The 56,613-nt window shown below is 71.1% G+C and carries 51 protein-coding genes (1 of these 51 only partly in view); 18 read left to right on the forward strand and 33 right to left on the reverse strand.

Annotated features, from left to right (window positions below):
* From M8I34_RS32500 to M8I34_RS32555, 12 genes are all read right to left on the reverse strand, one after another.
* Positions 1-715: EboA domain-containing protein (locus tag M8I34_RS32500; protein ID WP_250055663.1), on the reverse strand; the 715-nt coding region annotated here is incomplete at its 3' end.
* Positions 709-1,758: a sugar phosphate isomerase/epimerase gene (locus tag M8I34_RS32505; RefSeq protein ID WP_250055665.1), complete on the reverse strand. Its 1,050-nt coding sequence runs from the start codon at positions 1,756-1,758 to the stop codon at positions 709-711. The genes M8I34_RS32505 and M8I34_RS32500, both read right to left, overlap by 7 nt.
* Positions 1,755-3,230, reverse strand: coding sequence for an SCO3242 family prenyltransferase (locus M8I34_RS32510; RefSeq protein ID WP_250055674.1), 1,476 nt, complete (start codon positions 3,228-3,230; stop codon positions 1,755-1,757). The genes M8I34_RS32505 and M8I34_RS32510 overlap by 4 nt, the downstream gene beginning before the upstream one ends.
* 149 nt (positions 3,231-3,379) lie before the next feature.
* Complete coding sequence (locus M8I34_RS32515; protein WP_374211021.1) at positions 3,380-4,540, reverse strand: inositol-3-phosphate synthase; 1,161 nt, start codon at positions 4,538-4,540, stop codon at positions 3,380-3,382.
* A 161-nt stretch (positions 4,541-4,701) separates the two neighbouring features.
* The gene (locus M8I34_RS32520) at positions 4,702-6,105 is read right to left on the reverse strand and encodes a ThuA domain-containing protein (protein ID WP_250055677.1); all 1,404 of its coding nucleotides are present in this window, start codon (positions 6,103-6,105) and stop codon (positions 4,702-4,704) included.
* A gap of 86 nt (positions 6,106-6,191) precedes the next feature.
* The gene (locus M8I34_RS32525; protein ID WP_250055679.1) at positions 6,192-8,651 is read right to left on the reverse strand and encodes a PQQ-dependent sugar dehydrogenase; all 2,460 of its coding nucleotides are present in this window, start codon (positions 8,649-8,651) and stop codon (positions 6,192-6,194) included.
* 178 nt (positions 8,652-8,829) lie between these two features.
* The gene (locus M8I34_RS32530) at positions 8,830-9,837 is read right to left on the reverse strand and encodes a sugar phosphate isomerase/epimerase (protein ID WP_250055682.1); all 1,008 of its coding nucleotides are present in this window, start codon (positions 9,835-9,837) and stop codon (positions 8,830-8,832) included.
* 12 nt (positions 9,838-9,849) lie between these two features.
* Complete coding sequence (locus M8I34_RS32535) at positions 9,850-10,965, reverse strand: Gfo/Idh/MocA family protein (protein ID WP_250055768.1); 1,116 nt, start codon at positions 10,963-10,965, stop codon at positions 9,850-9,852.
* A 171-nt stretch (positions 10,966-11,136) separates the two neighbouring features.
* Positions 11,137-12,198, reverse strand: a complete 1,062-nt coding sequence (locus M8I34_RS32540; protein ID WP_250055684.1) for a substrate-binding domain-containing protein — start codon at positions 12,196-12,198, stop codon at positions 11,137-11,139.
* On the reverse strand, positions 12,195-13,169 hold the full coding sequence (locus M8I34_RS32545; RefSeq protein WP_250055770.1) for an ABC transporter permease: 975 nt from the start codon (positions 13,167-13,169) through the stop codon (positions 12,195-12,197). Before M8I34_RS32545 ends, M8I34_RS32540 begins: the two co-directional genes overlap by 4 nt.
* Before the next feature lie 218 nt (positions 13,170-13,387).
* Complete coding sequence (locus tag M8I34_RS32550; RefSeq protein ID WP_250055772.1) at positions 13,388-14,950, reverse strand: sugar ABC transporter ATP-binding protein; 1,563 nt, start codon at positions 14,948-14,950, stop codon at positions 13,388-13,390.
* Positions 14,951-15,454: 504 nt separating this feature from the next.
* Entirely contained in the window at positions 15,455-16,636 is a 1,182-nt protein-coding gene (locus M8I34_RS32555) for an ROK family transcriptional regulator (protein WP_250055686.1), read from the reverse strand.
* A 379-nt stretch (positions 16,637-17,015) separates the two neighbouring features.
* Between M8I34_RS32555 and M8I34_RS32560 the strand changes: the two genes are divergently transcribed.
* Together M8I34_RS32560 and fdhD are read left to right on the forward strand one after the other, a co-directional pair.
* Complete coding sequence (locus M8I34_RS32560) at positions 17,016-18,386, forward strand: FAD-dependent monooxygenase (protein WP_250055688.1); 1,371 nt, start codon at positions 17,016-17,018, stop codon at positions 18,384-18,386.
* Between the two features lie 296 nt (positions 18,387-18,682).
* Positions 18,683-19,543: a formate dehydrogenase accessory sulfurtransferase FdhD gene (gene fdhD, locus M8I34_RS32565; RefSeq protein ID WP_250055690.1), complete on the forward strand. Its 861-nt coding sequence runs from the start codon at positions 18,683-18,685 to the stop codon at positions 19,541-19,543.
* A gap of 88 nt (positions 19,544-19,631) precedes the next feature.
* Here the strand turns inward: fdhD and M8I34_RS32570 are convergent, their stop codons facing one another.
* Entirely contained in the window at positions 19,632-20,075 is a 444-nt protein-coding gene (locus M8I34_RS32570) for a MarR family winged helix-turn-helix transcriptional regulator (RefSeq protein ID WP_030087282.1), read from the reverse strand.
* Between the two features lie 204 nt (positions 20,076-20,279).
* On the opposite strand from M8I34_RS32570, the gene M8I34_RS32575 reads away from it, so the two are divergent.
* Together M8I34_RS32575 and M8I34_RS32580 are read left to right on the forward strand one after the other, a co-directional pair.
* Entirely contained in the window at positions 20,280-21,221 is a 942-nt protein-coding gene (locus tag M8I34_RS32575) for a zinc-binding dehydrogenase (RefSeq protein WP_250055692.1), read from the forward strand.
* Between the two features lie 247 nt (positions 21,222-21,468).
* Complete coding sequence (locus M8I34_RS32580; protein ID WP_250055694.1) at positions 21,469-23,460, forward strand: sialidase family protein; 1,992 nt, start codon at positions 21,469-21,471, stop codon at positions 23,458-23,460.
* Between the two features lie 55 nt (positions 23,461-23,515).
* Here M8I34_RS32580 and M8I34_RS32585 read toward each other — a convergent pair whose 3' ends face one another.
* Positions 23,516-24,580, reverse strand: coding sequence for a bile acid:sodium symporter family protein (locus M8I34_RS32585; RefSeq protein WP_250055696.1), 1,065 nt, complete (start codon positions 24,578-24,580; stop codon positions 23,516-23,518).
* 270 nt (positions 24,581-24,850) lie between these two features.
* On the opposite strand from M8I34_RS32585, the gene M8I34_RS32590 reads away from it, so the two are divergent.
* The 5 genes from M8I34_RS32590 (at position 24,851) to M8I34_RS32610 (ending at position 30,905) form a co-directional block, all read left to right on the forward strand.
* Positions 24,851-25,714 (forward strand): LysR family transcriptional regulator, encoded by an 864-nt coding sequence (locus M8I34_RS32590; protein ID WP_030983939.1) that lies wholly within the window; start codon positions 24,851-24,853, stop codon positions 25,712-25,714.
* Between the two features lie 276 nt (positions 25,715-25,990).
* Positions 25,991-27,817 carry a long-chain fatty acid--CoA ligase gene (locus tag M8I34_RS32595; protein ID WP_250055698.1) on the forward strand — a complete coding sequence of 609 codons (1,827 nt, stop codon included), beginning with the start codon at positions 25,991-25,993 and terminating at the stop codon, positions 27,815-27,817.
* A 150-nt stretch (positions 27,818-27,967) separates the two neighbouring features.
* Positions 27,968-29,038, forward strand: coding sequence for a hypothetical protein (locus tag M8I34_RS32600; protein WP_250055700.1), 1,071 nt, complete (start codon positions 27,968-27,970; stop codon positions 29,036-29,038).
* A 41-nt stretch (positions 29,039-29,079) separates the two neighbouring features.
* Entirely contained in the window at positions 29,080-29,913 is an 834-nt protein-coding gene (locus M8I34_RS32605; RefSeq protein ID WP_308372732.1) for an aldo/keto reductase, read from the forward strand.
* 200 nt (positions 29,914-30,113) lie between these two features.
* Entirely contained in the window at positions 30,114-30,905 is a 792-nt protein-coding gene (locus M8I34_RS32610) for a VOC family protein (protein ID WP_250055702.1), read from the forward strand.
* A 92-nt stretch (positions 30,906-30,997) separates the two neighbouring features.
* On the opposite strand, the gene M8I34_RS32615 is transcribed toward M8I34_RS32610, so the two are convergent.
* Complete coding sequence (locus tag M8I34_RS32615; RefSeq protein WP_250055704.1) at positions 30,998-31,918, reverse strand: trans-aconitate 2-methyltransferase; 921 nt, start codon at positions 31,916-31,918, stop codon at positions 30,998-31,000.
* Positions 31,919-32,037: 119 nt separating this feature from the next.
* On the opposite strand from M8I34_RS32615, the gene M8I34_RS32620 reads away from it, so the two are divergent.
* The 3 genes from M8I34_RS32620 to M8I34_RS32630 all read left to right on the forward strand — a co-directional run bounded on the left by M8I34_RS32620 (position 32,038) and on the right by M8I34_RS32630 (position 35,625).
* Positions 32,038-33,150 carry a DUF1266 domain-containing protein gene (locus M8I34_RS32620; RefSeq protein ID WP_284051067.1) on the forward strand — a complete coding sequence of 371 codons (1,113 nt, stop codon included), beginning with the start codon at positions 32,038-32,040 and terminating at the stop codon, positions 33,148-33,150.
* Positions 33,151-33,208: 58 nt separating this feature from the next.
* Positions 33,209-34,588 (forward strand): deoxyribodipyrimidine photo-lyase, encoded by a 1,380-nt coding sequence (locus M8I34_RS32625; protein WP_250055708.1) that lies wholly within the window; start codon positions 33,209-33,211, stop codon positions 34,586-34,588.
* Between the two features lie 89 nt (positions 34,589-34,677).
* Complete coding sequence (locus tag M8I34_RS32630; protein WP_250055710.1) at positions 34,678-35,625, forward strand: YihY/virulence factor BrkB family protein; 948 nt, start codon at positions 34,678-34,680, stop codon at positions 35,623-35,625.
* 138 nt (positions 35,626-35,763) lie between these two features.
* Here the strand turns inward: M8I34_RS32630 and M8I34_RS32635 are convergent, their stop codons facing one another.
* The gene (locus tag M8I34_RS32635; protein WP_030983956.1) at positions 35,764-36,075 is read right to left on the reverse strand and encodes a 4a-hydroxytetrahydrobiopterin dehydratase; all 312 of its coding nucleotides are present in this window, start codon (positions 36,073-36,075) and stop codon (positions 35,764-35,766) included.
* A 241-nt stretch (positions 36,076-36,316) separates the two neighbouring features.
* Between M8I34_RS32635 and M8I34_RS32640 the strand changes: the two genes are divergently transcribed.
* Positions 36,317-37,138, forward strand: coding sequence for a helix-turn-helix domain-containing protein (locus tag M8I34_RS32640; protein WP_250055719.1), 822 nt, complete (start codon positions 36,317-36,319; stop codon positions 37,136-37,138).
* 66 nt (positions 37,139-37,204) lie between these two features.
* On the opposite strand, the gene M8I34_RS32645 is transcribed toward M8I34_RS32640, so the two are convergent.
* On the reverse strand, positions 37,205-37,627 hold the full coding sequence (locus tag M8I34_RS32645; protein ID WP_250055776.1) for a nuclear transport factor 2 family protein: 423 nt from the start codon (positions 37,625-37,627) through the stop codon (positions 37,205-37,207).
* A gap of 479 nt (positions 37,628-38,106) precedes the next feature.
* On the opposite strand from M8I34_RS32645, the gene M8I34_RS32650 reads away from it, so the two are divergent.
* On the forward strand, positions 38,107-38,439 hold the full coding sequence (locus tag M8I34_RS32650; RefSeq protein WP_250055721.1) for a hypothetical protein: 333 nt from the start codon (positions 38,107-38,109) through the stop codon (positions 38,437-38,439).
* 196 nt (positions 38,440-38,635) lie between these two features.
* Here M8I34_RS32650 and M8I34_RS32655 read toward each other — a convergent pair whose 3' ends face one another.
* The 5 genes from M8I34_RS32655 to M8I34_RS32665 form a co-directional block, all read right to left on the reverse strand.
* Complete coding sequence (locus M8I34_RS32655) at positions 38,636-40,411, reverse strand: multicopper oxidase family protein (protein WP_250055723.1); 1,776 nt, start codon at positions 40,409-40,411, stop codon at positions 38,636-38,638.
* Positions 40,412-40,932: 521 nt separating this feature from the next.
* Positions 40,933-42,051, reverse strand: a complete 1,119-nt coding sequence (locus tag M8I34_RS32660; protein ID WP_250055725.1) for a protein-L-isoaspartate(D-aspartate) O-methyltransferase — start codon at positions 42,049-42,051, stop codon at positions 40,933-40,935.
* 53 nt (positions 42,052-42,104) lie between these two features.
* The gene (locus M8I34_RS41495; protein WP_284051064.1) at positions 42,105-42,233 is read right to left on the reverse strand and encodes a hypothetical protein; all 129 of its coding nucleotides are present in this window, start codon (positions 42,231-42,233) and stop codon (positions 42,105-42,107) included.
* Positions 42,234-42,497: 264 nt separating this feature from the next.
* Positions 42,498-42,893, reverse strand: coding sequence for a DUF6415 family natural product biosynthesis protein (locus M8I34_RS42045; RefSeq protein WP_374211020.1), 396 nt, complete (start codon positions 42,891-42,893; stop codon positions 42,498-42,500).
* A gap of 304 nt (positions 42,894-43,197) precedes the next feature.
* Positions 43,198-43,839, reverse strand: a complete 642-nt coding sequence (locus tag M8I34_RS32665; RefSeq protein WP_250055727.1) for an HAD family hydrolase — start codon at positions 43,837-43,839, stop codon at positions 43,198-43,200.
* 187 nt (positions 43,840-44,026) lie between these two features.
* On the opposite strand from M8I34_RS32665, the gene M8I34_RS32670 reads away from it, so the two are divergent.
* From M8I34_RS32670 to M8I34_RS32680, 3 genes are all read left to right on the forward strand, one after another.
* Positions 44,027-44,575, forward strand: a complete 549-nt coding sequence (locus M8I34_RS32670; RefSeq protein WP_250055729.1) for a flavoprotein — start codon at positions 44,027-44,029, stop codon at positions 44,573-44,575.
* A gap of 392 nt (positions 44,576-44,967) precedes the next feature.
* A complete protein-coding gene (locus tag M8I34_RS32675; protein WP_250055731.1) occupies positions 44,968-45,138 on the forward strand; it encodes a hypothetical protein in 171 nt (56 codons plus the stop codon).
* 372 nt (positions 45,139-45,510) lie between these two features.
* Complete coding sequence (locus M8I34_RS32680) at positions 45,511-46,641, forward strand: NAD(P)/FAD-dependent oxidoreductase (protein ID WP_250055733.1); 1,131 nt, start codon at positions 45,511-45,513, stop codon at positions 46,639-46,641.
* Positions 46,642-46,827: 186 nt separating this feature from the next.
* On the opposite strand, the gene M8I34_RS32685 is transcribed toward M8I34_RS32680, so the two are convergent.
* From M8I34_RS32685 to M8I34_RS32735, 11 genes are all read right to left on the reverse strand, one after another.
* Positions 46,828-47,121: a DUF1330 domain-containing protein gene (locus M8I34_RS32685; protein ID WP_250055735.1), complete on the reverse strand. Its 294-nt coding sequence runs from the start codon at positions 47,119-47,121 to the stop codon at positions 46,828-46,830.
* A 110-nt stretch (positions 47,122-47,231) separates the two neighbouring features.
* Complete coding sequence (locus M8I34_RS32690) at positions 47,232-48,686, reverse strand: MFS transporter (RefSeq protein ID WP_250055737.1); 1,455 nt, start codon at positions 48,684-48,686, stop codon at positions 47,232-47,234.
* Positions 48,687-48,712: 26 nt separating this feature from the next.
* Complete coding sequence (locus tag M8I34_RS32695; RefSeq protein WP_250055739.1) at positions 48,713-49,171, reverse strand: MarR family winged helix-turn-helix transcriptional regulator; 459 nt, start codon at positions 49,169-49,171, stop codon at positions 48,713-48,715.
* Between the two features lie 85 nt (positions 49,172-49,256).
* Positions 49,257-49,706 (reverse strand): N-acetyltransferase, encoded by a 450-nt coding sequence (locus M8I34_RS32700; RefSeq protein ID WP_250055740.1) that lies wholly within the window; start codon positions 49,704-49,706, stop codon positions 49,257-49,259.
* A gap of 244 nt (positions 49,707-49,950) precedes the next feature.
* On the reverse strand, positions 49,951-50,301 hold the full coding sequence (locus tag M8I34_RS32705) for a hypothetical protein (protein WP_250055742.1): 351 nt from the start codon (positions 50,299-50,301) through the stop codon (positions 49,951-49,953).
* Between the two features lie 223 nt (positions 50,302-50,524).
* The gene (locus M8I34_RS32710; protein ID WP_250055744.1) at positions 50,525-51,115 is read right to left on the reverse strand and encodes a hypothetical protein; all 591 of its coding nucleotides are present in this window, start codon (positions 51,113-51,115) and stop codon (positions 50,525-50,527) included.
* Positions 51,116-51,224: 109 nt separating this feature from the next.
* Positions 51,225-51,848, reverse strand: a complete 624-nt coding sequence (locus tag M8I34_RS32715) for an LPXTG cell wall anchor domain-containing protein (RefSeq protein ID WP_250055746.1) — start codon at positions 51,846-51,848, stop codon at positions 51,225-51,227.
* 1,140 nt (positions 51,849-52,988) lie between these two features.
* Positions 52,989-54,017 carry a phosphotransferase family protein gene (locus M8I34_RS32720; protein ID WP_250055748.1) on the reverse strand — a complete coding sequence of 343 codons (1,029 nt, stop codon included), beginning with the start codon at positions 54,015-54,017 and terminating at the stop codon, positions 52,989-52,991.
* A 66-nt stretch (positions 54,018-54,083) separates the two neighbouring features.
* Entirely contained in the window at positions 54,084-54,917 is an 834-nt protein-coding gene (locus tag M8I34_RS32725; RefSeq protein ID WP_250055750.1) for a M55 family metallopeptidase, read from the reverse strand.
* Positions 54,918-55,032: 115 nt separating this feature from the next.
* Positions 55,033-55,350, reverse strand: a complete 318-nt coding sequence (locus M8I34_RS32730) for a hypothetical protein (protein WP_250055752.1) — start codon at positions 55,348-55,350, stop codon at positions 55,033-55,035.
* 203 nt (positions 55,351-55,553) lie between these two features.
* Complete coding sequence (locus tag M8I34_RS32735; RefSeq protein WP_250055754.1) at positions 55,554-55,979, reverse strand: OsmC family protein; 426 nt, start codon at positions 55,977-55,979, stop codon at positions 55,554-55,556.
* 403 nt (positions 55,980-56,382) lie between these two features.
* Here M8I34_RS32735 and M8I34_RS32740 point away from each other — a divergent pair, with 403 nt between their 5' ends.
* Positions 56,383-56,613: the beginning of an SseB family protein gene (locus M8I34_RS32740; RefSeq protein ID WP_250055756.1), read on the forward strand. 297 nt of this gene lie beyond the right edge of the window; the window shows 231 of its 528 coding nt (coding positions 1-231); the start codon lies at positions 56,383-56,385; its stop codon lies beyond the right edge, outside the window.

Consider the following 56,613-nt stretch of genomic DNA (forward strand, 5'->3'; position numbering starts at 1 on the left):
TGGGGGTCTGGGGCCCGGTGGGGTTGTGGTGCGTGGGAGATGGTCCGGCGGGGGTGGGGTGAGCCGGAGTGGGTTCGGTGAGGGCCAGGGCGCGGTGGAGATCGTCGGGGAGGGCGCGGCCGGCGGCGGTGCGCTCGCGGGCGTAGTCGCGGAGCATCCGGGCGAGTTCGGCATCGCTCCGGGCGCGTGGGGCGAACTCGGCCACGGCTGACAGGGGGACGCCCGTGAAAAGGCACTTCAGGACGGCGTGCCGCCAGGCGTGGGCGTCGAGGTGGCGGGCCGCGTACGGTCCGACGGCGGCGGCGACCAGCCAGGTGTCGTTCGTCCGCAGCGCATCCTCGACCAGCGGCGTGGCGGCCGGGCCGAGCTCCAGGTACGGCAGGGCCAGGAGCACGGCACGGCGTTCGGCGGCCGTGCCGTGCGCGGCGAGCCGGGTGACGGTCGGGGCGTCGGCGCGGGCCGTGCACAGCATGAGCACACGCGCCGCCTCGGCGGCTTCCGGGTCGGGCTCGTGCGGCGGCTCACCCCGGGTGCAGCACCGCCCGGCCGAGGCGAACCGCATCTCCCAGGCGGGTGGTGCGCCGCCTGCCGGGGCGGGTTCGGCGCCCTGCGCGGCCTCGGTGAGCGCGGTGGTGAGCCAGGTGCGGGCGGGAGTGTCGAGGCGGGCGCGCAGAGAGGTGTGGAGGTGGTCGAGGCGCTGTTCGGGGGTCAGCACGGGGTGCCTCCCCGGGGGGCGGGGATGCCGGTGGGGCGCTTCGGTGGGGTCGTCGCTTGATGCTGTTCGGCGGCGCGTTGTGGGGCGATGGGCTGTTCAGCGGTGCTCTGTACGGCGGCGCGTTGTGGGGCGGTGGGCTGTGGGGCGGTGGGCTGCCCGGCGGTGGGCTGCCCGGCGATGTGTTGTTCCGCGGTTCGGAGGAAGTGCAGTGAGGAGCTGGCGAGTTGGGGGCCGGCGTGGGAATGGCGGGGCAGTTCGACGCTGACCAGGCCCTGGTAGCCGACGTCCTTCAGGGCGTCCAGGACCGGTGGGAAGTCGATCTCGCCGGTGCCGAACGGCAGATGTTCGTGGACGCCCCGCCGCATGTCCTCGATCTGCACATGCCGCAGCCATGGTGCCGCGGCCCGTACGCAGGTGGCAGGCGGATCGGGCTCCAGGCACTGGCAGTGGCCGATGTCCAGGGTGAGACCGAGCAACGAGGCCTGCGGGCCGCCGAGTACGGCGCGGAGGTAGTGGAAGCTCGCGAGGTCGGAGACGAGGTGGCCGGGCTCGGGCTCCAGGGCGAGCGGCAGCCGGGCGTCGGCGGCGGCTTCGAGGACCGGACCGAGGGAGCCGGCGAGGCGGTGCCAGGCGGTGTCCTCGGAGGTGCCGTCCGGGCGGACGCCGCTGAAACAGTGGACGGCCCCCGCCCCCAGGTCGGCGGCGACACGGACGGCGGTGCACAGCAGACCGGTACGGGCCGCACGGGCCTCCGGCTCCGGGTCGAGAAGCGTGGGGTGGTGTTTGCGGCGGGGGTCCAGGACGTACCGCGCGCCCGTTTCGATCGCCACGGAGAGCCCCAACTCGCCGAGCCGGTGGGCGATATCGGCGGTGCGGCCCGCCAGCCCGGGGGCGAGCGGATCGAGGTGCATATGGTCCAGGGTCAGCGACACCCCGTCGTAGCCGAGGTCGGCGAGGAGGGCGAGGGCATCGTTGAGGCGGAGGTCGGTGAGGCCGTTGGTGCCGTAGGCCAGCCGCAACGGGGTGGTCGTCATCGAGGTCATGTCGGGCTGACCTTTCGGGACAGGCGCCGGGCCGCGGGGATCAGCGCGAGCAGGGCGGCCGCGGTACGGGGTGCGCCGGCGCGGGCGGTGAGCGCCGCCTGGAGCGGGATCATGGCGCGGATACCGCCGCCGACGGCGCGCTGGAGGAAGTACGGCGAGGGGTTGAGGACCGCGTGGAGGAGCGGGCGGGCGGCGGTGGCTCCGTACCCGGCGAGGAGCGCGGCGGTGACGGGGGAAGGGGCCGGGGCGGCCGGACGGCCCACAGAGGGGCGGCCCGCGGCCGGTTGGCCCCCGGCCGTACGGGGCACAGCTGGGCGTCCCGCGGCCGGACGCCCCGCGGCGGGGCGATACGCGGCCGGGCGATACGCGGCGGGACGGCTCCGGCCCCCGCTCTCGATCCGGCTTCGGCTCTCGCCCCGAATCCGGCTCCGGCTCTCGCTTCGGCCTCGGCTCTCGCTCCGCATCTCGCCACGGCTTCGGCTCTCGCTTCGATCTCGGCTCTCGCCCCGTATCTCGCTCCCGCTTCGGCTCCGCCTCCAGCCACCCCTGGCCGCGCCCGCCACCGCGGCCACCGCGGCCACCGCCGCCAGACCGGCCAGCGGCAGGGCTGATGAGCTGCCCTGGGCCTCGCGGCGCGAGACGGTGGTGACGGCGAGGGTGTGGGCGCCGAGCAGCAGCGCGGAGGGCAGCGCCGCACGGGCGGACCGGGCGGCTCCGGAGGGATACGGGGTGTCGGTACGGTCGGCAACGACCGGTCGCCGCGGTCGCGTGGTGCCCGGTGGAGCGGTGGCGACGGCTCCCTGGAGCAGGTCCAGCGTGCGGGCGCAGGCCATGGCGGCCGGGCCCGCGGGGGTGTTCTTGAGGTGCAGGTCGTAAGCCCAGACCGTGGCCGCGAGGGCGGTGGCGGTGAGCAGGGCGGGACGGCTCGCCGCCGCGGCGAGGGCGAGCCCGGCGACGGTGAGGCCACCGGCCGCAGTGAGGGCGGCGGCCGGTGCGATCCGGCCGGACGGGATCGGGCGGTCGGGGCGTTCGACGGCGTCGATATCGCGGTCGGCCCAGTCGTTGAGCGCCATACCGGCCTCGTAGAGGCACAGGGAGGCGCATGTGGCGAGCGCGGTGCGGTGATTCGGGCGGTGACCGGCGGCGGTGGCGCCCGCGAGCAGATCGCCGGGGACGCTGAAGAGGGCGGAGACGCGGAGGAGTTCGGCCCAGGCCCGGCCCGTGCCGTTGCCGTTGCCGTTGCGGTTGTCGTTGCCGTAGCCGTAGCCGTCGGCACCTGCGCCGGTGCCGCCCGCGTCTCCCGTGGCCCCGCCGGAACCCGCGGCTCCCCCGGCGCCCTTAGGCCCGTCGGCATCCGTAGGCCCGTCGGCGCCCGTACGCCTGCCGACACCCGTAGGCCCGCCGACACCCGAGGGCCCGTCGCCCCCCGAACGAACACGCCCGGTGGCAGGATCCCCCACAGAACCCGCCACCGGGCCGTTCTTCCTGGGGCGCGGCGATCGGCCGTCCCCGGGGCCGGGGCCGAGGCGCTGCCCCGGTCCCAGCTCAGGAACATACCCAGGCTTCCACCCGGCCATCCCTCCCTTTCCCTCCGGTGAGCGGCCCGGTCCGTTCACCGGGCTCATGACGGCGTCCCGGTCCGCAGCAGTTCGGCGTACTCGACGAGCGCCGTGTACTGGTCGGCGAGCGCGGCGGGTCCGTCGTCCGGGTCCTTGAAGTAGAAGCCGAGGGCGGGTTGCGGGCCGGACAGGCCTACGGTGTGGGCGGCGGCCAGCAGACGGGCCAGATCGAGGACGAGGGGGGCGGCGAGTGCGGAGTCGCAACCCTGCCAGGTGGTCTGGAGGGTCATCCGGCTGCCGAGGAAACCGTCGAAGGCGATGTGGTCCCAGGCGGTCTTCCAGTCGCCGAGCGCCGGCACGTTGTCGATGTGCAGGTCGCCCGCGGGGAGTTCCCCGAGGGTGTCGGCCAGGACCCGGGCCTTGCCGGCGTTCTTGGCGGCCGCGGCGCCCGGATCGGCGAGGGCCGCGCCGTCGCCGCCGCCGAGGAGGTTGGTGCCGGACCAGGCCCGTACGGCGAGCGCCCGCTGGGCGAACATCGGGGCGAGAACGGAGCGCAGCAGGGTCTGCCCCGTCTTGCCGTCGCGTCCCGCATACGGCAGTCCGCTGACCGTTGCCATCTCCTGGAGGAGGGGGTGGTGCAGGCCGGTGGAGGGGGTGAAGTTGAGGTACGGGCAGCCCGCGCGCAGGGCGGCGTAGGCGTAGAGGGAGCTGGCCGGGAGCCGCTCGCCGTGCGGGTCGGCGGGGGCCGGTTCCGTGCTGGCGACGTTGATGACGACGGTCCGGTCGAGGTCGTGGTCGCGGCCAAAGGCCCGGAGGTCGGCGGCGAAGGCGCCGATGAGTTCGGCGTCGGTACGGGTGTCGCCCGGCTGGGGGCCGCCGGGCCGGATCGCGGCGTCGGCGGCGGTGAGTTCGGCGTGTACGGCCTGCGGCAGGCCGTACGGGAGGACGCCGCCGGCGGCGAGTTCCTCGGCGCGTTTGGGCAGCGGGCAGGAGAGGGTGTCGTGGCCGCCGAAGACCAGGGCGGAGAGGGCCGGGAGGGCGGGGACCGGAGGGTCGGTGAAGGGGGCGGATTCGGTGACCATGCCGGTGGGGCGGTGCAGACCGGCGGTGAGGGCGGCGCAGCCGGCGATCACGGTGGTGGCGACGGAGCCGCGGGCGCCGATGAGCCAGACGCCGGTACGGCGGGTGGGCTCGATACGGCGGGTGGGCGCCACGCGGCGGATGGGCTCAGTGCGGCCCGCGGGCTCCGTACGGCGAGTGGGCTCCGTACGACGGATGGGCTCAGTACGGCCCGCGGGCTCCGTGCGGCGAGTGGGCTCCGCGCGACGGATGGGCTCGATGCGGCCGCTTCCGTCGGCCGTGTCCGTGGTCGGGCCAGCGGCCATCACTTCGTCCCCCTGTTCCGCTCGGCCGGGGCGCCCGCCGCGCCGCCCGCCGGGGTGCCCGCAGGCGCGCCCGCCGGGGCGGCCAGTTCCTTGATCCGGATGTTGCGGAACGCCACGTGGTCATCGGCGCCGTGGTTCTGGAGGCCGAGGTAGCCGTCGGTCAGGCTCCGCTCGGGGTCCTTGTTGGTGAAGTCGTTGATCTCGACTCCGTTGAGATACACCCGCAGGCGCTCGCCCTGGACCCTGATCTCGTACGCGTTCCACTGGCCGGGCGGCCGCAGGGCCCGGTCGCGGGCCTCGAGGTCGGCGGACTGGAAGGAGTAGACGGCGCCCGTGGTGCGGTCCGGCGCGTCCGTCGCGTCGATCTGGATCTCGTAGCCCTTGTTGACGGCCGACCAGGGGTCGTCGGAGGCCGGGAAGCCCACGAAGACACCGGAGTTGTCGTCGCCCCGCATCTTCCAGTCGAGCTTGAGGGAGTACGACCCCAGCTCCTTGGCCTGGTACCAGAGCAGGCCCATGCCGCCTTCGGAGGCCAGCGTGCCGTTCTCGACGGTGAAACCTCCGGGCCCGGCCTGCTTCCATCCGTCCAGGGTCCGGCCGTTGAAGATCGGCCGGTAGCCGGTGCGCGGCCGGCAGTCGGCGGTGGCCTTCCCCGCGGCGTATTGCAGGCCGCCGAGCAGATGGGCGCGGAACGCCGGGTCCGCGTAGGACTCCTTGGTGTGGCCGCCTCCGGTGTAGAAGGCGCGCCCGCCGCCGTAGCTCTGGCACCAGGCGATCGGATGGTCGCCCTTCATGGTGCCGCCCGTGTACGTCGTCTCGTCGAGGGACGCGAGGACATGGGCCTGCGCACGGGGGTTGGTGCGGTAGTTGTACCACTCGTCGGTGCGCTCCCAGGCGTCCGGAAGGTGCGCGGTCGCGGGGTTGCCGCGGTCCTCGACCCGGACCGTGGCGGGCTGGATGGCCGGATGCGACTGGAAGTAGGCGCCGACGAGCCCGCCGTAGAAGGGCCAGTCGTACTCGGTGTCGGCGGCGGCGTGGATGCCGAGGTATCCGCCGCCGCCGGCGACATAGTCCTCGAACGCCTTCTGCTGGGTGTCGTCGAGGACGTCGCCGGTGGTCGACAGGAAGACGACGGCGTCGTAGCGGGCGAGGTTGCCGGGCATGAACGTGTCCGCGGACTCGGTGGCGTCGACGGTGAGGGAGCCGGCGTTGCCCAGTTCGCGCAGGGCGGCGATGCCGTCGGGGATGGAGTCGTGCCGGAAGCCCGCGGTCTTGGAGAAGACCAGAACGCGGCCGGTGTCGTGGTGCCGGGCGGGTGCGGCGGCGCCGGGCAGGGCCATGGTGGCGAGGAGGGCGGCGGCCGTGGCGGCGGTGAGGCCCAGGCGGCGTGCGGAGGGGTGCATGGGGTGTCCTTCCTCCGGCGGGGCGTACGGGCCGCTGTGCTGCACGGCCCGTACGCCCCGGTCGGCGAGGGGGTCAGCCGGGTGGCTCAGCCGGTGGTGAGGGTGAAGTCGTCCACGTCGTAGAGGGCGGCGCTGCCGCTGCCCTTGAAGACGAGGTAGAGGGTGGTGCTCGTGGTGGGCGGGCGGGTGAGGGCCGTGGTCACGTCCTGGTAGGTCTCCCAGGAGCCGGTCGGCTCGACCTTCGCGCTGCCGAGCAGCCGTCCGGTGGGCGAGCCGCTGCGGATCTCCAGGGTGCCGCCGCTGCCCGCCGAGGCGACCCGGGCGGTGAGGGACGTGGCGTCGGAGATCAGGTACGGCGTGAAGGAGATCCAGTCGCCGTTGTTGATGTCGCCGACCGTCTTGCCGCCGTGGGCGGGTGTGTGGCCCACGACCGAGACGCCCTGGGAGTCGCCGAAGTGCTCGGCCTGGCGGTGCTTGGGCTGGGCGACGTGCTGGTCGTGTGTGGTGAGCGCGGGCTGGCCATTGGCGCCCTTGTCGGTGTACTCGGCGTCGAAGACTCCGAAGACGTTGGCGTTGGGGTCGTGCTCGCTGTCGGCGCTCGTCTTGATGACGCCCGAGCAGCCGGTGGCGGACGTCACCGGGTGGCCGTGGCTGTCGTGGCCGAGGATGTGGGTGACCTTGACCTTGGTGCAGTCGATGGTCCCGTCCTCCGGGTCGGTCACCTTCACCTTGAAGGGCACCTCGTCACCGAAGGTGAACAGCTGCCCGTCACCCGGGAGTTGGAGGGTGACCTCGGGCGCGGTGTTGCCGACGACGAGGTGGACGTCGGCGCTGCCGGTGCGGCCGGTCGGGTCCTTGGCGGTCACGGTCGCCGTGTAGGTGCCGTTCTTCCGGTACGTGTGGCCGGGGGCGGCACCCGTGCCGGTGGTGCCGTCGCCGAAGTTCCACGCGTAGGTGAGCGTGTCGCCGTCGCCGTCGCTCGCGGTGGAGGAGAACTTCACCTGCATCGGCGCCTGGCCCGAGGTCTTGTCGGCCTTGGCGTCGACGACCGGCGAGTGGCCTTCGGTGGCGTTCTCGATGCGGTAGAGGCCGGAGTTCTCGTCGCCGCCGAACCAGGCAGTGCCGTAGTCCAGGACGTACAGGGCGCCGTCCGGGCCGAAGGCCATGTCCATGATCTGGGTGCCGGTCCACGGGAAGGGGTTGATGGACGTCACCTTGCCGTCGCCATCCTGCTCGATCCGCTTGATCCAGCGGCGGCCGAACTCGCCGGCGAAGAAGTCCCCGTCGTACGCCTCGGGGAACTTCACCGGAGACGTGGACGCGGCGTCATAGCGGTAGACGGGGCCGCCCATCGGGGACTCGGAGCCGGTGCCGAACTCGGGCACGGAGCCGCCGTCGTACGGGATCCACGCGGCCTGCGCGGGCGGCAGGTCGACGAGGCCTGTGTTGTGCGGCGAGTTGTTCTTGGGCGCGCCGCAGTCGAAGGTCGCGCCGGATGCCTTCGTCGCGAAGTCGTAGTCCACATAGGCGTCGTTGTTGCCGGTGCAGTACGGCCAGCCGAAGTTGCCCGGCTTGGTGACACGGGCGAACTCGACCTGGCCGGCCGGCCCGCGCTTCGGGTCGGCCGCGCCCGCGTCGGGGCCGTAGTCGCCGACGTAGACGATGCCGGTCGGCTTGTCGACGCTCATCCGGAAGGGGTTGCGGAAGCCCATCGCGTAGATCTCGGGGCGGGCCCGGTCCGTGCCGGGAGCGAAGAGGTTGCCGGACGGGACGGTGTACGAGCCGTCGTCGGCGACCTTGATGCGCAGGATCTTGCCGCGCAGGTCATTGGTGTTGCCCGCCGAACGCTGGGCGTCGTAGGCGGGGTTGCGGGTGTCGCGCTCGTCGATGGGGGTGAAGCCGTCGGACGCGAACGGGTTGGAGTCGTCACCGGTCGACAGGTAGAGGTTGCCGTCCTTGTCGAAGTCGATGTCGCCGCCCACGTGACAGCAGATGCCGCGGGACGCGGGGACGTCGAGGATCTTCTTCTCGGAGGCGTTGTCCAAGGTGCCGTCGGTGTGGAGGGTGAAGCGGGAAAGGCGGTTCACGCCGTCGAAGGGCGTGAAGTCGGCGGCGGTGCCGTCGTTCGGGGCGTCGCCCGCGGGGGTGTCCAGCGGGGGTGCGTAGTAGAGGTAGACGGCGCGGTTCCGCGCGAAGTCCGGGTCCACGCCGACGCCCTGGAGGCCTTCCTCGTCGTGGTGGTAGACCGCGAGCCTGCCCGCCTGCTTCGTCGTGCCGTTCTCGTCCGTGAGACGCAGGATGCCGTCGCGGGAGGTGTGCAGGACCTTGCGGTCCGGGAGGACGGCCAGCGACATCGGCTCGCCGACCTCTTCGGCGCCCTTGGCGAGGGTGACCTGCTGGAAGTCCTCGGCCGAGGCCTGGGCCCCGGCGGCCGGCGCGGTGGCGGATTGGGCGGGGGCCGTGCCGAGGGCCAGTGAGGTGGCGGCCAGTGCGGTGCTCGCGAGGAGTGCCAGTGCCGACCGTATGCGGGGCCTTCTTCGGGGCATTGCGGTGCCTTCCGTGCGAGGGGGGTGCGTGGTGGGGTTCTTGTCGCGCGGCCTCCGGCCTTGCTCGTCCTCAATCGCCGGACGGGCTGAGTGGGGTGCCGGATGGGATGGGTGGGGGTGCCGTACAGGCTGGGCGGGGTGCCGGACGGGCTTGATGGGGGTGCCGGACGGGCCGGCTTCACTCGGCCTTGTTGCTGAATGCCGCATCGAACGTCGCCGTAGGCGGTTCGAAGTCGTAGGTGCGCAGACGGGCCAGCGCCTCCGGGGCTCCCTGGAGGCGGTCCATCCCCGCGTCCTCCCACTCGACCGAGACGGGCCCCTCGTACGCGATGGAGCGCAGCATCCGGAAGACGTCCTCCCAGGGGACGTCGCCGTGCCCGGCGGAGACGAAGTCCCAGCCGCGGCGTGGATCGCCCCAGGGCAGATGGGAGCCGAGCCGGCCGTTGCGGCCGTCGAGGCGCTTACGGGCCTCCTTGCAGTCGACGTGGTAGATGCGGTCGCGGAAGTCGTAGAGGAAGCCGAGCGGATCGAGGTCCTGCCAGACGAAGTGGCTGGGGTCGAAGTTGAGCCCGAAGGCCGGGCGGTGGCCGATGGCTTCGAGGGTGCGGTGGGTGGTCCAGTAGTCGTAGGCGATCTCGGACGGGTGCACCTCGTGGGCGAACCGCACGCCCTGCTCGTCGAAGACATCGAGGATCGGGTTCCAGCGTGCGGCGAAGTCCTCGTAGCCGCGTTCGATCATGGACTCGGGGGCGGGCGGGAACATCGCGACCAGGTGCCAGATCGACGAGCCGGTGAAGCCGATGACGGTGTCGACGCCGAAGGCTGCGGCCGCGCGGGCGGTGTCCTTGATCTCGGCCGCGGCCCGCTGCCGAATGCCCTCGGGCTCGCCGTCGCCCCAGATACGGGCCGGCAGGATCGCCTGATGGCGCTCGTCGATGATCGCGTCGCAGACGGCCTGTCCGACGAGGTGGTTGGAGATCGCCCAGCAGCTGAGGCCGTACTTGTCGAGCAGGGCGTGGCGGGAGTCGAGGTACCCGGGGTCGGCGAGCGCCTTGTCGACCTCGAAGTGGTCGCCCCAGCAGGCGAGTTCGAGGCCGTCGTAGCCGAAGTCGCGGGCGAGGCGGCAGACCTCCTCCAGGGGCAGGTCGGCCCACTGGCCGGTGAAGAGGGTGAAGGAGCGGGGCATGACCGGGCCTCCCTAGGCCGGGACGGGTGTGTGGACGGAGTTCGTGGCCGCGCTCTCCTCGACGGCCGCCAGGACACGCTGCACCTGGAGACCGTCGGCGAAGGAGGGCTCCGGCGGTGCTCCGGTGGCGATCGCCTGCACCAGGTCGCGGGCCTGGTGGACGAAGGTGTGCTCGTAGCCGAGCCCGTGGCCGGGCGGCCACCAGGCCTTCAGATACGGGTGGTCGGGTTCGGTGACGAGGATGCGGCGGAAGCCGGCGGCGTCGGCCGGTTCGGTCTGGTCGTGGAACGACAGCTCGTTGAGGCGCTCCAGATCGAAGGCCAGCGAGCCGCGCTCACCGTTGAGTTCGATCCGCAGGGCGTTCTTGCGGCCGGCCGCTGCCCGGCTGGTCTCGAAGGAGGCCAGGGCGCCGGAGGCGAACCGGCCGGTGAACAGTGCGGCGTCGTCCACGGTGACCCGGCCGCGGCCGCCGTCCGACAGCGGCCGCTCGGCGACGAAGGTCGCGGTGACGGCGGAGACTCCGGTCAGCCGCTCCCCCGCGAGGTGCTGGGCGAGGTCGACGATATGCGCGCCCAGGTCGCCCAGCGCCCCGGAGCCGGCGTGTTCGCGTCGCAGCCGCCAGCCCATCGGCGCCGTCGGATCGACCAGCCAGTCCTGGAGGTAGGTCGCCCGGACATGCCGCAGCGTCCCGATCCTGCCCGCCGCCACCATCCGCCGGGCGAGCGCCAGCGCGGGCGTACGGCGGTAGTTGAAGCCGACCATGGCGATCTGGCCACGGGTCCGGGCGGCCTCGGCGGCCCGGACCATCGCCTGCGCCTCGGCGACGGAGTTGGCGAGCGGCTTCTCGCACAGCACGTGCTTGCCGGCTTCCAGCGCGGCGACGGCGATCTCGGCGTGGCTGTCGCCCGGGGTGCAGATGTCGACCAGCTGGACATCGTCGCGGGCGATCAGCTGCCGCCAGTCGGTCTCGGCGGCGGCCCAGCCGAGTTTGCGGGCGGCGGCCCGTACGGCGGTGGCGTCGCGTCCGCACACCGCGTTCATCGCCGGGCGCAGCGGCAGGTCGAAGACGCGTCCCGCGGTGCGCCAGCCCTGGGAGTGGGCGGCGCCCATGAAGGCGTAACCAACCATGCCGATGCCCAGGGCGGGGGCGCCATCGGGGTGGCTGTGGTCCTGCGCGTGGTCGTCCATGAATCACCTCGTCTGTCGACGGTGGGGAGGCCTCTCCGGCGGGGCACGGGCTGGCCCGCGGACCCGGCGGGGCGCACGGTCCGGCAGGCCGGCCCGGTGCCGTACGGCGGATCAGTGGAAGCCGGTGGGGAGGTAGTCGTCGACGTTGTCCTTGGTGACGACGGCGGAGTAGAGGGTGAGCGAGGCCGGGATCTCCAGCTCCGCCATTCCGCCGATGCCCTTGCCCTGGGCGAGCGCACGGGCGAGGTCGATGGCGGAGGCGGACATCGTCGGCGGGTAGAGGACGGTGGCCTTCAGCACGGAGCCGCCGGCCTTGATGGTGTCCATGGCCTTGCGCGACCCCGCGCCGCCGACCATGAGGAAGCCGTCCCGGCCGGCCTGCTTGATGGCGCGTTCGGCGCCCACGCCCTGGTCGTCGTCGTGGTTCCACAGCGCGTCGAAGGAGGGGTGCGCCTGGAGCAGTCCCGCCATCTTCGACTGGCCGGACTCCACGGTGAATTCGGCGGCCTGTCTGCCGACCTTCTCGATATGGGGGTAGTTCTTCAGCGCGTCGTCGAAGCCCTTGGTGCGCTGCCGGGTCAGCTCCAGGTTGTCGATACCGGCCAGCTCGACGACGGTGGCGTGCTTCTTGTCCTTGAGCTGTTCGCCGATGTAGTGCCCGGCGTTCAGGCCCATGCCGTAGTTGTCGCCGCCGATCCAGCAGCGGTAGGCCTGCGGGGAGGCGAAGACCCTGTCGAGGTTGACGACGGGGATGCCGGCCCGCATCGCCTTGAGGCCGACCTGGGTGAGGGCCTTGCCGTCGGCCGGCAGGATCACCAGTACATCGACCTTCTTGTTGATCAGGGTTTCGATCTGGCCGATCTGCTGGGCGGTGTCGTTGGAGCCCTCGGTGATTTCGAGGGTGACGTCCTTGTAGCGCCGGGCCCGGGACTTGGCGTTCACGTTGATGGCGTTGAGCCAGCCGTGGTCGGCCTGCGGTCCGGCGAAGCCGATGGTCACGTGCTTGCCGGGCTTGTCGTCGAGGCCGCCCGCCTGCCGGTCGTCGCTCGTCGCCGCCCGGTCGTTGCTCTCGTTGCTGGTGCAGGCGGTAAGGAGGGCGCCGGCGGAGACGGCGGCGGCGCCGAACAGGATGCCCCGGCGGGTGGTGGGGGTGTGGTGCGCTTGCTCCGTCATGGCGTACGGCCCTTCCTCTGGATCAGTACGGCGGCGACGATGATCGCGCCCTTGGCGATCTGCTGGACTGCGGTCTCCAGGTTGTTCAGCGCGAACAGGTTGGTGATGGTGGTGAAGACGAGGACGCCGAGGACGGAGCCGGTGATGGTGCCGCGGCCGCCGCTGAGGAGGGTGCCGCCGATGATCGCGGCGGCGATGGCGTCGAGTTCGTAGAGATTGCCGTTGGTGTTCTGGCCGGAGCCGGTGAGGACGATGAGCAGGAACGCGGCGATTCCGCAGCACAGGCCGGACAGCAGGTACAGCAGCAGGCGCTGACGGCGCACATCGATACCGGCCAGCCGGGCGGCCTCCGGGTTGCCGCCGACGGCGACGGTGCGGCGGCCGAAGGTGGTGCGGTGCAGGACCAGCCAGCCGATGACGGTGACGGCCGCGAAGACCAGCACGATCGGCGGGACGCCCAGGACGTAGGCGTCGCGCTGGCCGAGTTCCAGGACCGGCTGGACGTCGACGATCTGGGTGCGGCCCTCGCTGATCTGGAGGGCCAGGCCGCGGGCCGAGGCGAGCATCGCGAGGGTGGCGATGAACGGCACCATGCCGCCGAAGGAGACCAGCAGGCCGTTGACCAGTCCGCAGCCCAGACCCACGAGCAGGGCGGAGAGCAGGATGCCGCCGAGGCCGTACTGCTGGGTGGCCACCGTCGTCGCCCAGACGGTGGCCAGGGCGACCATCGCGCCTACGGAGAGGTCGATACCGCCGCCGATGATGACGAAGGTGACGCCGACCGTGACGACCCCGATGACGGACGCCTGGGTGAGCACGAGTTGGAGGTTCTGGAGGCTGAGGAACTGCTCGGGTGTGGTGAGGGCGCCGACGAGGACGAGGGCGGCGAGGACGATGAGGAGGGAGAGGTTGCGGAGGTCGGGGCGCGTACTCCGCCGTCGGGTGACGGCATGCGCACGGGGCGGCCCCACCGCCGGTGCCGGGGCCCCGGCCGGGGCGGGGGCTTGCCCTTCTGAGGTGTTCACGGGACTGCTCCTTGCGGGTGTCGGCGGAGCGACGGCAGTGGGGGGCGGATACGTGGTGAGGTCCTCGGACGATGCCGGACGAGCCGTCTCCGGATGGGCCGTCTCCGGATGGGCCGTCTCCGGCCGGGCCGTCTCCGGCCGGGCTCGGCCTCGATCGCGCCCGGCTACCGCTTGCGGAAGGCCGCGGGCGGGCCGGGAGCCGGCAGGCCGGTGGCGGGCGGCCCGTCCGCCATCACCAGGTCGAGCACCCGGTGTTCGTCCAGCGAACCGGCCGCCGCCTCGTGCACAACGTGACCCTCACGGAGGACGAGGACACGGTCGGCGAGGCCGAGGACCTCGGGAAGTTCGCTGGAGACCAGCAGGACGGCCAGCCCGTCGTCGGCCAGTTGGCGGATCACCGCGTACAGCTCGGCGCGGGCGCCCACATCCACCCCGCGGGTCGGCTCGTCCAGGAGCAGTACCCGGCAGCCGCGCAGCAGCCAGCGGGCCAGTACGGCCTTTTGCTGATTGCCGCCGGAGAGGGTGCGCACCGGCCGGTCCGGGTCGTCGGGGCGCAGGCTGAGGTCCCGGGTGGCGGCCCGGGTCGCGGCCCGCTCCGCCGTACGGTCCAGCCAGCCCGCGCGGGCGAAGCGCGCCAGGGAGGAGACGGAGACATTGCGGCTGACGGACTCCAGGAGCAGCAGCGCCTGGGACTTGCGCTCTTCCGGGGCGAGGCCGAGGCCGGCGCGTACGGCGGCGGGTACGCTGCCGGGCCGCAGCGGCCGCCCGTCGACGAGGACCCGTCCGGCGGTGGGCCTGCGGGCGCCGAAGACGGTTTCCAGGATTTCCGAGCGGCCGGATCCGACGAGCCCGGCGAGGCCGAGGATCTCGCCGGGGCGCAGGGCGAAGTCGAGCGGGGCGAACTCGCCGTCCCTGGCGAGGCCTTCGACGGCCAGTACGGGCGTGGTGGCGGGCGCGGCGGCTACCGGAGGGCGCGGGGGGAACGGGTGCTCGACGGTGCGGCCGGTCATCAGGGCGACGATGTCGCGGGTGGGGGTCGCCCGTGCGTCCAGGCCGCGGGCGGCGGCGCGGCCGTCCTTGAGGACGGTGACCCGGTCGCCGATGCGGCGGATCTCCTCCAGACGGTGCGAGATGTAGATGACGGCGACGCCCTCGGAGGTGAGGCCGGCGACGATGCGGAAGAGGTTGTCGACCTCGTCGGGGTCGAGGGCGGCGGACGGTTCGTCCATCACGATCAGCCGGACGTCATGGGAGAGGGCCCGGGCCATCGACACGATCTGTGCTTGGGCGGCGGACAGGCTCCCGACGAGCGCGCCGGGGGCGATCTCCGGGTGCCCCAGCCGGGCGAGCAGCTCGGCGGTACGGGCCGCGGTCTCGCCGGAGCGGACGAAGCCACCGGTGGCGACCTCATGCCCGAGGAAGACGTTCTCGGCGACGGAGAGATGTTCCACCAGGTCGAGTTCCTGGTAGATGGTGGCGACGCCCAGGCGCATCGCGGCGATCGGCGAGGGGAGTGTCACGGGGGCGCCCTGCCAGCGGACCTCGCCGGCATCGGGCTGGTGGACGCCGGCCAGCACCTTGATCAGAGTGGACTTCCCGGCACCGTTCTGCCCGAGCAGACAGTGCAGTTCACCGGCGGTGACGTCGAGATCGACGCCGTCCAGCGCACGGACACCGGGGAAGGATTTGGTGATGCCCCGCATGGTGAGCAGGGGCGCGGGCGCCACCTCGGGTCCGGTGGGCGGCTGCTGGGGACGGTGCTCTGGTGCCATGACGTGGCCTCCTCGGCGCGACGCCGGTGAGCGGGCAGGGCAAACGGGCTGGGTATACGGGCAGGGCACATGGGCTGGGCGCACGGGCTGGGTACACGGGCAGGCTGAACGGGCAAGGGGGGACGGGCAGTTCACGCCTCTCCGGGCGGCGGTGCGACAGTTCCGGGCCACGGCGGTGCGGGAGCGGTACGGCTGTGCGAAGCCCGGTTGATACGGCTGGTGCGGAGCCCGGTGGTGCGGCCGGCGCGACAGCCCCGGTGGTGCGGCTCGTGCGACAGTCCGGTGGTGCGGCTCGTGCGACAGTCCGGTGGTGCGGTTCGAGCAGGCGGATCAAGCGCGCAGTTCACTCGGCGGGTCGAACGGACGGATCAGGCAAGCGGATCGGACGGGCGGATCGAGCAGGCCGATCGAGCGGGCGGATCGAGCAGACAGATCGAGCAGACAGGTCGAGTGAGCGGATCAGGCAGGCGAGAACAGATGGTCGCTGATCAGGCGGGCCGCGCCGGTCACCCCGGACGCCTGCCCCAACTCCCCCAGCACGATGGGGAGATTGCCGGTAGCCAGCGGAAGCGACTGGCGGTAGACCTGGGTGCGGATCGCGGCGAGCAGGGTGTGGCCGAGTCCGGTCACCCCGCCGCCGATCACCACCAGCCCCGGGTTGAAGAAGCTGACCAGGCCGGCGATGACCTGGCCGGTGCGGGTACCGCCGGCCCGGATCAGATCCAGTGCGGCGGCGTCACCGGAGGCGGCCGCGACGGCCACATCGGCGGCGGTCAGCGGGCCGCCCGCCGCCATCCGGGCGGCGAGTTCGGGTGAGGTGCCGTCCTGGGCCGCGTCCGTCGCGTCCCGGGCCAGCGCGGCACCGCCGAAGTACGCCTCCAGACAACCGTGGTTGCCGCAGGCGCACGCCCGGCCGTCCGGCTCGACCTGGATATGGCCGATGTCGCCGGCGCTGCCCGTCGTACCGCGGTAGACCTCACCGCCGACGACGATGCCGCAGCCGATGCCGGTACCGATCTTGACGAAGAGGAAGTCCTGGGAGGTGCGGGCGACGCCCGCGTGCTGCTCCCCCATCGCCATCAGATTCACATCGTTGTCGACCATGACCGGACAGCCCAGTTCCTGGCTGAGCGCCTCGCGCACGGGAAAGCCGTCCCAGCCGGGCATGATCGGCGGCGCGACCGGCACGCCTTCGGGAAAGCGGACCGGCCCGGGGACGCCGATACCGGCGCCGTCGAACCCCTCCGCCACCCCGCTCGCCTTCAACTTGGCTGCCAGCGCCAGGACTTGTTCGAAGACCGCGACCGGCCCCTCGCGTACGTCCATGGGCTGGGTCAGATGGCCGAGCACCTCCAGCTCGGCGTTGGTGACCGCCACATCGACGGAGGTGGCGCCGATGTCCACGCCGAGGAAGCGCAGCGCGGGGGCGAGCCGGATGTTGTGGGAGCGACGGCCGCCGCGCGAGGCGGCGAGTCCGTCGGCGACCACGAGTCCGGTCTCCAGCAGCCGGTCGACCTCCACCGCGAGCTTGGAGCGGGAGAGTTCGACCCGGTCGCCCAGCTGGGCACGGGAGTTGGGCCCGTCATCACGCAACAGGCGCAGGAGCCGCGCCTGATGCGCGTTCGCGGGCCTGGCCGTCATGCGCCTCACGCCGCCCCTCCAGCCGTACTCGGCATCGACCGACCGGTGTTGCGGTGCCGCCGTACGGCGTCACCACCGGGCTTTCGAGGGGAACGTAGCAGCGCTTGTCCGCACGGGGAAGAACTACGGACAGAATCCATGCCGACTTTCTCCTGTGCGAGGACAAAGCGCCGCGCGGGCGGATCCGGCCCCGAGGCGGTACGGAGGCGACCGAGCCGGGAGCCCTTCCCCTTCCCCCTCTCCTGATCCGCCGTACAGACCCTGGCCGACCCGCCTCGCGGATCGGGCCGCAGAAAGGCGGCTCCTGCGAGAATGCGCCCGACCGAACCAGGCAGCCGACCGACCATCGGCGCCGGACAGCGCAGGGGGTAGCCGACGTATGAGCAGGGACCGCATCCAGATCGCAGGGGCCGAGGTCGCCGTCGTGGGCGGCAGTATCGCCGGCTGCGCCACGGCACTGGCCGCACACCGGGCCGGCGCGGGCCGGGTCACCATCCATGAACGCACCACCGGCCACCTCGCGGACCGCGGTGTCGGCCTCGCGGTGCACAACGCCCGGTACGCCGAACTCGCGGCCGCCGGATACATGGACGCCGCCATGCCATGGGTGCAGCTGACCACCCGCCGCTGGTATGTCCGCGACGGCTCCGCTCCGCTCGGCCGCCAGGTCGGCGTCCTGCCCTTCCCGTTCCGCTCGTACTGCTGGGGACCACTCTGGCAGGAGTTACACCGACGACTGCCGGAGGACACCGCATTCCGGCCGGGGGTACGGGTCGCCGCGGTCAGCCATACGGAGGACGGCGCCGCACTCCATCTCGACGGCATCGACGGCATCGACGGCGTCGGCGGCGTCGGCGGCATCGAGGACGGCGATAGCGACGACAGCGGCGAGGGCAACAACAGGGGCGGCGAAGGCAGCGGCGAGCGGCAGCGCACCGGCGCCGGTCGCCGTACGGAGCGCTTCGACCTGGTCATCGGTGCGGACGGCTACCGCTCGGTGGTCCGCGACACCGCGTTTCCGGGTGTGCGGCCCGGCTACGCCGGCTATCTCGCCTGGCGCGGCGCCGTCCCTGCCGACCGGCTGACGGAGCTCGGCCTCCCCGGTCTGCCGGCCGATCCCTGGGCGGAGGAGGACTGCATCTACGGCGTCTTCCCCGGCGGTCATGTCATCATCTACCGCATTCCGGACGGCCGCGGGGGCCGGCGCGCGAACTGGGTCCTGTACACCGCCCCGCCCGCCGGCCTCGACCTGGGCCTCGACACCCCCACCAGCCTGCCGCCCGGCACCCTCACCGACGCCCTGTACGCCCATCTCGCGCACGTCACGGACGAGTTGCTGCCGCCCTACTGGGGCGGGCTGATGCGGCTGACGCCACGTCAAGAGGTGTTCATCCAGCCGATGTACGACTTCACCGCGCCGCGCTACACCACCGGCCGGCTGCTGCTCGCGGGCGACGCGGCGACCGTCGCCCGCCCGCACACCGGCGCCGGCGCGGTGAAGGCGCTCCAGGACGCCGCCGCCCTGGAGGCCGCGCTGCACGCCCTACCGGAGCGGCCGGATGCACTGGCGGCCTACGGCGCCGAGCGCGGTGCGACCGGCCGGACGATGGTCGAGCTGGGGCGCCGGCTGGGGCGCTTCCTCGTCCAGGACACACCTGACTGGCGCACGCTGGACCAGGCCGGAGTGGAGGCGGCCTGGGCAGCGGCCGACGGCTCGGGCGCGTTCGGCGGCCGTGAACTGAAGAGCTGACGCCTCCGGACGCGACGCTCCGACGGCCGACGGCCGACGCACCGACGCACCGACGCACCGACGCACCGACGCACCGACGCACCGACGCACCGACGCACCGACGGAGCGTGCCGCGCGCGGTGCGACGCCGACCGCCACCCAGCCTCCCCCGTGCAGGAGAATGAGAGCGTCGAGGTCACCCCGCGCACGACCGCCCGGTGACCACGGCGGCAACCGCTGCACCAAGGGCCGCCAAGGCTCTCCGCACAGACAGCACCGGGACCGAGCCGGCCCGGTCAGGACAGGACTGATCAGACATGGGACGGGTCACCGAGCGACGCCGCGTCATCCGCATCCGCGACGGTGCCGTGAGCACCCGCCCGGACACCCTCGTCGCCGAGGAGCCGCTGGAGATACGGCTCGGCGGCAAGCCGCTGGCGATCACGATGCGCACACCGGGTGACGACTTCGCGCTCGCCGCCGGCTTCCTCGTCAGCGAGGGTGTCCTGGCGAGCGCCGACGAGCTGGCGAACATCGTCTACTGCGCGGGAGCGACGGCGGACGGGGAGAACACCTACAACGTGGTGGACGTCCGGCTCGCGGACGGGGTCCCGGTCCCGGACATCACCCTGGAGCGCAACGTCTACACGACGTCGTCCTGCGGACTGTGCGGCAAGGCCAGCCTGGACGCGGTGCGCACCACCACCCGCTTTCCCCTGGAAACCTCCGCGGCCGACCCGGTCCGCATCGAACCGGCGACCCTCGCCGCCCTGCCCGACCGGCTGCGGGCCGCCCAGCGCGTGTTCGAGCGGACCGGGGGTCTGCATGCGGCGGCGCTGTTCACGCCGGACGGTGAGCTGCTCGACATCCGGGAGGACGTGGGGCGGCACAACGCCGTCGACAAGATCGTCGGGCGGGCGCTCCAGCAGGGGAAGCTGCCGCTGTCGTCGAGTGTGCTGATGGTCTCCGGCCGGGCGTCGTTCGAGCTGGTGCAGAAGGCCGTGATGGCGGGTATTCCCCTGCTGGCCGCGGTCTCCGCGCCGTCCTCGCTCGCCGTCGACCTGGCCGCCGAGACCGGGCTGACCTTGGTCGGCTTTCTGCGTGGCTCCTCCATGAACGTCTACGCGGGCGAGCACCGCATCGCTCTACCCGCGGGGGCCGCCGCGGAGACGGACTGAGGCCGCGGAGACGAACTGAGGCCGCGCACCCACCGCACCGACCGGCGGGCCGCTCTGCGGGGTGACCCTGCGCAGAGCGGCCCGTGGCTCACTCCCCCGGCAACGCGATCCGGGTCAGCAGCGCGATCAACTGCTCGCGTTCGGCCGGGGTCAGGGCCGCGGTCAGCTCCGCGTTGGCCGCGTCGCCGAGTTCCTGGGTGCGGCGCAGCCGCCGCCGGCCGTCGGCGGAGATCTCGATGGCGTTCTTGCGCCGGTCCTTGGGGTCGGGGGTACGGGTCACCAGCCCGTCCTGCTGTAGATCGTTGACGATCGCGACCATGTCCTTGGGGTCGATACCCAGCGTCCGGCCGAGTTCCGCCTGGGAGACCGGGCCGAGTTCGTCGACCGCGGACAGCACGGCGTGATGCATCATCCGCATGCCTTCGCCGGCGAGCGCGTCGGCGACGAGCCGGTGCCCGCGGGCGGCGGCGCGGCCCAGCAGCCAGCTGGGGAGCGCGCGGATACGGCTGGGGGCGTAGGGGGTGTCGGCCATGGGACCACCGTACCGAGAAATCCATTGGAGGACCCAACGAAAAACCATTGGTGAATCCAATGATTTCTGGCTATCGTTGGGCCACCCAATGAAACCTGGTCGGTGGGCGCCGCCGACGACCGCACAGCCGGTCGCCGGCCGGTGCACCGCGCACCGCGCACCGCGCACCGCGCACCGACCGAACGATCCCGGAGGTGTCGGCCCATGCGCCGCGTTCGATTCCATACCTATGGCGGCCCCGAGGTCCTGCGCAGGGAGGAGGCCGACGCGCCGGTGCCCGGCCCCGGTGAACTGCTGGTGCGTACGGAGGCGATCGGCGTCACGCTGCCGTGCGTACGGCGGGTGCGCGGCGACGGCAAGGGCGGCGGCGATCCGCTGCCCGCGATGCCCGGCGGGGAGATCGCCGGTACGGTCGTCGGGCTCGGCCCGGACGTCACCGGCTTCGCCCTCGGCGACCGCATCACCTCGCTCACGCTCACCGGCTCCTACGCCGAACTCGCCCTCGCGCCCGTCTTCCTGGCGAGCCGGATACCGGACGGCGCAAGCGCGGTGCAGGCGGTGGCGCTGGTGCGCAGCGGGCAGGTGGCGCTCGCCGCGCTCAGCACCGCGGCACCGCAGGGCTCCGAGTCCGTACTGATCACCGGCGCGGCGAGCGGCACCGGCCATCTCGCCGTCCAACTCGCCAAGCTCCAGGGGGTGCCACGGGTGGTGGCCGCCGTCAGCTCGGCCGCCAAGGCGGACTTCCTGTACGGCCTGGGGGCCGACGAGGTGGTGGTCTACGACCAGGAGTCCTGGGGCGAGCCGGCCGACATCGTCCTGGACGGCGTCGGCGGGGCGCTGCTGCCGCGCGCACTGGCCGCGCTGGCTCCCGGTGGCCGGCTGATCTTCTTCAACTCCGGTGGCGGGACGGTCCCGGCGTACGAGCTGCTGGCGGGCGCCAAGACCATCACGGGGCTGACGATGCGCCGCTTCTCCACCGTCCACCGGGAGCTGTACGAGCAGCACCGGGCACAGCTGTGGGACCTGGCCGGATCGGGCCGGCTGCGGGCCGCGGTCCATGCCGAACTGCCCCTGGACGAGGCCGCGAAGGCGCACGAGATCATCGAGGCCAGGGCCAACCTCGGCAAGGTGGTCCTGCGGCCGTAAGCCATGGCAGTCGCAGACGGCACCTGCGGAGCACCCGGCACAACGGTCACACCCGGCCCTCCTACCGCACCGGGCGCACCCGGCGCAGTGCCTGCGGTCCGGGAGAGTGAATTACGGCCGCCGCACGGAGAACCGGCGCACGCTCCTTGTCGCGGTCGGCACGCGGCAGTAGCTTCCGTCGCGATGCACATAGGACGTGGGATGTCCTGATGACCCGACGCCGATGCCTCGAAGGGCAGGCCGGACCATGACGTCAGTTCTCCGCGCACACCCCAGCCACCGCAGCAGACCCCGGCGCCCGCGCGCCGCCGCCCTGCTCGCCGCACTGACCGCCACCGCCCTCGCCCTCCTGCCGACCGCCCCCGCACAGGCCGTGCCTGACGGAGCGCCGGGTACCCGTGCCACTGCCGCGGCCCCCTCCCCGACTCAGGCCCCGCCCCCGGCCGGCGGATTCGACCAGCAGATCCTCTTCAAGGCGTCCCAGGAACACGGCTACTTCTGCTTCCGTATACCGGCCGTGGTGAAGTCCGCGCGAAACACCCTCCTCGCGTTCGCCGAGGGCCGGCGGCACGACTGCGGTGACGCGGGCGATATCGACCTCGTCCTCAAGCGTTCCACCGACGGCGGCCGGACCTGGGGCCCGCTCCAGGTCATCAACCGAGGCAACGGCGACACCCACGGCAACCCGGCGCCCATCGTGGACCGCCGCACCGGCCGGATCGTGCTCGCCGAGACCTACAACAAGGGCCGCGCCGACGGCCTCAGCTGCGATGTCCCCTGCGACCGCACCCCGCACCTCCAGTACAGCGACGACGACGGCGCCACCTGGTCCACACCCCGGGACCTGACCGCGAGCATCCGTCCCCCGCAGTGGAACTCCTGGTACGCCACCGGTCCCGTACACGGCATCCAGCTCTCCCGCGGCAGGCATGCCGGCCGACTGGTCTTCGGCATCAACTCCGAGAGCTACGCGGCCAACCGGGTCACCGCCAACCACGCCGCCCTGGTCCACAGCGACGACGGCGGCGCCACCTGGAAGGTCGGCGCGCTGGACTCCTGGCCCGTCGCCGCCAACGGCACGTTCCGTCAAAAGCCCTCGGAGATGACCCTCCTGGAACGCTCCGACGGCTCCGTCTACGTCAACGGACGGGAACAGGACGGCACCGACCTGGGCCATCGCACCGCGGCGGTCAGCCGTGACGGAGGCGACTCCTTCGCCGCGCCGTTCCGCGCCCTTCCCGACCTCTACGCCCCGATGGTGCAGGGCTCGGCGCTGCGCCTGACGCACCCGCACGGCGGCCGCGGCCGCACCCTGTTCGCGGCGCCCGCCGACCCCGACCGGCGCCGGACCATGACCCTCCGCTCCTCCTGGGACGAGGGCCGCACCTGGGAGGGCGTCGACCGCGGCGCCCGGGTCACCACCGACTGGTCCGGCTACTCGGACCTGGTGGCGATCTCCGGCGACGTCACCGGCCTGATGTACGAGGGCGGTGCGGTCGACGCCCGGGACGAGATCCGCTTCGCCCGCTTCACCGAGGACTGGCTCGGCCCGCGCCGCGGCCCGGACCCCACGACGCGCGACGCCGCACCGGGCGCCCGGCCGGCCCTCGTGCTGGGCGGCGCCCGGACCACCGAAGGACGCTTCGGCCGGGCGCTCTCCTTCGACGGCACGGACGACGCGGTACGCCTCCCCTACCGGGGCTCCCTCCCCCTGGGCACCCACGACTTCACATGCAGCCTGTGGTTCCGCTATGACGCCACCACGGGCGAACAGCCACTGCTGTGGATGGGCGGGGTGGGCGCCAGGTCACCGCAGGTGGCGGTGGAGGGCGACCCCGGCCACGGCCGGATCACCGCCCGCCTCACCGGCGTCGACGGCCCCACCCCGGCCACCTCCGCCCAGGCCGTGACCCACGAGGCGTACAACGACGGCAGCTGGCACCATCTGGCGCTGCGCCGCACCGGCGGCCGGCTGCTGCTCACCGTGGACGGCGGGGAGACCACCGTCGTCCCCGATGTCCCGGGGTCGGTCAGCCGCGGCTCGGTCTTCGGCGTGCACCTGGGCCAGAAGCCCGACAGCCGCGCCCAGTTCACCGGCGCGCTGGACGAGGTACGCGTCTACCGGCGGGCCCTGAGCGACGCCGAGCTGTCCGTCGTACGCAGCGCCAACGCCCCGGCGAACGGCCCGCTGGTGCTGGGGCTGTCGCTGGACCGGGTGCGTGGCGGCGCGAAGAACTGAGCAAGCCGGTCCGCGAAGCCATGGCCTGCCCGGACGCCACCGCGCCGGGCGGGCCTCACCCCCGCGCTCCGCTCACCACCACATCGGCCGCGGCCCCCGCCTCGCCCGTGCTTCCCGCGCCGCTTCCCGTCGCCAGCGGCTCTGCTGCCCCGGCTGCCGCGAACCGCTTGGCCAGGACCGCGCACACCATCAACTGCATCTGGTGGAACAGCATCAGCGGCAGCACCATCAGCCCGGCCTGCGCGCCGAAGAGCACGCTGGCCATCGGCAGACCGGCCGCCAGGCTCTTCTTGGAGCCGGCGAAGGTGATCGCGACCCGGTCCGCACGGGCGAAGCCGAGCCGCTTCGAGCCGTACGAGGTGACGGTCAGCATCACCGCGAGCAGTACGGCCTCCACCCCCAGCAGGCACAGCAGCCGCAGGGTGGAGACCTGGTGCCAGATGCCCTGGACCATGCCGGCGCCGAAGGCGGTGTAGACGACGAGCAGTATCGAGCCGCGGTCCACATAGCCGAGGACCTTCTTGTGGCGGAGGAGGAACCCGCTGATCCACCGCCGCAACAGCTGCCCGGCCACGAACGGCAACAGCAGCTGGCCGACGATCGACAGCAGCGAGTCGGCCGAGAAGCCACCGCCGTCCCCGTGCAGGACGAGTCCCGCCAGCAGCGGCGTGACGACGATGCCGACGAGGCTGGAGAACGAGCCCGCACAGATCGCCGCCGCGACATTGCCGCGGGCGAGGGAGGTGAAGGCGATCGAGGACTGGACCGTCGACGGCACCAGGCACAGGAACAGCAGCCCCGTGGAGAGCGCGGGTGTCAGGACGTAGGGGACCAGTACGCGGGCGGCCAGGCCGAGCACCGGGAAGAGGACGAAGGTGCAGGCCAGGACGGTGAGATGGAGCCGCCAGTGGCGCAGTCCGGCCATCGCCTCGCGGGTGGAGAGCCGGGCGCCGTAGAGGAAGAAGAGCAGCGCGACGGCGCCGGTCGAGGTCCCTTCGGCGACGGTGGCGGCCGGTCCGCGGGCGGGCAGCAGTGCGGCCAGGGCGACCGTGCCCACCAGCGCCAGGATGTACCCGTCCACGGGCAGCCAGGAGGGGAGTTTTGGCACAGGGCGGCGCATGGTCTCTCTTCGGTCGTTCGGCGGATCGCGGGCGGCGGCACGGCCCGGGGAGACACCCCTGGGCCCACTCCAGGGTGCCGTGGAACTGCGGACATCAGGAACCCCTCTTACCGTGGTCACTGTTATTACGCTTCGCGATGAGCCGCCCGGCACGATGGGCGTCCCGCCGCGCGAGGCCGCGGAGGCGGACGGCATACGCAGGCGCAGGCGCAGACGCAGACAACGGACGCGGACGCGGGTGGCAGAGCGGACGGCCGACAGGGAGGGCCCGTGTTCGAACCCGCGCAGTTGCGCACCTTTCTCGCCGTGGCACAGACGCTGAGCTTCACCCAGGCCGCGCACCGGCTCGGGCTGCGGCAGTCGACCGTGAGCCAGCACGTACGGAAGCTGGAAGAGGCCGCCGGACGCAGACTGTTCGCCCGGGACACCCATGCCGTGGAGCTGACCGAGGACGGCGAGGCGATGCTCGGCTTCGCCCGCACGATCCTGGAGGCGAACGAGCGGGCCGCGAGCTTCTTCGCCGGAACCCGGCTGCGCGGCAGGCTCCGCTTCGGCGCCTCCGAGGACTTCGTGCTGACCCGGATGCCGGAGGTCCTCGAAGGGTTCCGGCGGGACCACCCCGAGGTCGACCTGGAGCTGACCGTCGAGCTGTCGGGGACCCTGCACGAGCTGCTGGCGGCCGGGCGGCTCGATCTCGTCCTTGCCAAGCGGCGACCCGAGGAGTCACGCGGACGGCTGGTGTGGCGCGACCGGCTGGTGTGGGTGGGCGCCGAGCGGCTGCGCCTCGATCCGCAGCGCCCGGTCCCGCTGGTCGTCTACCCGCCGCCCGCGCTGACCCGCGCCCGGGCGCTGGAGGCGCTGGAGCGCGCGGGCCGGGAATGGCGGATCGCCTGCACCAGCGGAAGCCTCAACGGACTGATCGCCGCAACTCGGGCAGGACTGGGCGTTATGGCACATACGAAGGGCATGATCCCGCCAGGTCTGGTCGCTATTCCGCCACGTGCCGGGCTGCCGGAACTCGGCGGAGTGGACTTCGTTCTTCTGTACGGGCAGCGCGACCGCGCGGCGCGGGGCCCGGCGGAGGCGCTCGCGGACGCGATCCTGGCGGGCGGCGACCGGCTCCAGCTCCCCTAGCCCAGGTGCCGAGAAGCCCCGGTCACGGGGCTCCGCGCCGGACGGCCGGCTGATTTGATGTCAGGTGCAGAGATTTGGTGCAGATATGGTCCCGGCGTCGTGATCGTCCGGCGTCGAACCGGTCGGATCATGTCCAGGCTTCTCCGAAGTAACCCGATTTCGACGGTTGGCCAGATCCTGTGCGGCCGTTTTCGCCACGTGGTACGGCTCTGCCGGATCCCGTCACGTTGGGGTACGGTCGCGGCCTTGTGAGCAACACCACGAGGAGCTGGGTCATTGCGCGAGTTCACCGTCCCGCCTTTGGCGACCGCGCCCCGGGTCGGCGGTCTGGCGGATGTCGTCTACGAGTACGCCGAAGCCGATCCCGGACGCGTCGCGCTGGCGCGTAAGGACGACGAGGGAAACTGGCAGAACGTCACCGCCGGACAATTCCGGGACGAGGTCCTCGCACTGGCCAAGGGCCTGCTCGCGCAGGGCGTCCGGTTCGGTGACCGGATCGGCATCATGTCCCGTACCCGCTACGAATGGACCGTGTTCGACTTCGCGCTGTGGTCGATCGGCGTCCAGTCCGTCCCGCTGTATCCGACGTCATCGGCGGAGCAGGTCTTCTGGATGCTGCACGACGCGGGCGTCTCGGCCTGCCTGGTCGAGCACGAGGACCATGCGATGACCATCGGCTCGGTCATCGACCGGCTCCCCCATCTGCGCAAGCTGTGGCAGCTGGACGCCGACCCGGTGGCCGAACTGACCGCGGCCGGCGCGCATATCGACGACGACGTGGTGCACCGCCACCGCATGGCCGTCACCCCGGACGCCACCGCGACGATCATCTACACCTCCGGCACCACCGGCCGTCCCAAGGGCTGTGTGATCACCCACGCCAACTTCGTGGCCGAGTCCGACAACATGGTGCTCCGCTACGAGAGGGTCTTCCACTCCAAGCCGGGCGACGAGGCGTCCACCCTGCTCTTCCTGCCGCTGGCGCACGTCTTCGGCCGGATGGTGCAGGTCGCCGCGATCCGCGGCCGGGTCAAGCTGGCCCACCAGCCCGAGCTGGCGGCCCGGGCGCTCCTGCCCGACCTCCAGACCTTCCAGCCGACCTTCATCCTCGCGGTGCCGTACATCTTCGAGAAGGTCTTCGCCGCGGCCCGGCGCCGGGCGGAGGCGGAGGGCAAAGCCGGACCGTTCGACAAGGCCGTCGAGATCGCGGTCCGCTACGCCGAGGCGCAGGAGCACAAGGCCTTCGGCACCGGATCCGGCCCGAGCGCCGCGCTGCGGATGCAGCATCAGTTCTTCGACAAGGTCGTCTACAGCAAGGTCCGGGCCGCGATGGGCGGCCGGGTGCGGCACGCGATGTCGGGCGGCTCCGCGATGGAGCGCCGCCTCGGGCTGTTCTTCGCCGGCGCCGGTGTGCGGATCTTCGAGGGCTACGGCCTGACGGAGAGCACCGCGGCCGCCACCGCCAACCCGCCCGAGCGGACCCGCTTCGGCAGCGTCGGCACCCCCGTCCCCGGCACCACCGTGCACATCGCGGAGGACGGTGAGATCTGGCTGTACGGCGGGCAGATCTTCCACGGCTACCACAACGACCCCAAGGCGACCGATGCCGTGCTGCACGACGGCTGGTTCTCCACCGGTGACCTGGGCGCGCTGGACGAGGACGGCTATCTGACGATCACCGGCCGCAAGAAGGAAATCCTGGTCACCTCCGGTGGCAAGACGGTCTCGCCGGTGGGCCTGGAGGAACGGGTGCGGGCGCATCCGCTGGTCGCCCAGTGCATCGTCGTCGGCAACGACCGGCCGTTCATCGCGGCGCTGGTGACCCTGGACCCGGAGGCGGTCGCGCACTGGCTGACCATGCGGGAGAAGCCGGAGATGCCGCCGACCGACCTGGTGCGCGACCCGGATCTGGAGACCGAGATCCGGCGCGCCGTGGTCGCCGCCAACACGCTGGTCTCGCAGGCCGAGTCGATCCGTACGTTCCGGATACTGGCCAACCAGTTCAGCGAGGAGCACGGGCTGCTGACACCGTCGCTGAAGCTCAAGCGCAAGGCCATCGAGACGGCGTACGAGGTCGAGGTGGACGCGCTGTACCAGGGGTGACGGACGGGGCGGCCTGCACATGCGGCCGCCCCGCCCGGCCTCACCTCGCCCCACGCTCCCCCGCCCGGCGGACCTCGCTCCCCCGTACGGCGGACCGGGATCGCCCAGGGGTCGGATGTCCGCCGCGCCGGGGCCGATGAGGCTGCTGTCATGAACAGCCGCCGCCTCACTCTCCTCGGCCGGATCGCGGTCGTCGCCTGCCTTCCCTACCTCGCCCTCAAGCTGCTGTGGGTGCTGGGCTTCGACATCGGCGTCATCGACGCTCCGCGCGTCAGCCGCGCCACCTGGGTCGCGGGCAATGCCTTCACCTTCCTCCTCGACGCCGTCGCCGCCGTGGTGGCCCACACCCTCACCCGGCCGGGCGGCCGCCGCGCCCCGGCCTGGCTCCTGGCCTTCCCCCTGTGGATGGCCTCCGGACTGCTCCTCCCGCTGCTGACGGGCCTCGTCGGCGGCAGTCTCACCGGCCTGGTCACGGGCGCCCGCAACCCGCTGACCACCGGTGACTTCCTCGCGCCGTGGGTCTTCGGCGTCGTCTACGGCGGCTTTCTCGTCGAGGCCGTCACCCTGCTCGGCGCCTTCACCGTGTATGCGCACCAGCGCTGGGGCGGTCTGCTGCGCCGCCCCCTGCACGATCTCCCCGGCACCGCCGGCCGGGCGGTACGGCGGATCTTCCTGCTGCCCGCGGCCGTACTGCTCGCGGCGCTGGGCACCGTCCGCATCCTGTGGGGCACGGGCTCGACGCTCGGCGTGGCCGCCACCGATACGGACAGCCGCAACGTCCTCACCGCCGCCGCGGACTGGTCCCAGGGCCTGTACTCGGTCGCCGGCGCCGCCGGGCTGCTGCTCCTGGTCCTGCCGGGCCTGCTGCCCCGGCTCCGGGTCCGTACGGCGCTGGCCCTGGCCTGGTCCGGCAGTGCCGCGGCCTTCGCCTGCGGGGGCTGCCTCTGGCTCGGGCAGGCGGTGGCCGACGGCCTCTCCCCCGGTGCCTCCGCGGTTCCCGACGGCCTCCCGGGTCTCCTGGGCGCCCTGGAGCTGTGCACCGGGCTCGTGGTGCTCTGCGCCGGTGCGTTCACCCTCTGCGAACTCACCGCCGCGGCCCGCCCCGCATCCCCGGCGGCGCACGGCCACCCGGCCCCGCCCACGGGGCGCGCACAAGAACACGCCGCTTTCTCCGCATCGCGTCGGCACACGCGGGAATGCGCGACTCCGGATGATCGTTGACATCCGTGAACGAGAAAGCCGACGTAAGGATCGATTCCCCCGTGAGCAAGGTTCCGTCCATCACGCTCAACAACGGCGTCGCGATGCCGCAGCTCGGCTTCGGCGTCTGGCAGGTAGAGGACGACCAGGCATCCACCGCCGTCGGTCATGCCCTGGACGCCGGGTACCGCAGCATCGACACCGCGGCGATCTACGGCAACGAAGAGGGCACGGGCAAGGCGCTCGCCGCTTCCGGCATCCCCCGTGACGAACTGTTCGTCACGACCAAGCTCTGGAACGCCGAGCAGGGCTACGACGCCACGCTGCGCGCCTTCGACACCTCCCTCAGCAAGCTCGGCCTGGAGTACGTGGATCTCTACCTGATCCACTGGCCGCTCCCGTCGAAGGACCTGTACGTCGAGACGTACAAGGCCTTCGAGAAGATCCACGCGGAGGGCCGCGCCAAGGCCATCGGCGTCTCGAACTTCCTCCCGGAGCACCTGGAGCGGCTGCTGGACGAGACGTCCGTCGTCCCGGCCGTCAACCAGATCGAGCTGCACCCGCAGCTCCAGCAGGCCGAGTCCCGCGCCTTCCACGCCCGGCACAACATCGTGACCGAGGCCTGGTCGCCGCTCGGCCAGGGCAAGGGCCTCCTGGAGGACGCGACGATCGCCGCGCTGGCCACCAAGCACGGCAAGACCCCCGCCCAGGTGGTGCTGCGCTGGCACCTCCAGCTCGGCAATGTCGTCATCCCGAAGTCCGTCACCCCCTCGCGCATCGCCGAGAACATCGACGTCTTCGACTTCGAGCTGGACGACGACGACCTCGCCGCCCTCGCCGGCCTGGACACCGGCAACCGCCTCGGCCCGGACCCGGCCACCTTCGACGTGGCCTGACCGACGCCCGGTGACGGCGCCGCCCGGCTCGTCCGGGCGGCGCCGCCGCGTACCCGAGTGGCGGGCCGGGCGGACGCCAGGAAGTGTGGAGGGTGAGTGTGGGGTGGCTCCGGCGGCATGCCGACAGGGGCCGGTACCCCTCCGCCCTGCTCCTCCCCCGTGCCCACGGCATGGGAGGTGCCCCCAGCGAGGAGGCCACGATGCCTGAAGTCACCTCTCCCTACCAGCCCGGAACGCCCTGCTGGATCGATCTCGCGGCCCCTGACCAGCAGGCCGCCATCGACTTCTACTCCGACGTCTTCGGGTGGACCGGAGAGATCGGGCCCCCGGAGAACGGCGGCTACGCCGTCTGCATGCTGAACGGCAAACCGGTGGCCGGCATCATGGCCGCCGTCCCGATGGGCGGCCAGCCCGCGCCGCCGACCGTGTGGACCACCTATCTGGCCGCCGCCGACGCGGACGCCACCTCCGAAGCGGTGACCAAGGGCGGCGGCACGCTGTTGATGCCCGTCATGGACGTGATGACGCTCGGCCGGATGAGCATCGCGGCCGACCCCACCGGAGCGGTGTTCGGTATCTGGCAGGCCGTCGACTTCCCCGGCGCCGGCACCGTCAACGAGTCCGGCGCCCTCGTCTGGAACGAGCTCAACACCACCGACCCGTCCGCCGCCGCCACGTTCTACAAGGCGGCCTTCGGTATCGAGAGCGCCCCCATGGAAGGCGCCGAGAATTACTACGCCCTCACGGTGAACGACCGGCCGGTGGGCGGCATGCAGCCGATGTCCGAACAGATGCCGACCGACACCCCCTCGCACTGGCTGGTGTACTTCGCCGTGGCGGACACCGATGCCACCGTCGCCAAGGTGACCGCGGCCGGCGGCGCGGCGCTCCAGCAGCCCTTCGACATGGTCGCCGGCCGGATGGCCGTGGTGACCGACCCGCAGGGCGCGACCTTCGCCGTGATCAACCCGAAGCCGATGGATCAGGGCTGATCCCGGGAAGCCAGGACCTGATGTGACGTCATGGGCGGCGCCGCGGCCCGCCGCCCGGCGTCCTGCCCGGCCGGTGGCCGCCGGGCCGTGGGCTACTGCGCGCGGGCCGTGTGCACGGTCTGCGCGGACAGCACGAAGGTGTCGGGGCGGCGGGTGATACCGGCGGCGTCATCGGGGTCGGTGAGGCGGGCCAGGGTGGTGAAGTCGTCCTCGTCGAGGCGGTCGCCGTACAGGTCGAGACCGCGGGTCAGGGTTTCCTGGACGTAGGCCCGCGCCTCGGCGGACAGCGGGGCCGGCAGGTCCAGCAGGAAGCTGCGGGAGCACGGGGTGCACAGGCCCGCGTCGGCGAGCAGGGCGGGCCAGTCCTCGATGTCGTCGGCCGCGTCGGGCAGCGCCGTACGCATCTCGGTGAACCACGCCTCGCCGGCCGCGTCGAGCCGGGCCTGGAGCCCCGGGCGGCCGATGCCGATGTCGCGCGGCAGGTAGCGGGCGGCGAGGCCGCCCTCGGCGACGGCGAGCAGCCCGCCGGGCCGCAGATGACCGGCGAGGGCGGCGACCGCGGCACGCTGGTCCCCGACATGATGCAGGGCCTTGCTCGACCAGATGAGGTCGGCGCCGCCCAGGGCGTCGAGTCCGTCGGGGAGTTCGGCGAGGTGGGTGCGGACCCGGTCCCCGAGCCCGAGGCGGCCGGCCCGGCCCCGCGCCCGCTCCAGGAGCGCCTCGTTCGCATCCACCGCGACCACTTCGGCGGCCGGGAAGGCACGGGCCAGCAGACAGCTGACGACGCCCGGCCCGCTGCCGATGTCGAGCACCCGGCGCACCCCCTCGGAGCCGGCGCCGCCCTGTGCCATGAGCAGTTCACCCAGCCAGACCGCGGCCTGCTCGTGGACCGGCGTGTGCAGCTCGGCGCCCTGTTCGAGGACCGGGCCGAACACCTCCCAGTCGATGTGCGCACTGTCATGGTGGCCGTGGCCGTGGCCGTGCCCGGGCGCGGGCCGTTCGTCGTGGCTCATGACACCGAGCCTGGGTGACGGGTCGCGCCGGTGCAATCCTCCTTGCCGTCGCGGTAACCCCAGGTTCCGGCGGGACAGGTCCTGACCGTAGGGTCTCGCCTGTGGCTACTCCGGGATGGATGCCGCCGACGGACACCGAGCGGCGGCTGTACGAGGCGACGGCGCGTGGTGACTGGGACGGTCAGATCACGGCGATCGCCGGTGAAGACCTGTATTTGGCGGCACCGCAACCGGGGCAGGACCCCCTTCTGGTCTACGACGACCCGACGGCGGGCGGCAAGTGCATCCCCGTCCTGACCCGCGGCATGCTGCCGCCCTGGCAGCCCCAGCAGTTCTTCGACCGGGTGTCGCTGGAGGAGCTGGCGCAGGACTGGCCGAACGACAAATGGCGGCTCGCGGTCAACCCCGGGACGCCGTGCGCCGCGTATCTGGCCGCGTCCCCCGCACACCGCGCCGCCTGGATGCAGCGGCGTGCCCAGCTCGGAGTGCGGCCCGGCGGACTGCTCGTCACGCACTTCGGCGGCCCGCTGCACGGTCCCGTCGCCCAGGGGCTGGCATGTGGTGCGCCGATCGCGGTGCACCACAGCGTGCCGTGGAACGAACTCGGTACGGCCTTCCTCGACCACGCCGCGGACGCGCAGACGCTGCGCGAACAGTGGTCGGTGACCGACCCGGCCGGCTGGCAGCAGCGTCTGGACCAGCTGCTCGGCGGCCAGTTCGTACCGGCGGAGACGGAGGCGGCGCTGCGTGCGCGGGCCCGCGGCCGGAAGACCGACGCCCCTGAGGACACCGCGGGCACGGCGGGCACGACGGGCCATGAGGAAACCGGGAAAGCGGCGGCGGGCTCTGCCCACGCCGCGGACGCACCCGCCGTCCCCGAGCTCGTGACCAGGTACGAGGAGCGGTTCCGCACGGACGGGCTGCTGCCGGCGGACGGCCAGGTCGTGTCCCTCGTCGCACTGGACCACGCCCATGCCGTCAACCTCGTCCGCTGGGGCCTGGGCGCCCGGCTGTGCGCGCCGCAGCAGGCCGAGCAGGCCGTGGCGCGGGCCGGTGCGCAGGCCAGGGAGGTGTACGGCTCGTGGGAGGAGTTCGCCGCGGGCTATGCGCTGGGCCGGATGCTGGCGTTCGACAACGGCTGGTTCGGCCCGCAGTACGCGGAGGCCGCACATATCCACCGCGTTCTCACCCAGGACCCCTCCTCGCCGTGGCGCGGTCTGCCCTTCGCCTGAAGGGTGCGCACCCCGCGCGGGCGGCTCGCGAGGCGCGGGTTCGGTGTAGACGTAGGGCATGGACGTAGCGATCTGCCTGTTCAGCTCCGACCTCCGGCTGCACGATCAGCCGGTGCTGCACGCCGCGCTGCGCTCCGCGACGCAGGTGGTACCGCTGTTCGTCGTCGATACGGGGGTCGCCGACGCCGGGTTCATGGTGCCCAACCGGGCGGCGTTCCTGGCCGATGCGCTGGCCGATCTCGATGAGGGGCTGCGCGGTCGCGGCGCTCGGCTGGTCATCCGTACGGGGGACGTGGTCACCGAGACCTGCCGGGTGGCGGCGGAGACCGGAGCCGGTGAGGTGCATCTCGCGGCGGGGGTGAGCGGCTATGCACTGCGCAGGGAGCGGAGGTTGGGTGCCGAGCTGACGGCGGCGGGGCGTGCGCTGGTGGTGCATGACGCGGTGATCACGGCGGTGCCGCCCGGCGCGGTGCTGCCCTCCGGGCCGGGCAAGGACCACTTCGCGGTCTTCACCCCGTACTTCCGGCGGTGGCAGGCCGAGGGGCTGCGGTCGGTGCTGCCCGCGCCGCGGTCCGTACGGGTCCCGGCCGGGGTGCGGTCCGAGGACGTACCGTCGGCACAGGTCCTGTGCCCGGACGGGAACCCCTCGCCCGCACTTCCTGCGGGCGGCGAACAGGCGGGCCGCCGGGGGTTCACGGCCTGGCAGCGCTCGGGCCTGGCCGACTACCAGGACCGGCAGGACGATCTGCCGGGCGACGCCACCTCACGGCTCTCGTCCTATCTGCACTTCGGCTGCCTCTCACCGGTGGAGCTGGTGCACAAGGCGTCGGCCCGCACGGACCCCGGCGCCGAGGCGTTCGTACGGCAGCTGGCCTGGCGGGACTTCCATCATCAGGTGCTGGCGGCCCGGCCGGACGCGGCGAGCGCCGACTACCGCACCAAGGGCGACCGCTGGCGGTACGACGAGGCCGAGGTGACGGCGTGGAAGGAAGGCCGCACCGGCTATCCGGTCGTCGACGCCGGGATGCGGCAACTGCTGCACGAGGGATGGCTGCACAACCGGGCCCGGATGCTGGTGGCGAGCTTTCTGACCAAGACGCTGTATGTGGACTGGCGGGTGGGGGCGCGGCACTTCCTGGATCTGCTGGTGGACGGCGATATGGCGAACAACCAGCTCAACTGGCAGTGGGTGGCCGGGACCGGCACCGACACCCGGCCCAACCGGGTGCTCAATCCGCTCGTCCAGGCCAAACGGTTCGACCCGCAGGGCGAGTACGTCCGGCGCTGGGTACCGGAGCTGTCCGCTCTCGCCGGCGCCGCGGTCCACCAGCCGTGGAAGCTGTCCGGGCCGGAACGCGCGGCGTACGACTATCCGGATCCCGTGGTGGACCTGGCGGACGGGCTGCTGCGCTTCAAGCGGGCGCGCGGGCTGGAGTAGGCGGGCCCCCGGACGGTCGCCGTGTCGTGGGCGGTCCCCGTGCCGGGAGATGATGCAGGACGGATCGATACGGAGAGGACGGATACGACATGGGCGGGAACGGTATGCGCCGCGGGCTGGACCGGACGCAGCTGGACCGCGCACTGGGGGCGGTGGGGCCGAGGAAGCAGGCCGCGCTGCCGACGTGGGCCCAGTGCCGCACCGCACTGCGTCATACACCGCTGTCGGTGTGGCACGACGACGTGACGGACTGGGCCGCGAGCCTGACGTACTACTCGGTGCTGGCGCTGCTGCCGTCGCTGATCGTCACGGTGTCGCTGATCGGTCTCGCCGATCCGGCGGCCACCGAGCAGCTCATCAACCAGATCAGTTCGATCGCCCCGGCCCAGTCGGGCCCGACCGTGCACCGGGCGCTGGTCGGCATGGCGCATCAGCGCACCGCGGCATGGGTGGTGCTGGGCGGCGCCCTGGTCAGTGCGCTGTGGTCGTCGTGCAGCTATCTGGCCGTGTTCCGCCGCGCCCTGCACGCCATGAACCGCACCAAGGACGACCGGCCGCCGTGGCGCAAGGCACCGCGCATTCTCATGACGGCCCTCCTGCTGATGGCGCTGCTGATCAGCAGTGCGGTGGCGCTGCTGGTGAGCGGGCCGATCGCCACCGCGCTGGGCCGCGCCATCGGGCTCGGCGAGGCGGGCGAGGCGACCTGGAACCTGCTGAAGTGGCCCCTGCTGCTGCTCCTGGCCACGGTCCTGGCGATGGTGCTGTTCCGCTCCGGACCGCCCAGTTCCCGCGGTGTGCGCAGAGCGGCTCCGGGCGGGGTGGTCGCCGTCCTCCTCTGGCTGGTCTCCTCTGCCGCCTTCGCGGTCTACACCTCGTACGTCGGCACCTTCAACCGGCTCTACGGGTCGCTCGCGGGGCCGGTGGTGTTCCTGATCTGGCTGTGGTTCTCCCACCTGTCGCTGCTGTCCGGCGCCCAGTTCAACGTGGAGCTGGCACGCGCCGGGCGGGTGGTGGTGCGGCCCCGCACGGGGAGCTGAGGGCGGCGCCGCCGGGCACACGGCATTCCACAAACTGCGACGTTCCACTGACTGCGGCCACACCCCCCCCGGCCCCCACGTCCTCAAGTCCTCAGCTCCCAGGTCCTCAGGTCCCCAGGTCCCCAGGTCCTCACAGGATCAACGCGCGCCGTGCACCGGTGCGATCGCCTCGATCCGGTGGGCGAGCCCGAAGTCGAGATGGGTGATCCGGCCACCGATGCTGTGGGTGTTCACCGATACCGCGAGCCGGTTGTACCCCAGCGTCAGATCGGCGTGATGGCCCAACTCCTCCTGGATCTGCGCAATATGGATGACCATGACGGCGGCCGGGAAATGCCCGTGGAAGGCATAGCCACGGCACAGCATCCCGCCCTCGACGGACCAGCCGGGCAGCTCCGCGAGCCGGTCCTCGATCTCCTTGAAGCTGAGCGGTTCCAGCTGAGCATTCATGGCGCTCGCCTCTCCCCGTACCCCGGCTGCCGACGAGCCGGTTCCCGTACACACGGACATGCAGGGACATCCCCGTCCACATCCCTATTCGTGACCGCCGCATCCCTATCCGTGACCACCGCCCACTGCCGCGACGGCTGCACCCCTCCCAGCGTGGCACGCCGACGACACTTTCGCGCCCGCACGGCACGGCCCCTCCCGTACGCCCCACCGGCACCGGCCCTCGGCTACCGTCCCTCCCATGACAACTGCTGCGGCTTCCTCGCCGGAGACGGCCACGGGCGTGGGCGTGGGCGCGCTGCTGCGCGAATGGCGCGACCGGCGCCGGATCAGCCAGCTGGAACTGGCACTGCGCGCCGACTCCTCCGCCCGCCACATCAGCTTCATCGAGACCGGCCGCTCCCGCCCCAGCCAGGAGATGGTGCTCCGCCTCGCCGAACACCTCGACGTCCCCGTACGGGAGCGCAACGCCCTGCTGATCGCGGCGGGCTACGCCCCGACCTTCCCGGAGACCCCGCTCGACGACCCGTCGATGGCCGCCCTGCGCTCCGGCATGGAACGCCTCCTGACCGGCTACGAACCCTTCCCCGCCCTGGTGGTCGACGGGACGTACCACGTACTGGCGGCGAACCGCGGCATCACCATGCTGCTGGAGGGCGTCGCCCCCGCCCTCCTCCAGCCCCCGCTGAACGCCATGCGCCTCACCATGCACCCGGACGGCCTGGCCCCCCGCATCCGCAACTACATCGAATGGCGCGGCCACCTCCTCGCCCAGATGGAACGCCAGTTGGCCCTGATGCGCTCCTCCCCCCTGCGCGCGCTCTACGACGAGGTGAGCGCCTACCCCCTGCCCCCGCACGGCCACGAGAAGGCCGCCTTTGGCGAACACGCCCCCTTCGCCCTGCCCATGATGCTCGAACACGACGACACCGTGCTGTCCTTCATCTCGACCATCGCCACGTTCAACACCCCGATGGATGTGACCGTCTCCGAACTGGCCGTGGAGACCTTGCTGCCGGCCGATCCGGAGACGGTCGCGTATCTGCGGGGAGTGAGCCTGTAGCGGGCGGCCACTCCCGGTGGTACGGCGCGGCTCCGGCGCCCGGGGCGCGGTGGACGGGCCGCGGGCTCAGACCGCGGGCACCCGGTCCAGAAACCCGAAGACGGACCGGATCCGCCCGTCCGCCCCCAGCCGCACCACATCGAACCCGGCCACCGGCGCCGACCCATCCGCCACACTGACCAGCTCCCAGCCGAACCGCGCCGTGTCGTGGTGCCCGTCCACGCCCCCCAACGGCCGGAACACAAACCCGGGGAACTGCGCCTGCGCCCCCGCGATGGCGGCCACCAGCCCCTCATGCCCCGCGACATCGGCCAACGGATCGGTATACGTGGCGTCCTCACCGAAGGCCGCCGCCACGGCTTTGGCCCGCGGCCCCTCCTCCGTCGCATTCCACGCCTCGAAGTACCGCGCAACGGCCCCCGCGTACCGCTCCCCCGCCTCCACGGACTGCCGCGCAACCTGCTGCTCCTGCTGCTCCTGCTGTGTCATGACGTCCTCCTGCTCCTCATGAGTCACCAACGACTCCTGCCTGGCACATCCCGAACGGCGCTGTGCCGGAACCGGCCCACGGGCCGGAGTGCGCCGGCCCGTGAACCGATGGCTTCACCTTGCCGAGTGGCGGAGTGGCGGGTCGATTACGCGGGAGGTAATGGCGACGCGCCGCCTGCATCGAGCTGGCCGCAGAGCCCGGCCCGACACCGGCGTTGGGTCCGGGGCAGCGCTTCTTTCGCAGAATTAGACAGAGCAACCCAAGCGGCGTATCAAGGAGAGAGAAGGTGTAATTTGCGGGCTGCAATCCTCCTCGCGAGTCGAAGCCCCCATCGAAGACGACGACGCCCTTGAGTCTCGTCGTTCCAGTGACACTTGCACGACGCATGGAACTCCTGTGAGCGACCTTCAAGCGCCCCTCACTCTGGCGTCGCGACGTTCAATTGCAGCCTGTTCCAGCCTGACCGAAGGAAAAAGTCATGTCCGTCAAGAGGATTCTCACAGCCGTCGCGATTCCGGCCGTTGCCGCGACAGCGCTCCTGTTCTCGGCTTCGGCCGCACCCGCTGCGACTGACACCGTGACGGCTGCACAGAAAACCTCAACACAGATAACGATCCCGAGTCGCCCTCAGCCAAGAACAAATTACGCCGAGGGCTACCGCGATGGGTTCAGGACAGGATATTCCGATGGCCGCGACAGCTGCCGCTACAGGAGCGACAATTACGGCTCGTCACGCGGCTTCGGCGCATACAACCGGGGTTTTGTGGACGGCTACAAGTCCGGGTTCAAGGAGGGCCTCAGGACCTGCTGAGGCCGCCGCATAGGGGTTGACTCATAGGGGTTGAGTGGCCCGTTCCACGTCGAGGAACAGCAGTGGTCGGTTCACGTTCCCCCCGGTCTCGCTCATGATCGGTTGCCCCTGCGATGCGGGCCGGCGGGGAGCACGCGTCAGTGCCGGTCCGGACCCCTTGGGCGGACCGGCACACACACGCGGGTCGATCGATCCGTCAGTGGCCGTGCCCGTGGCCGCCGCCGTGAGCGACACCGCCGTGGTCGCCGCCGCTGTGGTCGCCGCCGCTGTGGTCGCCGTGGCCGACGATCGTCCACGGTCGCATCAGGTCGTCGTCTTCGTGTTCGAGAATGTGGCAGTGGTGGACGTACGTCGCCGGCAGTTCGGCGCCACTGCCCGGAATCGACGCGATCGTACCCGGCAGGCCGAATTCCTGAATGATGATCCTGGTCACGGTCTCCGGATAGGACTTGAACGTGTCCTTGTCGGACAGTGCTTCGTCCGGGTCCGGCGGAATCGGCGGGCCGGTGAGATAGTTCGCCAACACCGGTCGGTCCTCCGGTTTGCGGCCACCGTCAAGCCACTTCTCGTAGTCCGCCTGGTAGGCGGCGGCGTCGATCGGCTGCCTGTTCAACACCTGGAAGTTGACGAGGTGTACGTGCATCGGGTGGGCGTCGTGGTTGGGATTGATGTACTCCCAGATCTCGGTCGAGCCCGCCTTGATGAAGTCCTGGGACGGCTCCATGAAGGGCACCGCGTTGAACGTCATGGTGCCGAAGAGCTTGTGCTGGTACGTGACCCATTCCCGCCGACGGGTGTGTGGTTCGGGCACGATGGGTGCGGCCGTCGGCAGCTGGAGTTTCTTGGGCGGCGTCGTCCTGTCCGCGCCTCCGGACAAGGGTTTGGTGACCCGGAACTGCATGATTTCCGAGATCACCGGCCCCATGCCGGGCATACCCGGGTAATGGACCGGCGCGTGATAGTTCGTCAAGGTGATGTTCGTGCCCATGGGCATCTGACTGAAGTCCACGACCAGGTCGTACCGCTCGGCCGGCGAGATCAGGAAGTTCAGCATCTGCAACGGAGCACGGAAGCCGCCGTCGGTGCCGATCAGCCAGAACGGCAGCGTGGGCTGCGGCAGTACATCCCTGGGAACGTCGAACCTCAGCCGCCAGAAACGCTCGTTCGAAGCGTTGAGAATGCGCAGCCGGTAGCGCCGCGGCTCGACGGCCAGGAAGGGGTACGCCTTCCCGTTGACGACCGGGGTGTCCTCGCCTTCCCTGTCGGCCATGGTGTAGGCGAGCGAGCCGTCCCGGTGGAAGGACCGGTCCTGAAGGATGAGCGGGACCTCGAATTCGCCTCGCGGCAGCCCGAGCCGCTCGTCCGCGGGGTCCCGAACGAGGTAGAGACCGGCAAGACCCGCATAGACGTTGACGCTGGTCATTCCCATGCCGTGGTCGTGATACCAGAGCATGCACGAGCGTTCGTGGTTGGTGTAGCCGGAGATCGCTTCGTTGGGTTTGACCCGGCTCGGGTCCAAGGTGGTGTAGGACTCGGCATGGAATCCGTCCGGGCTGAACGACTGGAGCGGCATACCGTCGGACTGTGGTGCGGTGAAACCGCCGTGCTGGTGTACGACGTTCCACACATTGATATGCGAGGGAAAGGGCGGCTTGCTTTTGTAGGGCGCCGGAGCGGTCGGCGCCAGCTGCCCGTCCCCGTTGCGAATGCGGTCGATCACGAACTGGAACAGGTGGGTGGTCGGCAGCTCGTTGCGGTACTTGACGACCGTCGGGCGGTCCTTGGTCACACTGAGGGTCGGCCCCAGATAGCCCATGCCGATCGCCTTGCGCGGATCGTGCGGGTTCGCGGCCCAGTAACCCCACACCGTTGCCGGCCCGAGATCCCGGTGGAAGCGCCATGAGCCCTGCCGCATCGTGATGTCGTAATAGTCGGCGCCGGGATAGACGGAAGGATCCGGAATGGCTGTCATCGGCATAGGCAGCGGGTCGACGTACCTCTCCAGCGGAGGAGTCTGCGGCACCGGGGAGTCCGCAGACCCTGTCCCGTGCGCCTGCGACGCATCCTGAGCTTCCAGAACACCCCGGGAAAGCATGGCCGCACCCCCCATGGCACCGACCGTGGCACCGGCCATGAGGAATTTCCTTCGCCCGAACATCGTCTCCAGCCTTCCATCGCCTCACATAACGTCCAAGGGATACAGGGCTGCTTCGGAACGTTGGTGCAGCATGCCGGTCCGCTCCGGTAAAGCCACTCATTGAGCCGATCTCCACAGAAATTCGGCAGGCATCGGAATTCGTCCACGCGGAAGGAATTGGCGGAGTGGCCCCGGCAATCGGTCTCGCGTATCGAGAACGGGAACGTCCCCGCCCCCGACCGCCGACTGCTCATCGACCGCGCTCGGCGTCCCCGGCCCTCGACCGCCGGCTGCTCATCGCCCGCGCTCGACGGTCGTCTGCCAACCCTGCTGCGGAACCAGGCCCGCCCGCCCGCTCAGCAAGCCCACGAGTCGGCAGGGTCATCCAGCCACGCCCGCTCACCGGTGACGGTGACCGTCAGCCCGAACCGGGTGTGGTCCGGCGTGCCCTGGTGGAGCCACCAGTGGAAAGCGTTCTCCACGCTGTCCCAGAGACGCCGGGGACCGGATTGCCAGACCCGTGCCGTATCTCCGTCGCGGAACTGCACACACGCCCAGGACAGGTCGCTCAAGCTGTAGAACCAGACAGCGCGTGCGCCGTCGCGCATCTCCGCTACGACGTGCCGGCACCGCGGTACACGGAGCCCGATGGCGAATCGTTCGGGGCTGAACTGCCCCCCGGCGAATACCGCTTCGGTGAGCGTCGTGGATGACTCGTCGCCCTCCGCCACGCTCCCCGTGACGTACTCGGAGTGCGCCAGGGGGACGAGACGCTGCGCCCGCAGCTTCATGAACTCCACAGGGCCGGTGAACGTGCCGGACGCGCTCTTGCCGTCGGGCGCAACCACCAAGCGGGCGACGGCATCGCCATGGGAGTAGTTCGTCCCCCACGGGGCCACGATGATGCCCCCGGGCCGGCACTGCTCCACCCACGCGAACGGGATGGACCGCAGGCCGCAGGTAGCCATGATCCGGTCGTACGGCGCCCCCTCCGGGTAACCCTGGAAGCCGTCGCTGTGCACCACCCGCACGGAGTTGCCGAACCGCTCGGCCGTCGCACGGGCCGCTTCGGCCAGGTCCCTGTCCACCTCCATCGTGGTGACGTGCCCCGGCCCGGCACGGTGCGCCATGAGCAGGGAGTTCCAGAGCGTGGCGGTGCCGATCTCCAACGCCGTATGCCCTCGGTGGAGGTCCAGGTCCTGGAGCATCCGGAACACCACGGAGGGCATGGACGCGGAGCTGGTCGGGACCTCACCCGGTTCGCGGCCGGTGTGCGTGCCGTCGTCCCACTGCGTGACGATCGGAGCGTCAGCATTCGCGAACTCCTGCCACCTGTCCGGGTCCTCCGCCCTGGACACCGGCACGCTCCGGCCGGTCTCCATGTCGAACGGCCAGATCACATCCGGCAGAACGGCGCTTCGGGGCACGGCGGCGTACGCGGAGGCCCAGTCGGAAGAGAGCGCACCCACAGACATGAGGGCACGCCCCAGCCCGTCGAGGCCGGGGCTCCCCTTACCCGGCTCGCTGATCACTGTCCGGCAGCCTTGGGCGGGTTGGGGACGCCGGGCCCACCATTGGGCGTCGGCGCCGGGTGCGGCCCGGGGTACGGCTCGCCGGGCAGCTTGTCACCACCGTCGTTCCGGGCAGTCGCGTACATGGTTCCTCCTGGTGCCTTGTTGATGAGTGTTGCCCCGGTCGGCCCGCCTTTACGGCCGGTCCGTCCGGGGTGGTCGACCGGCGCCACGGTGAAGGGTGCGGCGGCCGCCTTTTCCGTGGCGCCCGGGGGTCGGAGCGTCACGGGGGCTTCAGGTGCACAGCTGCCGATGCCCTCCGTGGACACGGACGCCGAGCAGGAAGGCGACGACCACGGGACAGATGAAGTACGTGAACACGCGGGTTCCGCTACGCCGCTGCCCGGAACTCACGGAATCAGCCTCGTAGTGCACTCATCCAACAACCAGCGGCAGTCACGGGCGAGCAGCTGAACCTGCACAAGGGCGCTGAAGTCGCTGTCGCCGAGGCCCTGCCCCACCTGTCGCTCGATTCCGGCGATCCGGGCTGTCCGGCGGTGCCAATCGAGGCTGCCGCGCCACAGAAGGTCGGCTGCCTCTCGGACGAGCGGCAAAGCACCGCGATATGCCCGCGGAGCAACGCCTTGAGGTCGACAAGCTCGCCGTAGGCAGCCGGCCCAGCCAGGTCCGGCAGCGCACGGCACGGGCCATCCTCCGGGGCCTCGTACATCGCGAGGACCGCGGACAGATCCGGCATCGCCTGGTGCACGCGATCGTCCGGACGCTCGTTGTCCGGCAGCAGCCACGCCGGGTCGGTGTCCAGGGCGCCGGCGACAGCTTCCAGTACGGCGTCGGAGATGCCGCGCTCGCCGCGCTCGATCTTCCGCAGGTGCCTAGAGCGACGCCGGCGGATCGGGCCAGTTCAGCCTGCGTGAGGCGGGCGATGCGTCGTTCGTAAGCGATGCGGGGGCCTACCCCGCGGTACACGATGCTGGGCACGGTGGCCTCCGTTCGGTGCGGCCACTCCGGACCGTACTCGCGCCGCCACGGACCAATTACGTAAACGCTGTGTCTGCATCCCGCATGCGAGCCGCGTAGTTGACGCTCAGCTCACTGTGCCCGTACCACGTCGATCAGTTCCGTCAGGCTCCCGAGCCGCCAGTCAGCGGCTTCCGCTTCCGCACTGTCCGCCCAAAGATGGCCGAGCGGACCGCGACGCAGGTGCGCCGTCCGAAGCCCGCACTCGCGGGCAGGCAGCACATCGTTCTGCGGATGGTCTCCGACGTACAACACCTCATGGGGAGCAGCTTCGGCGAGGTCGACGGTCCGGGCGAAGAACTCCGGAGCCGGCTTGGCCACGCCCCACTCCCCAGAGGTGGCCAGGGCATCCACCGGCAGACCCAGCGCGCGCAGCAACTCCCCCGCACGACGCGTCTGGTTGCCGGCCACGACCACACGAATCCCGGCGTCCTGGAGCGCTGCGAGGGAGGGACGGACGTCCGGATACAGGTCAGACTCGTCCAGGAACTCACCACTGCCCGCCTGCTCCATCGCGGCCCGCTCGGCTTCAATGTCGATGCCCGGGCGTACGAGCCGGAGCGCGTCCGCGTTGTCCCGGCCCTGCGCCACGACTGCACCGACCAGAGCAGACAGCGTGTGTCGCTTCACAGCGAGCCAATCGGCCCACACGCCCCACCCGCGGTCGTCGCTGATGAGGGTTTCACCGACGTCGAAGGCCACTGCACGGATCATGCGAGCAGCCTATGGCGTGCTGTCTGCCGGTATGTGCCGGTGCCCGGTCGTACGGTGCGTGGCATGGCGTCTCCCACTCCTTGCAGCTACTGGGGACGAGTCCTACGTGGAGCGCCACCGGGCCGAACCCCCGCTCCGCGCCCCATGCGACCCATTCCGGGGAGGGGGTCTGTGGTCGGATAGCACAATGAGTCGCCCCGTTCTCTCCCTGTTCGGTTCCGCTGCCCCGCCCGTTCAGCAGTTTCCCGACGTGGTACGCCGCGCCCAGGCGGCGGGGTTCGATGTGTGCGTCGGGTTGACCCCGACATCCGCACGGTGGCTCAAGAGCGAAGTGTCGTTGCTGGAGGACCTGACAGGTCACCCCGTGCGCTCCGAGTACAAGCAGCCGACCGAGGTGGACGTCTGGCCGAAGGCAGACGTCATCATGTTCGCCCCGGTCACCTTCAACTCAATGAATCACTGGGCGCTCGGGCTGACGAACCACTTCGTCATCGGTGTGGTCGCCGAGGGCATCGGCAAGAGGATCCCGACGGTGGCGATGCCGTGCGTGAACGCCGCCTACGTTCAACACCCGCAGTTCGTACGGTCGCTGGAGACCCTGCGGAACGCCGGGGTGTCAGTGCTCTACGGCCCCGGCGGCTTCGAGCCGAACGAGCCAGGAAAGGGGCGGCCCGAGGGCTACCCGTGGGACCTGCCACTGGCCGCGGCGGTGCGCATCGTCGAATCTGCCCCCTAGGGTCTGACCACGGTATCGCCGGAGCGGACCGCTGGAACCCGGTACGGACGAACCGGGGCCTGGACCCAGGACCCAGCCGACTCCTAGGTCTCTCTGCCAGGGAAAACGGGGGACCCAGGACCCAGTCAGCTGGGTCCTGGATCCTGCTGCACCATTTGGCCTGGGGCCGGGGAGCGGCCCGGGAGGACCGGCCGGTACACAGGTACCCGGCGCAGCTCGTCCACCAGGGAAAACGCGGCTTCGATGACACAGGTCAGCCGTCCAGGGTGCCCGTCCTGTAGTAGCTGGTGATCCGGCGCTTGCCTGGACGGTAGCGCTCTTGGGGCCCCACGGTGCCGAGCGGAAGCGCACTGAGTGAGACGGGACAGCTGCCGTCGAGGGGCCGCCCCGCGGTGTTTGGGCTGTGCACGCCGGCCGTGCTCGCCTCCTTCGGCCTGTACGCGCTGCGCCGGGCCCGCCCCGCCGACGTCCCCGCCGTCCTCACCGGCGGCGCGCGGCCGGTTGTGGTGCTTGTCCTGGCCGCCCTCGCGCTTCTGTTGGCCGACTGTGTACGCGAGTTGTGACGTCGTTTCGACACGAGATCGGGAGTCGCACGCTCGCGCGAACAGCCGATGTACGCGAGAACGGGAGGCACCCCTCGCTCACGCATCCTGGATCATGTCGGCCGGCCACCGCGCCCGTCGGGCCGTTCGTTGTACCTCCGTGCAGGCCGGGCTTCGTCGCTCGGGGAGCGATGCGAGAACGAGAGCATGAGCACGCTCGACCCGGATGCCGAGCGGAACCCCATTCCGGGTGGGTGTCGGGACTGATGCGCGGTGTCGGTCATCCATCGGCGGCTGCCGGTTCGATGTCGGTGGCTTGTCGGCGAGGTCCGGCACGGTTCCAGAGACGGCCGGCCGGAGCTCACTGGGCGGCCCCAATCCCCAGGAGCCACCGTGCACATGCCCGTCACGATCATCGGCGCCGGACTCGGCGGACTCACTCTTGCCCGCGTCCTGCACGTCCACGGAATCCCGGTCACGGTCTACGAGGCGGAGTCCTCCCCGACGGTGCGCACGCAGGGCGGGATGCTCGACATCCACGACTACAACGGACAGATCGCCCTCAAGGCGGCCGGCCTGATGGACGAGTTCCACGCCATCGTCCTGGAGGGCCGCCAGGCGACGCGGGTCCTCGACCCGGACGGGACCGTCCTGCTCCACAAGGTCGACGACGGCATGGGCGGACGCCCCGAGGTGCAACGCGGCGACTTACGACAGATCTTGCTCGACTCACTCCCGGCCGGCACCGTCCGATGGGGGCACAAGGCCAGCGGCACCCGCGCCCTCGGCGGCGGCCGCCACGAGGTGACGTTCGCCGACGGCGGCACCGTCGTCACCAGCCTGCTGATCGGCGCGGACGGTGCCTGGTCACGGATACGGCCACTGCTCACCACCGCCACACCCGAGTACGCCGGCACGTCGGTCGTCGAGACGTACCTGTTCCACGCCGACACCCGCCACCCAGCCGCCGCGAAAGCGGTCGGTGGCGGGTTGCTGATCGCGCCCTCGCCGGGCAAGGAGATCTTCGCTCACCGGGAGAACGGCGACACCCTGCACACCTACGTGGCGCTGACCAGGCCACAGGACTGGTTCGCCGCCATCGACTTCACCGATGCCGCCGCGGCCACCGCCCGGATCGCGCGCGAGTTCGACGGCTGGGCACCGGAACTCACCACGCTCATCACCGACGGCGACACAGCGCCGGTCCTGCGCCCCCAGTACGCTCTGCCGACCGGGCACCGGTGGGACCGGGTGCCGGGGGTCACCCTGCTCGGCGACGCCGCCCACCTCGCGCCCCCGAACGGCGACGGCGCCAACCTGGCCATGTACGACGGCGCCGAACTCGGCAAGGCCCTCGCCGCCCGCCCCGACGACATCGAGGCCGCACTCACCGAGTACGAGCAGGCCATGTTCCCCCGCAGCGCCGAGGTCACCACTTTCGAAGGTGGAGCGGTTCCGGGGATCGACTCCGAGCACAACACGGCCCAGGGCCTGATCAACATGATCACCGAGAAGAGCCAATAAGCCGCGCAGGCCCCGATCTGACGCTCTCCGTCCCACCCCGCTCGGACTGGACATCACCGCCGATGCCACTGGCCTGACGCTGTTCGCGACAGTGCGGCGCACTGACGAGCCGGGGTGATCCCCGCAGTCGGCTTCGTGTTCGTCGCCGACGCAGCCTCGATTTCGTCGCCGACGCAGCCTCGATCGTCAGGCGAGGCCTTCGATGATGCGGAAGTCGCGCTCGACGCCGTCAGCGAGTGCGGCCAGCGCCTCCTGGTAGGCCGCACTCGCACGTGCGGCGACCGCCTGTTCGAAGCTGTCGAACTCGATCAGGACGGTGCGCTCGGCGATTCCGGCGTCGTGTGCGACGACCCGGCTGCCGCGGGAGAGCAGCCGCCCGCCCGCGGCCTCGACGGCTGGACCGGCCAGCTTGTCGTAGGCAGCCACCTTCTCGGGATCCGCAATGGTGCGGTAGACGCTGACCCAATAGCCCTTGGCCACGGTACCTCCTGTGTTCGGAATTGATGATCAGAAGCATGCTCAGATCCATGGACGGCGCGCTATGGGTCAGCGAGCCGACGGAGACGGCGTCGAAGTCGGACGGCTGATCCTCAGCTTCCGGTTCGACTCGACCGGCCCAGGCCCGGCACACCGACTGGGGCTGTGGTCGGATCGGTCTCGGGTGAGCGTCGGCGGGCGAGGGCGAGGCCGGCCATCGTCGTGATCGCCATCGCGGCGACGCCGACCAGCGCCGCGGTCGTGTAGGCGTCGTCGTTCGGGAAGAGGCGGCCCGTGGCGGTGCCGGCGGCCAGGACCAGACCGCCGATGGCGCTGCCCAGGGAGTACCCGACGCTGCGGACGACGTAGTTGAAGCTCATGGCGCTCGACGTCTCGCTCTTGGGGGTGACGGCCAGGATGACGCCGGGCATGGCGGCCGAGAAGCTGCCGACGCCGAAGCCCAGCACGCCCATGGCCGCGAGCAGTTCGGCCAGGTTGGACCGGGCGGTGGCGAACAGGACGAACCCGCCACCGACGATGGCGGCGCTGCCGGCCAGGAGCAGGGGGCCGTCGATCCGTTCGCGGACCCGCGGCGTGAGCTTGCCGGCGACGAACCCCAGCACGGAGAACGGGATGAGGACCAGCCCCGCCACGAAGGTGGTCAGTCCGAAGCCGTAGCCGGCGCTGTGCGGCGTCTGCGCGTAGCGGGTGATGAGCGTGAGCAGGAGGTACATGCCGCTCCCGCCGACGAACATGGCGATGTTCGCCCCGGCGACCGCCGGGTGCCGTACCGCCCGGACGTCGACCAGGGGCGTCTTGGTTCGCAGTTCGGAAACGGTCCAGACGCAGAGCAGGAGTACGGCGGCGACGGCAAGGGTCACCGCCACGGCGAGGTGTCGGCTCCACAGGCTCCTCTCGCCGGCCAGGAACAGGACGAGGAGCAGTCCACCCGCCAGGACGAGCGCACCGGCCACGTTCACGTGAGCGGAGCGGCCTTCGGGAGCTGCGGGCATGGAGCGCCACGCGGTCACGAAGGCGATTGCGGTGACGAGCAGGCCGAGGCCGTAGGCGGCCCGCAGTCCGCCGAACTCGGCGAGCAGCGCGGCCAGCGGGTAGCCGACGCCGGCTCCGATGATGGAGACCACTGAGATCAGGGCGATCGTGGCCGCGCTGCGCTCCTCGGGAAGATGGTCGCGGGCCACGCCCATCATGAGCGCCGTGAGACCGAGTCCGGCGCCTTGGGCCGCTCTGCCCACGAGCAGCCAGGCGAACGGCAGCGGCAGCACGGTGAGCGCGCTGCCGACGACGACGATCGCCAGCGTGGCGAGAATCGTGGCCCGCCGGTGCGGACCGGCTCCGAGCCGGCCGAGGACGGGTGTGGCGACGGCGCCGCTGAGCAGGGCGATGGTCAGCGTCCACTGCGCGCGGTCGAGGGAGACGTGGAACGTGGTCGCCACGCTGGTGATGAGCGGCGTCCCGAGGCTGGCGACCGCCGCCACGACCAGGGCGATGAACATCAGGGCGGAGACCAGCAGACGTGCCTCGGAACGTATCAGGGCAGTGCTCATGGGCTGGTCATGAGCCTGGGCCGCGGTCACCGGTCCGACTCCTCTCGGGCGTGGCTTTCGAGCTCCGCCAGATGCAGCAGCGCCGGAAGGGCTGCTGCCAAGGCCTCGACCTCGTCACCGGTGAGTTCGTCGATCAACCGCACGTACGCGTCGACGCCCGCCTGGCGTCGCGTCCGGACGTACGACGCGCCGGCCTCGGTCAGGCACACCAGAGTGACCCGCTTGTCGGACGGATGGCCCTTCCGCTCGACCAGCCCGGATTCCTCCATCACCCGGACCAGGACGGTCATCGCGGGCTGGGTGACGCCCTCGGCCACCGCCAGATCGGTGATCCGTCGCGGGCCGGTCTTGTCCAGGGTGGCCAAGGTGGCGGCGGACGTCAGGCTCATGTCGCGGGGAAGGCGTCTCACGGCCCTGGTGGCCAGACCGTAGAGGGCTGACCCGAGGGCATCGGAAGCGCCGTGCGCGGCGTCTCGGCGACTCATGCATGAAGTATAGCGGCTTTATATGAATCCTTTATGCATCTCCCGCTGTGGCGCCCTCGTCGACAGAGCGAACGTCGCCTGAACCTCAGCCGAGTCTCTTGAGCATCTTGACCGAGGTCGTCTCGTAGCCGAGCGACTCGTAAAGGCCGCGCGCACCCGTGTTGAACCCGAAGACACTGAGGCCGAGAGCATGAGCGCCCTGCGCCCGGGCGTATTCCTCGCCGAGGACCATGGCCATGCGCCCGAAGCCCCGACCACGCTTGTCAGCGTCGATCACGATGTCCCAGATCCACCAGGCGCCGGCGTCGTCGCTCGTGTCCGGTCCGATCCAGAGGTAGCCGACGGTTGCCCCGACGTCATCGACCACGTCGAAGACCACATGCCCCGGGCCCGGTGCACCGGAGGGAAAAGAGCGAGCCATGCTTTCGTCCGCGTGCCGGTATGCGTCCTCGGGCGTCTGCCCCATGGCGACAAGGTCGTTGGCGTACTCGTCTCGACTGCGTTCGAGCCAGGCAGGGAAGAGCCGGGCGTCCAAGCGTCGAAGGGATACAGGCATCGGATCAGCCTCCCACACCGCCGATGCGGGACGGTATCGCCCCGCGCCACGCTTACCCACGGTGAACAGGGCAAACGTTGCTTGATGCGGCACTGGCCAGGCATCGGCACTACGCCGGCCGGCCCACCTCGAGCACCTCAGCTCACCCTGCCCGCACGACCTCCATCAGATCGTGTCTGATGATGGATTTCGCGGTGGTCGTGGTGAGCTGAGTTGAGCTGCTTCAGTCGCCCTGTGACCACGCGGCTGTCGGGAGTGACAAGTAGACGCCGAAGTCGTGGAGTCCGGTCGCCGTCCTGATGTCCTGGTGAAGTCTGTCCACGCGTTCTTGGCGGTTGGCGGCCCTGCTCTCGAACCACTTGGACCTCACCTCGATCACCACATCCAAACCGCTCCGGTCCAACGGCCCCAGCCTCCGGAAGCGAATCTCCACATCTCCCGGCTGCAAGTCCCCGTCGTACGGTTCCTCGGGACATTCCACGGCCTGGGACACCAAGTGCGGCAGCACCGAACCCAGTTCACGGAGCTTCGGTTCATCGACACCCGGCGCATAGGTAACTTCCACAAGCGGCATCGGACCACCCTAAGGCTCGATCACGTTCGGTGCTCGCGGAGCGAGAGCAAGAGCGCGGCGATGTGCGGTACAGCGGTACAGCGGTACAGCGGTACAGCGGTGCTCTTCGCTCCCGCGCCGCGTCCGTCAACTCACCGCGATCGACGACAAGATCAATTTTCAGACACGGCCCCTAGGGGCTGCCGCCGTCGGGCCGCGGCGGCGGCAGCCCGCCCCGCAGGTTTCAGTCCTTGCGGGGGGAGAAGCCGCCGTCGGCGTCGCCGCGGGCCGTGCAGTCCGTGTCGCTGTAGCGGTCGACGAAGGTGCCGGTGAGGCCGGTGAACGCGTCGTACGTCTGGTCCAGGGGCAGGTCTGTGCTCACCCTGAACCGCAGCTGCACGTGGACGGATTCGCGGGGCTTCAGCGTCTTCGGGCCGGGGATGATGCCGCCGGCGTTTCCGCCGGCCTGGCGCAGCGTCTTCCAGGCGCGCTGCGAGGTGTCCCAGTACTCAAGGTCGCCGTACGGGCTCAGGTCGCGCTCGCCCTCGTTGTAGATGTAGCTGCCCAGCTTGGCGCTGAGTTCGAACGACTTCAGCTCCTTCGCCGAGGCGTTGGTGAGCGTGGCGGTGTAGGTCGTCCAGTGAGTGCCGAGAGTGATCGACTTGGGTATGCCGAACGTGCGGCCCACGAAGGTGTTGTTGTGGGGCTGCCCGAGGTCGGAGCACTTCGGGATGTCCGCGGCAGGGGCCGCCTGGGCGGCGGGCGCGGCGGCCATCGCCACGGGGAGCAGGGCGGCCGTCGCGGCCGAGACCGACAGGGCGCGGCGCAGTTTCATGAAGATCTCTTTCCGGTTCGTCGGACCCTTGGAGCCTTCGTTTCCCGTGTCATGGAGTTCTCAGGCCGTGGATCCTTGGGTTATCAGGTTCTTGGAGGAAGGGTGGGGCTTACGCGGTGATGTCCGTGGCGCCCGGACCGGCCATGCCCTTCCGGCGGCGTACGCCGATGACCGCACCCCCGCCGAGCACCGTCGCGGCTCCGCCGGCGAGCGCGATCGCCGGGAGCGCGGACGAGGAGCCGGTCGCGGCGAGGTGGGCGCCGCCCTGCGGGCTGAGGCCACCGGTGGAACCGGAGCCACCCGTACTGCCGCCGGACGCGGCGCTCTGGCCGGGCTCGGCGGTGCCACCCGGCTTGCCCGGCTCACCCGGCTGCGTCGGCTTCGCGCCCGCGGGGAGGATGGTGAAGTCGTACCAGGCTTCCTTGGCCGAACCACAGGAACCGTCGCGGTTGCGGTAGTCGCCGGCGGCGAGCGCGTACCCGGTGCCGGGCTTGGCGTCCTTGACCACGCGGGTGCGCAGTTGGAGCGTGAGGGTGCTGCGCGGACCGACGGCGAAGGAGCCGAACAGCTCGTCGGGCTCCGCGTCATGGAAGGTCTTCCACTGCCCCGTCTTGGCGTCGCGGTACTCGGTCTCCAGCTCCCAGTACGGCCGGTCGACATCTTCGGCGGAGGACACGAGCAGGAAGGGCTGGACCTCCGCCAGGGGCTTGCCGGTGGTGTTGGTGAGCGTCATGGAGAAGGGGGTCCAGGCGCCGCCCGCAGTCAGCCGGCGCGGCAGCCCGCGGACGGCCGCCTGTAACTGGTCGGACTCGAACGCGCAGGACTGACCCGCACCTTCGGAATCACCGGCGTCCTTGCCTCCACCGGTGGCACCCCGCGCGCCGGTGGTCCCCCCAGTTCTCCTTTCGGCAGTCTTGGCGGCTTTTGACGGCTTCCCCGGGGCAGTACGGGCGGCCCCGTCGCGGTCCTGGGATGCCGGGCCGCCGGCAGCGGCTTCGCCCGGGCGCCGCGGCTCGTCCGGGTGACCCGTTCCGCCGCCGCTCGTTGCGGAATCCGACGGCCGGTCCGCCGGTATTGCGGCGTCGGGGGAGTCGGGAGAAGCGGGCGTGCGGGGACCGGCCTCGGACACCGGCTCCGTTGCGAACGCGGCGGCGGGCGCGGCCAGTACGGCGGCGGGCGCTATCACGGCAGCCGCTGCGGCGGCCGTCAGGGCGCGGCGAATCTTCATTCAGTAGACCTCTCAGATCCCAAGTACCGCCTGGGCGGCACAGGTTGACGTTCGTCATGGTCAGGCCGTGCATGACGCAGGGTGTGCGTGAGTGCGCAGACGCACATGGGTACATGCGTACATGCGCACATCCGTACACCCGTGCGTCATATAGGAGGATTCGCACCGCGAAAAGGTTCCTCCCTCAAGCCACCGAAGTGGTGCATACGGTGGGAGGCGCCCTGGGATTCCCGTGAGGGGCCGTCTTCAAAGACCATCGGGTGGTGGATCACGGTGGGGTGACGCGTCGCCGTGAACTCACTGACCGTGAGGGGGAGTTGGAGTTGATCGCCACGCTGATACCGCGGGCCGTGGGGGGGCCTGCCTCGGACGGCCTCGGGTGGCGGACCGTCAAGCCGTCAAGCCGTCAAGGGGAGGGTCGACAAGGTCCGTACCGGAGTCTCGTGGCGTGACCTGCCGGACGCCATGGGCCGTGGCAGACGGTCTGCACGCGCTTCCGCCGCTCCGCGCCCGACGGCGTGTTCAGCCGGGCTCTGCCGGCAGATTCCGGCCCGTGCGGATGCCTCCGGTGACATCCGGGCGCGAACGACGGGACCGTGAAGACGGACCCTGGCTCCGTCAGGCTCCCGTCGTGTCGGCCGGCGCCTACGGTCGCGTCGACGGGAGGGGTTTGAGCCTGGGCCAGCGGACGAGCATCTGACGGCGCAGGTGGCTGCTGAGGGTGCTCAGGCCGTGCAGGGAGGTGTGGTCGGCGGTCATGTGGCTGACGACGCCGAGCCGGTGGACGAGGCGCTGGCGGGCTGTCGCGGTGCCCCACTTCCAGTCCCGACTGGGGATCCGGGCCAGGTGGTCGGCGCTTTCGCGGTGCGCCCTCTGGACCAGCGCGTCGCCCCGGAGCAGCCAGCCTGCGCACGCGTCGGCGAGATCACCTTGCGGTGCGGATCCGGTCGCGGCGCGCCACTCCGCACGGTATGCGCTCTCGGCCCGTTCCAGCAGTGGTGCGGCCGGCGACGTGGCACACCAGCAGGTCGGGAAGCCGATGCGCAGATAGGCGAGCTCCATCAGGCCGTTGCCGAGTGATGCCTGCTCGAAATCGATGAATCTGATTCCCGCGGCGGTATGGAGGTCGTTGCCGGGGCAGGGGTCGCCGTGGAGCAGGGCATGCCCGGGTGCCTCGCCGAGTCGGCTCACGAGGTCATCGAGTTCGCCGGGCACGCCAGGCGGGAGAGGAACCTCAAGAGCCGCGGCCAGCCCGAGGAAGGAGTCGATGTCGGCCTGGTCCGGGCCTCGCCAACGGGGAAGTGTTCCGACGTCTTCGGGGCGGGCGGTGGCATGCAGGCGGGCCAGTGCCGTTGCGTAGTCGACGATCCAGTCACTGGAGGGGCGTCGGTGGTCCAGATGCTCCAGCACCAGCACCCGCTCGCCGGGGTCGGTGGCCAGCAAGGCGGGCACCACAGGTGTTGCAGCGCGCCCGGCGAGCCCGAGGGCGGTCACCTCGCGGGCGTATCGCTCGTCAGCGTCGGGGCCGGCGACGAGCTGCTTCACCACCACCTGCGCTTCGGGCAGCTGAACGCGCCACACACGCGAGCGAGGGCTGCTGCTCAGCCTGCGCGAGCTGCCGGGTGATCCGAGCCCGGCCCGCAACTCGTCACCGAACGGCAGTCGCGACCACATGAGCATCTTCCTTCCAAACCTGGGGGCGAGCGAGCCTGGCGGATCCGGCCGACGATGGGAGGACGTTCAGCAATACGGCGGTTGGTTGGTGAGCGATGCCGCTACCCGCATCCATATGCCGAAGAGACGGTACAGGGAGGTGAGTTGGCCGTGCGTCTCGATGGTCCGGCTGTCCACGGAGGTGACGCCGGGGATTCCCAGGAGGGTGGAGGCCACGGAGGACGACTGCCAACGGACGGTGAGGGTGGCCGAGTCCGATGTCGGGGTGGGTGCCTTCCGCTTGTCGGCGGAGAGGCCGACGATGACCGCTTCCTCGATGGCCCGGTGTGCTTCAGCAGCCGGCCGCAGCTCTGCGGTGAAGCGGTCATGTGCGCGCTTCACGGCAACGGTGGTGACGGAGTCGTCCCATGCCGCGGTCTCCGCACAGGCGCTGTCGTCACCGGTGAGTGCCACCAGGGGTACGCCGAGGGTCGCCGCGGTAGCGTGGGCCAGCCCGATCTCGCCCACGGGGCGGCCGTCCAGCCAGATGTCCTCGATCTCGTGCCCCATGAAGCTGTGGCTGAGCACGCCGAGGGTGCCGGCTCGGGAGTGGTAGCCGACGCAGATCATGGCGTCGTGTTCGGGGGTGAGGCCTTCGAGCATGCCCATGTGCTTGGGCTTGCCGCGGATGAGGCGGGCCTGGGGGTGCAGCGCCTCGGGCACCAGATTGCGCATGGGGCCGTGTGCGTCGTTGACGACGATGTCGGTGGCGCCGGCCGCGACGGCACCGCGGACAGCGGCATTGACGTCCTCCGCCATCATCTGACGCCCGCGCTCGTAGTCCCGCCCGCCGGGCTGGACGTCGTCGGCGTCGACGAGCCCCGTGACGCCTTCCATGTCCGCGCTGATGTAGATCCGCACTGTGCGTACTCCTCAAGCTCGACCGCTTGGGAGACGCTGATCAACCGGCATCTGGTTGCTCGGCCCACAGCCGCCCTTCCCGCCTGAACTCGGCCTTGCGGCCGCGTCCTTTTGGTCAGGGAGCAGGGGCGAGGTCGATGAGGAACGGCGGACCTGGCTCGCCGGGCTTCCATCCCTGCCGGAGCGCGGAGCGGATGCCGCGGGCCACTCCGGCAGGGCGGACCGCGGTGGCGGGGGCACCCATCCAGTTGTTCGGGTGGGCGTGCGGCATGCGGAGGACGGCGACGGAACCAGGTTCGTGACCGTGTACCACCGCGACACTCAGCGGGGCATGGCAGACCCCTTGGCTGTAGGTGGGCTTACGGCGGACGGACCATCGGTAGTCGACGCCGTCAACCGTGATGGGCCTGGCGCCCTTCTTCGGGATGGCCACATGTCACCTCCTGCCGCTCATCAAAGCGGACCGCACCAGGTGACATCAATGTCGCCGCGTGGCGACGAACCGAACTCGCCCCCTCGCAGACCAATGCCCCCTCATACCGCAGTGGAGAGGGGGCATGGTGTGGCGTTCGCGGGGTCGCGTTCGTTGTGTGTCGTGCTCGTTGTGCGTCGTGCTCGTGTGTCGTGCTCGTGGGGTCAGGACAGGTCGACGGTCAGGGAGATGGTGGTGCCTGCGAGGGCCTGGCTCACGGGGCAGTTGACCTTGGCGTCCTCGGCTGCGGACTTGAAGGCGGACTCGTCGATGCCCGGCACCTCACCCTCCACGGTGAGGTGGATTCCGGTGATGCCGGTGCCCGGCTGGAAGGTGACCGCGGCCTTCGTCGTGAGCCGGGTCGGGGGGTTTCCGGCCTGGGTGAGCCCGTTTGCCAGGGCCATCGAGAAGCAGCTGGAGTGGGCGGCGGCGATCAGCTCCTCGGGGCTGGTCCTCCCGTTGGGATCCTCGGCGCGGGACGCCCAGGTCACGGGGAAGTGGCCGACTCCCGAGGAGTCGAGGGTGACCTCCCCCATGCCCTTGAGCAGTTCGCCTTCCCACTCGGTGTGAGCGTTACGTGTAGTAGCCACGGTGAATCCCTTCTGTAGGCGGAGGACGTCTATCCGATACGGACCCGTACGGCATTCCTGTACGGGTCCGTACGGCTTTCCCGTACGGGCCGTACGGACCCGTACAGGCCTGAACGGACGACGTCTCCCCTGTGCGTATGACGATTCCCTGATCGTCCGCCCTGGGGTGTTCTGCCCGGGTTTTCGACGCGCCGTACATACCTCATGACTCGCCGGTCCTCTCCTCTCCGGTCCGCTGATCGGGAACGTTGCGGAGATCGTGGGGCGGCCTAGCCTTGGAGGTATTGCCACGCTTGCCCCGGCCCCGTGTCGCTGGGCGGCACCCGGCGGCGACCGCGGCAAACCCCGTGCCCACGCATATCGAGCGGGTGCCCGGTGAGCGAAGCCGACGAGAGGACGAGCCATGAGCACCTCGACCCCCGACGAAAACCCGCCCCCGGACGAAGCGGCTTCCGCCGAGGGAGGCCAGTCCGCGGAGGAGGCGGCGGCCACCCAGACCGCCCTGGTGGAGCTCGCGACCAGCGTGGGCCTGCTGCCGCAGGCGCCACCGGCCGAGGGCGAGGAGGAGCGTCCCGAGGGCGCTATCGCCCTGCCGGTCATCGAACAGGACGGCAATCGGTATGTCCCCCTGTTC

This window comes from Streptomyces sp. MCA2 (assembly GCF_023544705.1).
Classification (GTDB): Bacteria; Actinomycetota; Actinomycetes; order Streptomycetales; family Streptomycetaceae; genus Streptomyces; species Streptomyces decoyicus.

What these genes read in the sequence shown, in the direction of transcription:
- M8I34_RS32505 (WP_250055665.1), bottom strand. Translation starts at nt 1,758, where the DNA reads ATGACCTCGATGACGACCACCCCGTTGCGGCTGGCCTACGGCACCAAC.
- M8I34_RS32520 (WP_250055677.1), bottom strand. Translation starts at nt 6,105, where the DNA reads ATGCACCCCTCCGCACGCCGCCTGGGCCTCACCGCCGCCACGGCCGCC.
- M8I34_RS32525 (WP_250055679.1), bottom strand. Translation starts at nt 8,651, where the DNA reads ATGCCCCGAAGAAGGCCCCGCATACGGTCGGCACTGGCACTCCTCGCG.
- M8I34_RS32530 (WP_250055682.1), bottom strand. Translation starts at nt 9,837, where the DNA reads ATGCCCCGCTCCTTCACCCTCTTCACCGGCCAGTGGGCCGACCTGCCC.
- M8I34_RS32535 (WP_250055768.1), bottom strand. Translation starts at nt 10,965, where the DNA reads ATGGTTGGTTACGCCTTCATGGGCGCCGCCCACTCCCAGGGCTGGCGC.
- M8I34_RS32540 (WP_250055684.1), bottom strand. Translation starts at nt 12,198, where the DNA reads ATGACGGAGCAAGCGCACCACACCCCCACCACCCGCCGGGGCATCCTG.
- M8I34_RS32555 (WP_250055686.1), bottom strand. Translation starts at nt 16,636, where the DNA reads ATGACGGCCAGGCCCGCGAACGCGCATCAGGCGCGGCTCCTGCGCCTG.
- M8I34_RS32560 (WP_250055688.1), top strand. Translation starts at nt 17,016, where the DNA reads ATGAGCAGGGACCGCATCCAGATCGCAGGGGCCGAGGTCGCCGTCGTG.
- fdhD (WP_250055690.1), top strand. Translation starts at nt 18,683, where the DNA reads ATGGGACGGGTCACCGAGCGACGCCGCGTCATCCGCATCCGCGACGGT.
- M8I34_RS32570 (WP_030087282.1), bottom strand. Translation starts at nt 20,075, where the DNA reads ATGGCCGACACCCCCTACGCCCCCAGCCGTATCCGCGCGCTCCCCAGC.
- M8I34_RS32575 (WP_250055692.1), top strand. Translation starts at nt 20,280, where the DNA reads ATGCGCCGCGTTCGATTCCATACCTATGGCGGCCCCGAGGTCCTGCGC.
- M8I34_RS32580 (WP_250055694.1), top strand. Translation starts at nt 21,469, where the DNA reads ATGACGTCAGTTCTCCGCGCACACCCCAGCCACCGCAGCAGACCCCGG.
- M8I34_RS32585 (WP_250055696.1), bottom strand. Translation starts at nt 24,580, where the DNA reads ATGCGCCGCCCTGTGCCAAAACTCCCCTCCTGGCTGCCCGTGGACGGG.
- M8I34_RS32600 (WP_250055700.1), top strand. Translation starts at nt 27,968, where the DNA reads ATGAACAGCCGCCGCCTCACTCTCCTCGGCCGGATCGCGGTCGTCGCC.
- M8I34_RS32610 (WP_250055702.1), top strand. Translation starts at nt 30,114, where the DNA reads ATGCCTGAAGTCACCTCTCCCTACCAGCCCGGAACGCCCTGCTGGATC.
- M8I34_RS32615 (WP_250055704.1), bottom strand. Translation starts at nt 31,918, where the DNA reads ATGAGCCACGACGAACGGCCCGCGCCCGGGCACGGCCACGGCCACGGC.
- M8I34_RS32620 (WP_284051067.1), top strand. Translation starts at nt 32,038, where the DNA reads ATGCCGCCGACGGACACCGAGCGGCGGCTGTACGAGGCGACGGCGCGT.
- M8I34_RS32625 (WP_250055708.1), top strand. Translation starts at nt 33,209, where the DNA reads ATGGACGTAGCGATCTGCCTGTTCAGCTCCGACCTCCGGCTGCACGAT.
- M8I34_RS32630 (WP_250055710.1), top strand. Translation starts at nt 34,678, where the DNA reads ATGGGCGGGAACGGTATGCGCCGCGGGCTGGACCGGACGCAGCTGGAC.
- M8I34_RS32635 (WP_030983956.1), bottom strand. Translation starts at nt 36,075, where the DNA reads ATGAATGCTCAGCTGGAACCGCTCAGCTTCAAGGAGATCGAGGACCGG.
- M8I34_RS32640 (WP_250055719.1), top strand. Translation starts at nt 36,317, where the DNA reads ATGACAACTGCTGCGGCTTCCTCGCCGGAGACGGCCACGGGCGTGGGC.
- M8I34_RS32645 (WP_250055776.1), bottom strand. Translation starts at nt 37,627, where the DNA reads ATGACACAGCAGGAGCAGCAGGAGCAGCAGGTTGCGCGGCAGTCCGTG.
- M8I34_RS32650 (WP_250055721.1), top strand. Translation starts at nt 38,107, where the DNA reads ATGTCCGTCAAGAGGATTCTCACAGCCGTCGCGATTCCGGCCGTTGCC.
- M8I34_RS32655 (WP_250055723.1), bottom strand. Translation starts at nt 40,411, where the DNA reads ATGACAGCCATTCCGGATCCTTCCGTCTATCCCGGCGCCGACTATTAC.
- M8I34_RS32660 (WP_250055725.1), bottom strand. Translation starts at nt 42,051, where the DNA reads ATGTCTGTGGGTGCGCTCTCTTCCGACTGGGCCTCCGCGTACGCCGCC.
- M8I34_RS41495 (WP_284051064.1), bottom strand. Translation starts at nt 42,233, where the DNA reads ATGTACGCGACTGCCCGGAACGACGGTGGTGACAAGCTGCCCGGCGAG.
- M8I34_RS32665 (WP_250055727.1), bottom strand. Translation starts at nt 43,839, where the DNA reads ATGATCCGTGCAGTGGCCTTCGACGTCGGTGAAACCCTCATCAGCGAC.
- M8I34_RS32670 (WP_250055729.1), top strand. Translation starts at nt 44,027, where the DNA reads ATGAGTCGCCCCGTTCTCTCCCTGTTCGGTTCCGCTGCCCCGCCCGTT.
- M8I34_RS32690 (WP_250055737.1), bottom strand. Translation starts at nt 48,686, where the DNA reads ATGAGCACTGCCCTGATACGTTCCGAGGCACGTCTGCTGGTCTCCGCC.
- M8I34_RS32695 (WP_250055739.1), bottom strand. Translation starts at nt 49,171, where the DNA reads ATGAGTCGCCGAGACGCCGCGCACGGCGCTTCCGATGCCCTCGGGTCA.
- M8I34_RS32705 (WP_250055742.1), bottom strand. Translation starts at nt 50,301, where the DNA reads ATGCCGCTTGTGGAAGTTACCTATGCGCCGGGTGTCGATGAACCGAAG.
- M8I34_RS32710 (WP_250055744.1), bottom strand. Translation starts at nt 51,115, where the DNA reads ATGAAACTGCGCCGCGCCCTGTCGGTCTCGGCCGCGACGGCCGCCCTG.
- M8I34_RS32715 (WP_250055746.1), bottom strand. Translation starts at nt 51,848, where the DNA reads ATGACGCTCACCAACACCACCGGCAAGCCCCTGGCGGAGGTCCAGCCC.
- M8I34_RS32720 (WP_250055748.1), bottom strand. Translation starts at nt 54,017, where the DNA reads ATGTGGTCGCGACTGCCGTTCGGTGACGAGTTGCGGGCCGGGCTCGGA.